The 57,671-nt window shown below is 71.5% G+C and carries 47 protein-coding genes and 1 pseudogene (2 of these 48 cut by a window edge); 17 read left to right on the top strand and 31 right to left on the bottom strand.

What is annotated here, in order from left to right; genetic code table 11:
• The 3 genes from hmgA to OG214_RS30470 form a co-directional block, all read left to right on the top strand.
• Window positions 1-828: the 3' portion of a homogentisate 1,2-dioxygenase gene (hmgA, locus tag OG214_RS30480; RefSeq protein ID WP_405986541.1), read on the top strand. Its footprint begins 501 nt before the window's first position; the window shows 828 of its 1,329 coding nt (coding positions 502-1,329); the start codon falls outside the window, past its left edge; it ends in the stop codon at window positions 826-828.
• Between the two features lie 42 nt (window positions 829-870).
• The gene (locus tag OG214_RS30475) at window positions 871-1,653 is read left to right on the top strand and encodes a GntR family transcriptional regulator (RefSeq protein WP_405986540.1); all 783 of its coding nucleotides are present in this window, start codon (window positions 871-873) and stop codon (window positions 1,651-1,653) included.
• Between the two features lie 159 nt (window positions 1,654-1,812).
• Window positions 1,813-3,021 (top strand): type ISP restriction/modification enzyme, encoded by a 1,209-nt coding sequence (locus OG214_RS30470; RefSeq protein ID WP_405986539.1) that lies wholly within the window; start codon window positions 1,813-1,815, stop codon window positions 3,019-3,021.
• A gap of 327 nt (window positions 3,022-3,348) precedes the next feature.
• On the opposite strand, the gene OG214_RS30465 is transcribed toward OG214_RS30470, so the two are convergent.
• A complete protein-coding gene (locus tag OG214_RS30465) occupies window positions 3,349-3,612 on the bottom strand; it encodes a hypothetical protein (protein ID WP_363079309.1) in 264 nt (87 codons plus the stop codon).
• Between the two features lie 325 nt (window positions 3,613-3,937).
• Window positions 3,938-4,747 (bottom strand): SGNH/GDSL hydrolase family protein, encoded by an 810-nt coding sequence (locus OG214_RS30460; RefSeq protein WP_405986538.1) that lies wholly within the window; start codon window positions 4,745-4,747, stop codon window positions 3,938-3,940.
• A 588-nt stretch (window positions 4,748-5,335) separates the two neighbouring features.
• Between OG214_RS30460 and OG214_RS30455 the strand changes: the two genes are divergently transcribed.
• The 4 genes and pseudogenes from OG214_RS30455 (at window position 5,336) to OG214_RS30440 (ending at window position 9,652) form a co-directional block, all read left to right on the top strand.
• Window positions 5,336-6,229 carry a glycosyltransferase family 2 protein gene (locus tag OG214_RS30455; protein WP_383033880.1) on the top strand — a complete coding sequence of 298 codons (894 nt, stop codon included), beginning with the start codon at window positions 5,336-5,338 and terminating at the stop codon, window positions 6,227-6,229.
• 26 nt (window positions 6,230-6,255) lie between these two features.
• A pseudogene (locus OG214_RS30450) lies at window positions 6,256-7,212 on the top strand (glycosyltransferase family 2 protein); the annotation flags it as partial.
• Window positions 7,213-7,526: 314 nt separating this feature from the next.
• Window positions 7,527-8,402, top strand: coding sequence for a polysaccharide deacetylase family protein (locus tag OG214_RS30445; protein WP_405986537.1), 876 nt, complete (start codon window positions 7,527-7,529; stop codon window positions 8,400-8,402).
• 140 nt (window positions 8,403-8,542) lie between these two features.
• Window positions 8,543-9,652: a DUF5925 domain-containing protein gene (locus OG214_RS30440; RefSeq protein WP_363079312.1), complete on the top strand. Its 1,110-nt coding sequence runs from the start codon at window positions 8,543-8,545 to the stop codon at window positions 9,650-9,652.
• 130 nt (window positions 9,653-9,782) lie between these two features.
• On the opposite strand, the gene OG214_RS30435 is transcribed toward OG214_RS30440, so the two are convergent.
• The 5 genes from OG214_RS30435 to OG214_RS30415 form a co-directional block, all read right to left on the bottom strand.
• Window positions 9,783-10,157, bottom strand: a complete 375-nt coding sequence (locus tag OG214_RS30435; protein ID WP_383033884.1) for a GntR family transcriptional regulator — start codon at window positions 10,155-10,157, stop codon at window positions 9,783-9,785.
• A 44-nt stretch (window positions 10,158-10,201) separates the two neighbouring features.
• On the bottom strand, window positions 10,202-11,419 hold the full coding sequence (locus tag OG214_RS30430) for a methyltransferase domain-containing protein (RefSeq protein WP_405986536.1): 1,218 nt from the start codon (window positions 11,417-11,419) through the stop codon (window positions 10,202-10,204).
• Between the two features lie 209 nt (window positions 11,420-11,628).
• Window positions 11,629-13,131: a tripartite tricarboxylate transporter permease gene (locus tag OG214_RS30425; protein ID WP_365900372.1), complete on the bottom strand. Its 1,503-nt coding sequence runs from the start codon at window positions 13,129-13,131 to the stop codon at window positions 11,629-11,631.
• A gap of 3 nt (window positions 13,132-13,134) precedes the next feature.
• The gene (locus OG214_RS30420) at window positions 13,135-13,617 is read right to left on the bottom strand and encodes a tripartite tricarboxylate transporter TctB family protein (RefSeq protein ID WP_363079351.1); all 483 of its coding nucleotides are present in this window, start codon (window positions 13,615-13,617) and stop codon (window positions 13,135-13,137) included.
• Between the two features lie 158 nt (window positions 13,618-13,775).
• The gene (locus OG214_RS30415) at window positions 13,776-14,759 is read right to left on the bottom strand and encodes a tripartite tricarboxylate transporter substrate-binding protein (RefSeq protein ID WP_363079316.1); all 984 of its coding nucleotides are present in this window, start codon (window positions 14,757-14,759) and stop codon (window positions 13,776-13,778) included.
• A 154-nt stretch (window positions 14,760-14,913) separates the two neighbouring features.
• Here OG214_RS30415 and OG214_RS30410 point away from each other — a divergent pair, with 154 nt between their 5' ends.
• The gene (locus OG214_RS30410; protein WP_405987661.1) at window positions 14,914-15,567 is read left to right on the top strand and encodes a response regulator; all 654 of its coding nucleotides are present in this window, start codon (window positions 14,914-14,916) and stop codon (window positions 15,565-15,567) included.
• Here OG214_RS30410 and OG214_RS30405 read toward each other — a convergent pair.
• A complete protein-coding gene (locus tag OG214_RS30405; RefSeq protein WP_405986535.1) occupies window positions 15,549-16,397 on the bottom strand; it encodes a putative protein N(5)-glutamine methyltransferase in 849 nt (282 codons plus the stop codon). The genes OG214_RS30410 and OG214_RS30405 overlap by 19 nt on opposite strands.
• A 282-nt stretch (window positions 16,398-16,679) precedes the next feature.
• On the opposite strand from OG214_RS30405, the gene OG214_RS30400 reads away from it, so the two are divergent.
• The 3 genes from OG214_RS30400 to OG214_RS30390 all read left to right on the top strand — a co-directional run bounded on the left by OG214_RS30400 (window position 16,680) and on the right by OG214_RS30390 (window position 19,259).
• On the top strand, window positions 16,680-17,498 hold the full coding sequence (locus OG214_RS30400) for a GAF domain-containing protein (protein ID WP_363079318.1): 819 nt from the start codon (window positions 16,680-16,682) through the stop codon (window positions 17,496-17,498).
• Window positions 17,499-17,509: 11 nt separating this feature from the next.
• Entirely contained in the window at window positions 17,510-17,896 is a 387-nt protein-coding gene (locus OG214_RS30395) for a hypothetical protein (protein WP_405986534.1), read from the top strand.
• A gap of 268 nt (window positions 17,897-18,164) precedes the next feature.
• Window positions 18,165-19,259 carry a lytic polysaccharide monooxygenase gene (locus tag OG214_RS30390; RefSeq protein WP_405986533.1) on the top strand — a complete coding sequence of 365 codons (1,095 nt, stop codon included), beginning with the start codon at window positions 18,165-18,167 and terminating at the stop codon, window positions 19,257-19,259.
• 61 nt (window positions 19,260-19,320) lie between these two features.
• Here OG214_RS30390 and OG214_RS30385 read toward each other — a convergent pair whose 3' ends face one another.
• The 4 genes from OG214_RS30385 to OG214_RS30370 form a co-directional block, all read right to left on the bottom strand.
• A complete protein-coding gene (locus tag OG214_RS30385; RefSeq protein WP_405986532.1) occupies window positions 19,321-20,229 on the bottom strand; it encodes an esterase/lipase family protein in 909 nt (302 codons plus the stop codon).
• Window positions 20,230-20,400: 171 nt separating this feature from the next.
• Entirely contained in the window at window positions 20,401-21,402 is a 1,002-nt protein-coding gene (locus OG214_RS30380; RefSeq protein ID WP_405986531.1) for a DNA polymerase thumb domain-containing protein, read from the bottom strand.
• Window positions 21,399-24,854 carry a DNA polymerase III subunit alpha gene (locus OG214_RS30375; protein WP_405986530.1) on the bottom strand — a complete coding sequence of 1,152 codons (3,456 nt, stop codon included), beginning with the start codon at window positions 24,852-24,854 and terminating at the stop codon, window positions 21,399-21,401. The genes OG214_RS30380 and OG214_RS30375 overlap by 4 nt, the downstream gene beginning before the upstream one ends.
• Before the next feature lie 375 nt (window positions 24,855-25,229).
• Window positions 25,230-26,312: a S1 family peptidase gene (locus OG214_RS30370; protein WP_405986529.1), complete on the bottom strand. Its 1,083-nt coding sequence runs from the start codon at window positions 26,310-26,312 to the stop codon at window positions 25,230-25,232.
• A 392-nt stretch (window positions 26,313-26,704) separates the two neighbouring features.
• Between OG214_RS30370 and OG214_RS30365 the strand changes: the two genes are divergently transcribed.
• Complete coding sequence (locus tag OG214_RS30365; protein ID WP_363079325.1) at window positions 26,705-27,571, top strand: alpha/beta fold hydrolase; 867 nt, start codon at window positions 26,705-26,707, stop codon at window positions 27,569-27,571.
• A 70-nt stretch (window positions 27,572-27,641) separates the two neighbouring features.
• Here OG214_RS30365 and fxsT read toward each other — a convergent pair whose 3' ends face one another.
• From fxsT to OG214_RS30340, 5 genes are all read right to left on the bottom strand, one after another.
• Window positions 27,642-31,574, bottom strand: a complete 3,933-nt coding sequence (gene fxsT / locus OG214_RS30360; RefSeq protein ID WP_405986528.1) for an FxSxx-COOH system tetratricopeptide repeat protein — start codon at window positions 31,572-31,574, stop codon at window positions 27,642-27,644.
• Window positions 31,558-32,889, bottom strand: coding sequence for an FxsC protein (fsxC, locus tag OG214_RS30355; protein ID WP_363079327.1), 1,332 nt, complete (start codon window positions 32,887-32,889; stop codon window positions 31,558-31,560). The genes fxsT and fsxC overlap by 17 nt, the downstream gene beginning before the upstream one ends.
• A 113-nt stretch (window positions 32,890-33,002) precedes the next feature.
• A complete protein-coding gene (locus OG214_RS30350; RefSeq protein WP_363079328.1) occupies window positions 33,003-33,803 on the bottom strand; it encodes an AAC(3) family N-acetyltransferase in 801 nt (266 codons plus the stop codon).
• Window positions 33,796-36,075, bottom strand: coding sequence for a radical SAM/SPASM protein FxsBH, inactivated beta-hydroxylase extension form (gene fxsBH, locus OG214_RS30345; RefSeq protein ID WP_405986527.1), 2,280 nt, complete (start codon window positions 36,073-36,075; stop codon window positions 33,796-33,798). The genes OG214_RS30350 and fxsBH overlap by 8 nt, the downstream gene beginning before the upstream one ends.
• Window positions 36,076-36,084: 9 nt before the next feature.
• Entirely contained in the window at window positions 36,085-36,249 is a 165-nt protein-coding gene (locus OG214_RS30340; RefSeq protein ID WP_106409647.1) for an FXSXX-COOH protein, read from the bottom strand.
• A 230-nt stretch (window positions 36,250-36,479) separates the two neighbouring features.
• Between OG214_RS30340 and OG214_RS30335 the strand changes: the two genes are divergently transcribed.
• Window positions 36,480-37,406: a DUF4231 domain-containing protein gene (locus tag OG214_RS30335; RefSeq protein ID WP_405987660.1), complete on the top strand. Its 927-nt coding sequence runs from the start codon at window positions 36,480-36,482 to the stop codon at window positions 37,404-37,406.
• A gap of 131 nt (window positions 37,407-37,537) precedes the next feature.
• On the opposite strand, the gene OG214_RS30330 is transcribed toward OG214_RS30335, so the two are convergent.
• From OG214_RS30330 to OG214_RS30300, 7 genes are all read right to left on the bottom strand, one after another.
• Entirely contained in the window at window positions 37,538-38,017 is a 480-nt protein-coding gene (locus OG214_RS30330; RefSeq protein WP_363079331.1) for a hypothetical protein, read from the bottom strand.
• A gap of 149 nt (window positions 38,018-38,166) precedes the next feature.
• On the bottom strand, window positions 38,167-39,090 hold the full coding sequence (locus OG214_RS30325) for a S1 family peptidase (RefSeq protein WP_405986526.1): 924 nt from the start codon (window positions 39,088-39,090) through the stop codon (window positions 38,167-38,169).
• 198 nt (window positions 39,091-39,288) lie between these two features.
• Window positions 39,289-40,170, bottom strand: a complete 882-nt coding sequence (locus OG214_RS30320; protein ID WP_405986525.1) for a DUF1684 domain-containing protein — start codon at window positions 40,168-40,170, stop codon at window positions 39,289-39,291.
• A gap of 5 nt (window positions 40,171-40,175) precedes the next feature.
• Window positions 40,176-41,495: an NtaA/DmoA family FMN-dependent monooxygenase gene (locus OG214_RS30315; RefSeq protein ID WP_405986524.1), complete on the bottom strand. Its 1,320-nt coding sequence runs from the start codon at window positions 41,493-41,495 to the stop codon at window positions 40,176-40,178.
• Window positions 41,492-42,565 (bottom strand): LLM class flavin-dependent oxidoreductase, encoded by a 1,074-nt coding sequence (locus tag OG214_RS30310; protein ID WP_405986523.1) that lies wholly within the window; start codon window positions 42,563-42,565, stop codon window positions 41,492-41,494. The genes OG214_RS30315 and OG214_RS30310 overlap by 4 nt, the downstream gene beginning before the upstream one ends.
• 8 nt (window positions 42,566-42,573) lie before the next feature.
• Window positions 42,574-44,706 (bottom strand): FAD/NAD(P)-binding protein, encoded by a 2,133-nt coding sequence (locus tag OG214_RS30305; RefSeq protein WP_405986522.1) that lies wholly within the window; start codon window positions 44,704-44,706, stop codon window positions 42,574-42,576.
• A 442-nt stretch (window positions 44,707-45,148) separates the two neighbouring features.
• Window positions 45,149-46,441 (bottom strand): DUF5685 family protein, encoded by a 1,293-nt coding sequence (locus OG214_RS30300; protein WP_363079337.1) that lies wholly within the window; start codon window positions 46,439-46,441, stop codon window positions 45,149-45,151.
• A 278-nt stretch (window positions 46,442-46,719) separates the two neighbouring features.
• Between OG214_RS30300 and OG214_RS30295 the strand changes: the two genes are divergently transcribed.
• Entirely contained in the window at window positions 46,720-47,154 is a 435-nt protein-coding gene (locus tag OG214_RS30295; RefSeq protein WP_363079338.1) for a cell division protein SepF, read from the top strand.
• Between the two features lie 43 nt (window positions 47,155-47,197).
• Here OG214_RS30295 and OG214_RS30290 read toward each other — a convergent pair whose 3' ends face one another.
• Window positions 47,198-48,421: an acyl-CoA dehydrogenase family protein gene (locus tag OG214_RS30290; RefSeq protein ID WP_405986521.1), complete on the bottom strand. Its 1,224-nt coding sequence runs from the start codon at window positions 48,419-48,421 to the stop codon at window positions 47,198-47,200.
• A 139-nt stretch (window positions 48,422-48,560) separates the two neighbouring features.
• Window positions 48,561-50,345, bottom strand: coding sequence for an MFS transporter (locus tag OG214_RS30285; RefSeq protein ID WP_405986520.1), 1,785 nt, complete (start codon window positions 50,343-50,345; stop codon window positions 48,561-48,563).
• Window positions 50,346-50,772: 427 nt separating this feature from the next.
• On the opposite strand from OG214_RS30285, the gene OG214_RS30280 reads away from it, so the two are divergent.
• Window positions 50,773-51,753 (top strand): phosphatase PAP2 family protein, encoded by a 981-nt coding sequence (locus tag OG214_RS30280; RefSeq protein ID WP_363079343.1) that lies wholly within the window; start codon window positions 50,773-50,775, stop codon window positions 51,751-51,753.
• A 184-nt stretch (window positions 51,754-51,937) separates the two neighbouring features.
• Here OG214_RS30280 and OG214_RS30275 read toward each other — a convergent pair whose 3' ends face one another.
• Together OG214_RS30275 and OG214_RS30270 are read right to left on the bottom strand one after the other, a co-directional pair.
• Window positions 51,938-52,153 carry an I78 family peptidase inhibitor gene (locus tag OG214_RS30275; protein WP_405986519.1) on the bottom strand — a complete coding sequence of 72 codons (216 nt, stop codon included), beginning with the start codon at window positions 52,151-52,153 and terminating at the stop codon, window positions 51,938-51,940.
• Between the two features lie 333 nt (window positions 52,154-52,486).
• Window positions 52,487-53,341: a hypothetical protein gene (locus OG214_RS30270; protein ID WP_405986518.1), complete on the bottom strand. Its 855-nt coding sequence runs from the start codon at window positions 53,339-53,341 to the stop codon at window positions 52,487-52,489.
• 480 nt (window positions 53,342-53,821) lie between these two features.
• On the opposite strand from OG214_RS30270, the gene OG214_RS30265 reads away from it, so the two are divergent.
• Together OG214_RS30265 and OG214_RS30260 are read left to right on the top strand one after the other, a co-directional pair.
• Complete coding sequence (locus OG214_RS30265) at window positions 53,822-54,613, top strand: hypothetical protein (RefSeq protein ID WP_363086052.1); 792 nt, start codon at window positions 53,822-53,824, stop codon at window positions 54,611-54,613.
• The gene (locus tag OG214_RS30260; RefSeq protein ID WP_363086051.1) at window positions 54,610-55,041 is read left to right on the top strand and encodes a hypothetical protein; all 432 of its coding nucleotides are present in this window, start codon (window positions 54,610-54,612) and stop codon (window positions 55,039-55,041) included. Before OG214_RS30265 ends, OG214_RS30260 begins: the two co-directional genes overlap by 4 nt.
• Window positions 55,042-55,130: 89 nt before the next feature.
• Here the strand turns inward: OG214_RS30260 and der are convergent, their stop codons facing one another.
• From der to cmk, 3 genes are all read right to left on the bottom strand, one after another.
• A complete protein-coding gene (gene der / locus OG214_RS30255; RefSeq protein ID WP_382866591.1) occupies window positions 55,131-56,591 on the bottom strand; it encodes a ribosome biogenesis GTPase Der in 1,461 nt (486 codons plus the stop codon).
• 143 nt (window positions 56,592-56,734) lie between these two features.
• The gene (locus OG214_RS30250) at window positions 56,735-57,322 is read right to left on the bottom strand and encodes a lysophospholipid acyltransferase family protein (protein ID WP_405987659.1); all 588 of its coding nucleotides are present in this window, start codon (window positions 57,320-57,322) and stop codon (window positions 56,735-56,737) included.
• Window positions 57,323-57,384: 62 nt separating this feature from the next.
• On the bottom strand, window positions 57,385-57,671 hold the 3' end of the coding sequence (gene cmk / locus OG214_RS30245; protein ID WP_363084796.1) for a (d)CMP kinase. It continues 427 nt past the right edge of the window; the window shows 287 of its 714 coding nt (coding positions 428-714); its start codon lies beyond the right edge, outside the window — the gene reads right to left on this strand; it ends in the stop codon at window positions 57,385-57,387.

Raw genomic sequence — 57,671 nt, 5'->3', positions numbered from 1 at the left:
GGGCTGCTGATCCGTACGGAACTGGGCCTGCTCGCCGCCCGTCCGGGCGAGGTGGCGCTGATCCCGCGCGGGATCCGCTTCCGGGTCGAGCTGCTGGACGAGACGGCGCGCGGCTATGTCTGCGAGAACTACGGCAGGCCGTTCGTCCTCCCCGACCTCGGTCCGATCGGCGCCAACGGCCTGGCCAACGCCCGTGACTTCCTGGCCCCCGTCGCCGCGTACGAGGACATCGAGCGGCCGGTCCAGGTCGTCAGCAAGTACTGCGGCAACCTCTGGGCCGCCACCTACGACCACTCGCCGCTCGATGTCGTCGCCTGGCACGGCAATCATGTGCCGTACGTCTACGATCTGCGGCGCTTCAATGTGATCGGCTCCATCAGCTACGACCACCCCGATCCGTCGATCTTCACGGTGCTGACCTCGCCCTCGGACACCCCGGGCCTCGCCGGGGTCGACTTCGTGGTCTTCGCACCGCGCTGGCTGGTCGGCGAGAACACGTTCCGGCCGCCGTACTTCCACCGCAACGTGATGAGCGAGTACATGGGCCTGATCGAGGGGGCCTATGACGCGAAGACGGCCGGCGAGGGAGGTTTCGTCCCCGGCGGCGGCTCGCTGCACAACATGATGTCGGCGCACGGACCCGACCGGGAGACCTTCGACCGAGCGAGCGCCGCCGAGCTGCGGCCGCAGAAGATCGAGGACGGTCTCGCCTTCATGTTCGAGACGCGCTGGCCGGTCACGGCGACCGCGCAGGCGGCGGAAGCCACCCATCTCCAGCGGGGTTACGACCGGGTGTGGCAGGGTCTTGAGCGCCACTTCAGGCCCTGACCTCCGGGCCCTGCCCCGAGATTCACAGTTGTGGAGTAGCCGGTGACCGCCTTCGCCCCCGACTCGCTGGTCCTGAATCGCAAGCTGCCGCTCTGGTACCAGGTCTCGCAGTCGCTGCGTGCCTCGATACTGGGCCGGCGCCCGCACGATCCGCTGCGGCTGCCGACCGAGGAGCAGCTCGCCGCGCACTACGGGGTCAGCGTGCTGACGATGCGTCAGGCCCTCAAGGAGCTGGAGGAGGAGGGGCTGATCAGCAGGCACCGCAGACGCGGCACCTTTATCGAGCCGGGCGCGCGGCGCGGTGCCCCGCGCCGGCTGCTCGGCTCGATCGACGCGGTCGTGGCACAGCAGTCGGGCGAGCGGACGACGGTCCTCGGCCATGGGCCGGCGCCCGTGCCCGGTGAACTCGCCGAGTACTTCCCGGGGCTGGACGAGATCGTCACCTATCGGCGGCTGCGCTGCGACGGTGAGAGCGGTGAGCCGGTCAACTGGGCGGAGAACGCGGTCCGCCCGGAGATCGCGGCGGGTCTTGACGTGACCGATCTGGAGCGCTGGCCGATGACCAAGGTGCTGCGCGACGCCCTCGGTGTCCGGATCAGCCGGATCACGGACACCGTGGAGGCCCGGCTCGCGGACCCGGCCACGGCGGAACTGCTCAAGGTGCCGCTGCTCAGCCCGATCCTCCACTACACGGGCGTGACCTACGACGACCGGGGCCGGGTCGTGGACGTGGCCCGTATCCGTTACCGGGGCGACCGCTTCTCGTTCTCGGTGACGGTGGAGACGGACCTCACGGGCGAACCGCAGCCACCCGGGGGCGATTAGGCCCTGTCCGGAAAGCCCTTGGGCCGCCAGGCCTTTCGGGATCATTCGGGGACAGGACAAGCCGGCCCTTTCCGGATCGAACCGGCGCCGGACGGCTTCGCGAGGGCGGCGGATACGATGCCGCCGAGAGCGCACAGACCGACGGGAGGGGCGGTCCGCATGACGGCGACGCGGTCCGGGACGACGGGCGGCAGCCCGCTGCTGGGCGATCTCCTGCCGTGGTCGACGGCCCCGCTGCGGCTCGGCAGAGCCTGGATCCTGGCCCCGGACCAGCCGTCCCTCACCGCCCGCTGGGACCGGCTCATGGCGGCCGAGGGCGCGGAGCGCGAGGAACTGTTCGGGCCGAGCCGGGCCCGTACCCCCTACAGCGCGGTCGCCGCGCTGCCTGGCGGGGCCGGCGGGACGGGCCGGTTCGTACGGGAGTCGGGGCGCTGTCCGGCGCCGCGCCGGGTGCTGCACGGACCGTTCGACGAGCAGTGGCTGATCCCGGACCACCGGCTGATCGACGCGGCACGCCCCGAGCTGTGGCGGGTCGCGGACGCCCATCAGCTCTTCGCCGTCGAGCAGGGGTACGTGCCCCAGGCCGGGGGACCCGCGCTGCTGGTGAGCGCGCTGCTCCCGGACGGGCGTTCACCGGCGGGCCGGCCGGGGCGCGTCCGGCCGCTCTACCGCCGCCCCGGCGGCGCCGAGCCCAATGTCACCCCCGGACTGCTCGCCCTTCTCTCCGCACGTTTCGGCCATGCGGTCACCGCCGGGGAGCTGCTGGCCTGGGCCATGGCCGCGGCCGTTCCCTCCCCCGAGGGCCCCGCGGTCCCGCTGACCGCCGATCCGGGCGTCTGGGCCGCCGGAACCGCGCTCGGGCGGCGGATGACCACGATCCAGCTCCGTGGGGCACACGGCGGCGAGCGGCCCCGGCTGCCCGGCGGCCGGCGGCCCTATGTGCGCGCCGCGGTCCCCGACCGGCCGGAGACGATCGCATACGATCCGGAGGACGAGGCCCTCCTGCTCGGTACGGGCCGGATCTCGCCCGTACCGGCCGGGGCATGGGACTTCACGGTGGGCGGCGTGCGGACGCTGGAGCTGTGGTTCGAGCGCCGTACCGCGCCTGCGGTCCCCGGCACCCTGGAGGCCATCCGCCCGGCCGCGTGGCCCCAGGAGTGGACCTCCGACCTGCTCGAACTGATCACGGTCCTGGCGCTCCTCGCGGAACTGCGCCCGCGCCAGGAGGAGTTGCGCGGAGGCCCGGAGATCGGCAGGGAAGAGCTGCGCGCGGCGGACATCCTCCCGGTCCCGCCGGCGGCGCGGCGCCCCGCCTCGGTGCTCGACCACCACGAGGAGGGCCCGGAAGGCCAGTTCGCCCTGATCTGAGCCGCGCCGATCCGGCTCACCCGCCCTTCACTCCGGGCCGGGGCCGACGCGGCGGGCCGGGGCCGGTGACGGGGAGTGGACACCGGCGGGGCCGCCGCGCGACGAGCGGGAATCGGGGAGGGTTCTCCGTACGGGAAGATCACCGACGCGGTGCCGCGGGCCGTGGAGTGACGGGCGAGCGGAGGCGGCACCGCGACCGGATATCATGATCGTCCAGACGCGTTCCGGACCGTCGGAGCCGGACTGTCCGGGCGCGGGGAGTGTCCGAGCGCCGGACCGTCGGGGCGTGCGACGTCCGGGCACCGACCGGGCCGTATGCCGTATGGCTCAGCCGCGGCTGCCGAACAGCGAGCGGCGCAGACGTCGCAGCGGCGCGAAGAGTGAGACCCGCGCGCTCTTGCTGGTATGCGTCTCGGAGGTGTCCCGCGAGGTCAGCTCGCGCATCAGCAGCGTCGCCTCGGCCGTCTCACCCTGTGGTACGGCGGGGCCGCCGAGCACCGAGAGATGGCGGTCGAGACGCGAACTGGTCGCGCTGCTCCCGCAGGTGATCGCAGGGACTCGTGCCCTGTTGTGTACCGTTATCTGCTTCATTTCACTCCCCACCCGTACGAGGGCACCCGACCCGGGCAGGGTAACCCTATCGCCCCCTCACGACACTCGTGTATCCCGCCTTGGCAATGAACCGCACCCGTACGGGGATTGACGGCCATGGCTCGATCCATCTTATTTCAGGGCGAGTTGGACAGTTCGCCACTCCCGTCGCTCCGGACTCCGGGCTCCGGGCTCCGGGCTCCGGACTCCGGGCTCCGAAGCCCTCCGGCCTCCGAAGTCCTCCGGCCATGGACCGGCACGAGACCGACAGCGGCTCCGGGGCTCTTCGGAAGTGGCCCTGGACCCGGTGCCGGTCTCGTACGCGTCACGCCGCGGAGGTGAAGGCCGGCAGATAGCCCCCCGACTGACCGGCGGCGGTGGGGTGGTACGACTCCCCGATGTTGAGCCAGTTCACGCTGTGCAGCCAGGCCGAACCGGAGCAGATCTCATGCCCCGTGAAGGCTCCGGCGACATCGGCGAAGGCGAAGCCGTGATCGGCGGCCCGCTTGGAGGTCACCAGATTGAGATGGTCGGCGGCGGCGTTGATCGCGGCACGCTCGTTCTCGCTCAGCCCCACCACGCAGTTCCCGTTGAGCTGGTAGAAGCGCGGATATCCGAGGACGACCACCCGGGCCGAGGGCGCCTTCGATCTGATCGCCGTGTACACCGAGTTGAGGTTTCCGGGCAGCGTGCCGTCGACGAAACTACGGGCCTGCGCGACCCGGTTGAGACAGGTGGCCTCCGACTGGAGGACACAGGTCGTCATCACATCGACGAAGCCCGCGTCATTGCCGCCGATGCTGATGCTGACAAGGTCGGTGCCCGAGGTGAGCGGGCCGAGCTGACCGGCGGTCACATCACCCGTACGGGCGCCGGAGCACGCCGTGAACGCGAACGTCGAGGGTGAGTGCGCGGCCGCCCAGAGGGCCGGATAGGCCTTCGGGGTGCGCTTGCAGTTGCCGCTGGAGCTGTCGTAGCTGCCGGCGCCGACGCCTGAGGAGTACGAGTCGCCCAGCGCCACATAGTCGACCGCGGCGACCGGTTCCGCGGCCTGGGCGGAGGCCGCTCCGGTGAGAGCGAGCACCGCGCCCAGAAGGAGCGAGGACGAGAACGCCGTGATTCGGGACAGTTTCATAGGACCTCCCTGAGCAGGATCTCTGCGTCAACTTTGTTACCAGGCAGTTCAGTTGACTGGAAGTGTCCATGCCAAAAAGATTTCGCAGAGGTTTCCGGACACATCGCCGGATCCCCCACAGTTCGTAAGAGATCGAATAGACCTGATCAGGGATGTTACGGATGTGACCGTCGAAGTACGGCCAAAGAAGCCAAAAGGTGAGACGACGTCTCAGGTCTTGCCATACAGTCCGATTCATCAATACCGTCGTACATCCACCCGCATCGGTCCATCGGCATGGCGGCTCAAGGGGAGGGCTCAAGCGTCGCGATGGGTCCCGGGGCGGGGCGCGGTAGGGGGGTGCCGTGCTCAGTGACCTCACCAGGAGCTGTCCGACGCGTCACGCCGTCCGCCCACGGGTCAGGCGGGACGCAGCGGACAGGACCTGGTGCCGAGTCGCGTGCCGCGCGGCCAGTACCGCAGCTCACCCGCTCAGCACGGAGTTCCGTACCGTCATGTCCGGGGTGAGAACCAACCCCCCTTTCGAACCGGAAACTCAGCCGGACCGCCCGGGGGCGGGCGGTCCACCGGACGAGAGGGAACGAGATCGTGAGCGCTTTTCTGCGCCCGGCGGTGCCGGGCGAGGATCCCTTGATCGGCGAACCGGAACGCGTCACGGCACAGCACTACCGGCCTGTCTCCTCGCATCTCGCCATCGCTCCGCCCGTGAGCGTGGTGATTCCCGCGATGAACGAGGCACGGAACCTTCCGTATGTCTTCAGAACACTGCCCGACTGGATCCATGAAGTCGTCCTGGTGGACGGCGATTCGAGCGACGACACCGTCCGGGTGGCCCGTGAGCTGTGGCCGGAGGTCAAGGTCGTCGCACAGCGCGGCAAGGGCAAGGGCGATGCCCTGATCAGCGGATTCGCCGCGTGCACCGGCGACATCATCGTGATGGTCGACGCGGACGGCTCGGCCGACGGCCAGGAGATCGTCTCCTATGTCTCGGCCCTGGTCTCCGGTGCCGACTTCGCCAAGGGCTCGCGCTTCGCCAACGGCGGTGGCACGGACGACATGACGGCGATACGCAAGCTCGGCAACCGCGTCCTGTGCGCCGTCGTCAACGCCAAGTTCGGCGCCCGCTACACCGATCTCTGCTACGGCTACAACGCCTTCTGGCGGCACTGCCTGGACGACATCACGCTGGACTGCACCGGGTTCGAGGTCGAGACCCTGATGAACATCCGGGTCGTCAAGGCCGGGCTGAAGGTGCAGGAGATACCGAGCCACGAGTACGACCGGATCCACGGGGTCAGCAATCTGAGAGCCGTACGGGACGGTCTCCGGGTCCTCCGGGTGATCCTCCGGGAGAGGGGAGTGCCCCGGTCCGCCCGCGCGGCGCGGGCGACCCGGGTGACCCTCGCGGCACGTGCGGCACGGGCCGTGAGCGGCGGTCCGGTCGCGATGCGCGTCACGATTCCCCGGGGAGAGGTGTCTTGAGCCACCGTCACCGGCCCTTCTCCGTGGTGATCTGCGTCTACACCGAGGACCGCTGGGAGGACATCCTCGCGGCCGTCGACTCGGTACGGACCCAGTCGCTGCCGGCCCTGGAGACCCTGCTCGTGGTCGACCACAACACCGCGCTGCTGGAGCGGCTCGGCCGGGAGTACCAGGAGCACACGGCGCGCGGGGAGGTGCGGGTGCTCGCCAACGCGGGCCCCCGCGGCCTCTCCGCGGGCCGCAACACCGGAATCGCCGCCGCCCGCGGTGAGCTGGTCGCGTTCCTCGACGACGACGCCGTGGCCGAACACGACTGGCTGCGCTTCTTCGACGAGGCGTACGAGGACCCGCGGGTGCTGGCCGTCGGCGGACGGACGGAGCCCGCCTGGTCGTCGGGGCGCAGACCCGACTGGTTCCCCGAGGAGTTCGACTGGGTCGTCGGCTGTACGTACCGGGGGCTGCCCGGCGGGAAGGTACGGGTCCGCAATGTGCTCGGCGGGAACGCCTCGTTCCGGCGGACCGCGTTCGACGCCGCCGGGGGGTTCGCGACGGGTATCGGACGCGACGGCGACAAGCGCCCGCTGGGCTGCGAGGAGACGGAGCTGTGCATCCGGCTCACCCGGGCCGTACCGGGCGCGGTGATCCTGATCGACGACCGGTCGGTCATCCACCACAAGGTCCCGGCGGGGCGCCGCCGGTTCGGCTACTTCCGTACCCGGACCTACGCCGAGGGGCTCTCCAAGGCGCTGGTCGCCCGGAGCGTGGGGGCGGAGAAGGGGCTCGAATCCGAGCGCCGCTACACCACCCGCGTACTGCCGGCCGGGGTCGCGCGGGGGCTGCGTGACGCGGCGCTGGGACGCCGGGGCGGCGCGGGCCGCGCCGGGGCGATCGTGGCGGGTGTGACCACGGCGGCGGCCGGCTATCTGGTGGGCCGCTTCCGTACCCGTGGCGGGGGGATCACCTTCTCGTCGGGCCCGGTCGAACCGGGCCCGGCGGCGCGCACAGCCGTGACGGACCGGTGGACCGCACCGGACACGGTCACTCCGGCGGGCCGGGTCGCTCCGGTGGGCACACCACCCCCGGACGCGCCACCTCCGGACGCGGTCGCTCCGGGCACGGTCACTCCGGACACGGTCACTCCGTTGGGCGCGGCGGGCGGGGTGACTCCGGCGCGCGGGGTGGCTCCGTCCGTCCCGGCGGGCGCGCCGCCCACGGCGGAAGCCGTCACCCCGGTGTCCGTGGCGGGCGCGCCGGGCGCCAGCGGCGAGAGCGTCCGCGACCCCCGGGGAGCCGCCGTATGACGACCGCTCCGACGGGCCCGGCGGCAAAGCGTCCGCCGGGCCCGTCAGGGCCGCCGGCGGCCGTACCGATCCTCATGTACCACGCCGTCGGACACCGGCCCGCCCCCGCGACCCGCGCCCTGTCCGTCTCGCCCGGCGCCTTCACCGAGCAGATGGAGCTGCTCCACGCACGCGGATTCACCCCGGTCACCACGGCACGGCTGGCCGGGGCCTGGCGGACCGGCGGACCGGTGCCGCCCCGGCCCCTGCCGCCCCGGCCCGTACTGATCACCTTCGACGACGGTTACGAGGGTGTGCACCGGCACGCCCTGCCCGTTCTCTCCTCGTACTCCTTCGCCGCCACCGTGTTCGTCTCGACCGGGTGGCTGCGCGGACCGTACGACCTGGGCGGCGCACCGGACACCATGCTCGACTGGGACCAGACCCGGGAACTGGCCGCCGCGGGACTGGAGATCGGCGGCCACAGCCACACCCATCCCGAGCTGGACCAGCTCGACGACGAACGGCTCGGGTCCGAGGTCCTGCGCTGCCGGGAGATCATCGCCGACGAGCTGGGCACGGCGCCCGGCTCGTTCGCCTATCCGTACGGCTACTCCAGCCGGCGGGTACGGCGTACGGTCCGCGCGGCCGGGTTCGCCCAGTCGGTCGCGGTGGGCAACGCGCTGGCCCGGCGCGGCCAGGGCCCGTACGCCCTGGAACGGGTGACCGTACGGCGCGCCACCGGGATCGAGGAGTTCGGACGGCTCGTCGAGGGACGGGCGGTCGCCCGTACCTTCGCCGGCGACCGGGCGCTGACCAAGGGGTACGCCCTGGTGCGCCGCGCCCGCCGGGCGGTCGCGCTGGGCCGTACGGTGAGCGCAGGCCGTCCATGACGAGGCGGGATCAACTGCCCTCCGACGTCCCGGCCGTACGGCGGCCGCCGGCCGGGACCGGGCCCGGCGCGTCCGGCGCGGCCCGCCGCCGGAGTCAAAACACCGTGCATCGGCCGTCCCTGTGCCGGATCATGGGCGGCATGTCTGCCAAGCCTCAGGACGCACTGCCGATCCGGCTCACCGTCGACGACAGCGACTCGCCGTCGGATGTGGTCGACGCGCTGTTCCTCGGCCGCTTCGCGACGGGCGAGCAGCCGTACTCGCACAGTTCGACGATCGACCGGGTCAGGTCGGGCGTCACCCTGCTGCCGCCCGGCGCCGCCGTGCTGCGCTCCGCGCGCGACGACGACCGCAGCGCGACCCTCGCGGAGGGCGACGGATGGACGCTGCTCGTCTCCCGCTGGAACCGTGGCGCGGATGTCACCGTGACGGCCGTCACCCGTGAACTCGCCGAGAAGATCCATCAGCAGGCGACGGACGGCGCGCAGGACGAGCCGGAGCCACAGCCCGAGAATGTGACGATGGGCTTCTGGTACGTGTCGCCCCGGCGCGGCCCGCACCGCACCACCCGGCAGATCGCCGCCGGTACCTGGGACGAGGTCAGACCCAACTACACCGCGCCGGTGGCCGACGCGATGGACCGGCTGATGAAGGTGACCCCGGACGACATCGCGGGCCGGCTGCTCCTGCTGCACGGCCCGCCCGGCACCGGGAAGACCTCCGCCCTGCGTACGCTGGCCCGCTCCTGGCGCGACTGGTGCCAGGTCGACTGCGTACTGGACCCGGAGCGGCTCTTCAACGACGTCGGCTATCTGATGGACATCGCGATCGGCGAGGACGACGGCTCGGCCAAGGGCCGCTGGCGGCTGCTGCTCCTGGAGGACTGCGACGAGCTGATCCGGGGCGAGGCCAAGCACACGGCGGGCCAGGCGCTGTCGCGGCTGCTGAATCTCACCGACGGTCTGCTGGGGCAGGGCAGGAACGTTCTGGTGGGGGTGACGACCAATGAGGATCTGGAGCGGCTGCATCCGGCGGTGGTCCGGCCCGGCCGCTGTCTGGCCCGGATCGAGGTCGGCTCGCTGACCCGGTCGGAGGCGCTGTCCTGGCTCAGCAGGGAGGACGGCGACTGGGAGGCGTCGGTCGGCCGCGAGGGCGCGACGCTGGCCGAGCTGTACGCGCTGCGACGGGGCAGCGGTCCGGCCTCGGTCCCGGCCCAGCAGGCGGGCTCGGACGCGGGGCTCTATCTCTGACACGCCGACGGCCACCGATGCTCTGACGGCATCGGCGCTCCGACAGCCACCGACGTCCGGACAGTCTCCGACGGCACCGGCGCCGGGCTCTTCTGCCGCCGGTCCCGGGACGGACGGCGCCGGGTACGGGTCAGTCCGCGTAGACGGCGCGCACCGCCTCCTCTGCGGCGGCCAGCGCGGCGGCGCGGTCGAGCCCGAGACGCCGCGCGCGCTCCGCGTACGCCAGCGCGGCGCTCGCGCTCTCGCGCTCGGCGGCGTCACCGGCGGCGGCGACGAAGGTGCCGTTCCTGCCCCGTGTCTCGATCACCCCGTCGGACTCCAGCGCGCGATAGGCCTTGGCGACGGTGTTGGCGGCCAGCCCCAGTTCCTCGGCGAGTCCCCGTACGGTCGGGAGCCGGTATCCCACGGGCAGCGCGCCGGAGCGCGCCCGCGCCGAGATCTGGGTACGGAGCTGCTCGTACGGAGCGGTCGCGGCGGCCGGGTCGATCACGATCTTCAAGGTCACGGACCGATTCTCCCCCACCGGAAACGGGCTGTGGAGAGCGGACTTCATGGATGACCCCCGGCGGCCCGCGCGCCGGCCCGGACATCCGCGGCGGGCAGCACGACCGCCCGGCCGGCGCCGCCCGGGACATGGCCGACCGGATCGCCGTCCTCGTGCCAGTGGATGACGAAGCGTTCGCCCGCGCGATAGGCCTCCAGACCGGCCCGGCAGTAGGCGACGATGTCGTCCGGCAGGGCGGACAGAGGGTGCCAGGAGAGACCGGAGCACTTGTCCGGCTCGCGGTTGTACGGCACACGGCCGGGCCGTCCGCCTTCCGGGGTCTGCCCGGCCGGCGTATCCGCCCCCGCCCCCGTTTCCGCCTCCGTCGCCGCCTCGGTCTCGGTCTCGGTCTCCGTGTCCACCTCCGCCTCGAAGAACCAGCCGATCCTTGCTCCGCCACCCGGTCCGCGGTGCTGCATGACCAGCGCGACCCGCAGCTCGTCGGGGGCCAGCTCGACGCCGATCTCCTCGTACGCCTCACGGATCATGGCCGTACGGACGTCCTCGCCGTCCTCCACATGCCCCGAGGGGCCGTTCAGCAGGCCGTCCCCGTATCCCGTGCCGGAGCGGCGGGCGAGCAGCACCTCGTCCCCCCTGCGCAGGATCAGATGGACATCGACCACCTCGCTGTGGCGCCGGATCCCGGACGACCGGGCGATCAGCGCGTACCGCTCGTCGTCGACGGGGCGGCCCCAGAGCGCGGAGTCGGCCGAGAGTCGATCATGGTGGACGCGCTCGGTGAGCGGGGCCAGGGCGGCGATGAGCCGGGACGCCGGCAGACCCGTGCCGGACCAGACGCCCTCGACGAGCACCAGCCGACCGTCCGGTCTCAGCAGCGAGGCCCAGTGCCGCAGCGTCAGCTCGGGATCCGGCAGCGTCCACAGCACATGCCGGGCGAGCACCACATCGAAGCTCCGCGGCGCCACCGGCGGCCGGTCCGCGTCCCCGACGAGCACCTCTGCGTCCGTGCCCGCCAGCTTCTCCCGGGCCAGCGCGGCCATGCGCGGTGAGAGATCGACGGCCGTCACCCGGTGCCCCCGCTCGGCGGCGAGCAGGGCCAGACTGCCCGTACCGCACCCGAGATCCAGCACCCAGGAGGGCTCGGGCGGCAGCCAGTACGCCATCCGGCGGGCCCAGGCCGCGCGGACGGCAGGGTCCCGCAGTCCGTGATCGGGCTCCTGGTCGAAGGAGTCGGCGCGGGAATCCCAGTCGGTCATGGTCATGCTGCGATGGTGCCAGCCACCACTGACAACGACGGGCGAGGGCAGAGCAGACGGCAGAACGGACGATGGCGGAACGGGCGATGGCGGAACGGGCGATGGCGGAACGGGCGATGGCGGAACGGGCGAGCCGGATGCCTCGCCCCCATGGGGGAAGGGCGGGACATCCGGCTCGGGTCGGGCGGATACGCGGCGCTGGGCCGATACGCGGGTCAGACCGACGCGGTGGGGCGGCGGCGGGCGGCGATCAGCTTCCTCACCCCCGGCCAGACCAGCAGCAGCACGATCACCGCGTACACCGTCACCGAGAAGGGTGTGTCGACCAGACCGGTCACACTGCCGTCGCTGATCTGGAGGGCACGCCGCAACTGCTGTTCGGCGGCCGGGCCGAGGATGACACCGATCACGGCGGGCAGCACCGGCAGCCCGTACCGCCGCATCCCGAACCCGATCAGACCGATGATCAGCAGGATCACCAGGTCCAGTGCCTCGCCGCCGACCGCGTACGCGCCGACGGCCGCGAAGAAGAGGATTCCCGCGTAGAGATACGGCCTCGGGATGCGCAGCAGCTTCGCCCAGACCGGCGCGAGCGGCAGATTGAGCGCGAGCAGCAGCACCATGCCGACGAAGAGCGAGGCGATCAGGCCCCAGACCAGGTCGGGTTCGCGTTCGAAGAGCAGCGGTCCCGGCTGGATGCCGTACTGCTGGAAGGCGGCCAGCATCACGGCGGCGACGGCCGTCGTGGGCAGTCCGAGGGTCAGCATCGAGACCAGCGTCCCGGCCGCCGAGGCGGAGGCCGCGGACTCGGGTCCCGCGACGCCCTCGATGGCGCCCTTGCCGAACTCGTCCTTGTGCTTGGAGAGCCGCTTCTCGGTGACATACGAGAGGAAGGTCGGGATCTCCGCGCCGCCGGCCGGGATCGCGCCGAACGGGAAGCCGATGACCGGGCCGCGCAGCCAGGGCAGCCAGGTGCGCCGGATGTCGTTCCGGCCGAGCCAGGGGCGGCCGACCGGGATCGCCTCACCGGTGGAGCGGCGCAGATGGGCGGCGACCCAGAGGGCCTCGCCGATCGCGAAGAGACCGACCGCGACGATCACCACATCGATGCCGTCGGCGAGTTGGAGCGTGCCGAAGGTCAGCCGCTGCTGACCGGTCATCTGGTCGAGGCCGACCAGTCCGAGGGTGAGACCGATGAGCAGCGAGGCGAGACCGCGGATACGGGACGAGCCGAGCACGGAGGTGACGGCGATGAACGCCAGCACCATGATCGCGAAGTAGTCGGGGGCGCCGATGTCCACGGCGAGCGACGCCACGGTCGGGGCGAGGACCACCAGCAGGATCGTGCCGATCATGCCGCCGGCGAAATGCCCGCCCGCGGCGGCGGCCAGCGCCTGGGCGCCGCGTCCCGCCTTGGCCATCGGATTGCCCTCGATCGCGGCCACGACCGCCGCGCTCTCGCCCGGGGTGTTGAGCAGGATCGAGGTGGTGGAGCCGCCGAACATCGCGCCGTAGTAGATACCGGCGAACATGATGAACGCGCCGGTCGGTTCGAGTCCGTAGGTCACCGGGAGCAGCAGGGCGACCGCCATCGCGGGCCCGATACCGGGCAGTACGCCGATCGCCGTGCCGAGCAGCACACCGATCGCGGCCCAGAGCAGATTGATCGGCGTCAGCGCCGTGCCGAAGCCGTCCAGGAGGGAGTTGAGGGAGTCCATCGGTTACAGCACCCCCATCAGCGGGCCACCGGGGAGGGGGACACCGAGCAGGTTGTCGAAGACGAAGTAGGTGACGAGCGAGAGGCCCGCGGCGATCAGCGGGTCACGGTCGTAGTGGCGGCTGCCGAGCGCGTACGCCGAGCCCCAGAAGAGCAGGGCGCCGGAGACGGGGAAGCCGAGCGGTCCGATGAGTACGGCGTTCGCGAGGAAGACCCCGGCGAGGAGCAGTACGGTCCGCCAGTCGGCGGGCTCGCTCAGATCGATGTCCTCGCCGCCCTCCGCCTCGCCCCGGCCGCCGCGCAGGATGTCGAGGGTGAGCAGTACGGCGACGGCGAGCAGGCCGATACCGACGACGACCGGGACGGTCCTGGGGCCGACCGGGCCGCGCTGGGTGATGTCGACGTCCATGGTGAGCGCGTCGGTGAGGACGAGTACGCCGAGGACGAGCAGCAGCAGGCTGACACCGAGCTCGGAGTGCTCGCGCAGCCATGTTCCGCGCGAAGGGGCCGGTGCCTGTGGGGCTTTCGATGCCCCCGGGGTGCCCGCCGCACCGGCGGTTCCGGGCGTGCCGGCGGCTTCGGGCGTGCCGGCGGCTTCGGGCGTGCTGGCGCTTTCGGGTGTACCGGACGTGCCGGTCTCGGTGTTCACAGTCCCAGCTCCTTCAGGACGGAGTCGACGCGCCGGTCCTCCTCGGCGAGGAACTCGCCGAACTCGTCGCCGGGGAGGTAGGCGTCGTCCCAGCCGTTCTTCTCCAGGGACTCCCGCCACTGGGGCGATCCGTGCAGCGATTCGAAGAAAGCGAGCAGTTTGTCGCGCTCGGCGTCGGAGAGGCCGGGCGGCGCCACGATGCCGCGCCAGTTGGTGAAGTCGGTGTCGAGACCGGACTCACGGAGGGTGGGGGCGTCGAGGCCGGGTATCCGCTCGGGCCCGGTGACCGCGAGGAGCCGCAGCTCACCGGCCTTGATCTGGTCGAGGTACTCGCCGAGGCCGGAGACCCCGAAGGCGACCTTGTTGCCGAGGATCGACGCGAGGAGTTCGCCGCCGCCGTCGAACGGGACGTAGTTGACGGTCTTCGGCGCGATCCCGGCGGCCTTCGCCATCAGCATGGGGGCGAGATGGTCGGGTCCGCCGGGCGAGGAGCCGCCGCCGACGGGCACCTTGGCGGGGTCGGCCCGCCAGGCTTCGAGCAGATCACCGATGGTCCGGTACGGGGAGTCCTTGCCGACGACGACGATGTCGGACTCCTCGGTGATCCGGGCGATCGGGGTGGTGTCGGCGAGCGTCTTGGGCGTCTTGTTGGTGTGGACGGCACCGACCACACCGAGACCCATCGACATGGCGAGCTTGCCGTTGCCGTGCTCACCGACGAGCCGGGTGAGACCGACGGTGCCGCCGGCGCCCGGCAGGTTGAACACCTCGATGTTGTGGGTGAGTTCCCCGTCCTCGGCGTTCTTGGCCATGGTGCGGGCCGTGATGTCGTAACCGCCGCCGGGGGTGTTGGGGACCATGAACCGCAGGCCGGGAATCTGGGTGCCGGTGTCCGCGCCAGTGCCCGACGAGAGCAACGGCGGCCCCACCAGCACCAGTAGCGCCGACCCGAGCAGGGCCAGAGGGGTGCGCAATCGCACGTCTGCCGCCTTTCGGAAAGCTTGTGAAGTGGGCCACATGTTGCCTGTGCGTTAACAAGCTGTCTCGCTTCCGGAATCAACGGACGTTGTGGTCATTGAGGTCGCGGCTTAGCGTGTCGACGTGACGAAAGTGCTGGTGGTGGACGACGACTTCATGGTCGCGAAACTGCACAGCCGCTATGTGTCCGCGCTGGACGGTTTCACGGTCGTCGGAGTCGCGCACAGCGGTGCCGAGGCGCTGCGCGCGGCCGAGCGGCTGAGGCCCGATCTTGTCCTGCTCGATATCTATCTGCCCGATATGGACGGTATCGCCGTACTGCGCGCACTACGGGCGGCCGAGGAGCGGGACAGAAGCCGTCTCAGCGTCGACGCGCTGTTCATCACGGCGGCGCGGGACGCGGGGGTGATCCGCGCGGCGCTGCGCGCGGGTGCGCTCCACTATCTGATCAAGCCCTTCAACCAGGGCGCGCTCCAGGAGCAGTTGCGCCATATCGCCTCGCTGCGCACCCGCCTGGCGGGCCTGGGCGAGGCACGCCAGGAGGACGTCGACCACATCTTCGGCACCCGCCCGCCCGGCAGCCGCTCCCTGCCCAAGGGCCTGGCGGCCCACACGGCCGATCTGGTGGAAGGCATCCTGCGCGAACACAAGGACGGCCTCTCGGCGACGGAGTGCGCGGACGCGGGGGCGCTGTCCCGGGTGAGCGCCCGGCGCTATCTGGAGTACTTCGCGGAGACGGGCCGGGCGGAGATCTCCCTCCGTTACGGCGGCACGGGCCGCCCGGAGCGCCGCTACCGCTGGACGGGCTGAGCTGTTCCCGTACCGGCTGCCGGTCTAGTGCCGGTGATCACCGTGGCGTACAGCTCCTCCGAGCGGGCCACGCGGGGGATCAGTCCGCTCTCCGTGAAGGCCGCCACCGCCAGGGGGGCCTGGCGTTCGCTCGTCTCGACCAGCAGGGAGCCGCCCGGGGCCAGCCAGCCGGGCGCCGCCGCCGTCACCCGGCGCAGGACGTCGAGGCCGTCCGCGCCGCCGTCGAGGGCGACCCGCGCCTCATGTATCCGGGCCTCCGGGGGCAGCAGTCCGACCTCCTCGGTCGGTACGTACGGCACATTGGCGAGCAGTACGTCCACCCGGCCCCGCAGCGCGCCCGGCAGCGGGGCGTAGAGATCGCCCTCGTACACCCGGCCGCCGACGGCGGTGACATTGCGCCGGGCGCACCGCACCGCGGCGGGGTCGATGTCGGTGGCGTACAGCTCGGCCCGCTCCAGGGCCGCGGCCAGCGCCGCGCCCAGGGCGCCGGAGCCGCAGCACAGATCGACCACGACGGCGCGCGGCGGGGCGAGGGCGGCGGCTTCCAGGACAAGGAACTCGGTACGGCGGCGCGGCACGAACACCCCGGGGTCCACGGCGATCCGCAGACCGCTGAACTCCGCCCAGCCGAGCACATGCTCAAGGGGCAGACCGGCGACCCGGCGGTCCACCATCGCGGTGAGTCCGGCCGTGGTTCCCGCGGTGGAGACGAGCAGACGCGCCTCGTCCTCGGCGAAGACACACCCCGCGGCCCGGAGCCTGCCGACGACGGTGGCGACGACGTCGGACGGAGCGGAAGAGGAAGAGGAAGAGGAAGGAGAAGCTGACATGGGGAGCCTTTCGGAATGCCGATGGGCACTCCTGGCGGTCACCTATGTCCGATGGACCGCACGGCCGTGGGAGGGGAGCACCCGACCTGATACAGCGGTGATGGGTCTCGCCTCCTTCGGCAGGTCCGTTCACTGACGACAACGGCCCACCCTACCCGAGTCCGGGCCGGCCCGACCGGGCCCGCCGGGCGGGCGACGACAAGCGGCCGGGCGCGAGCGGCTTCCCAGAGCAGCCCTGGCTAGGATCGGGGAGAGAAGTGGCGGAAGTGGGGGGAGCCACGCGTGAACGCGGGAATGTGGGACACGTTAAAACGGATCGGGCTGTTCCTGCTGTCCGGCGGACTGGCGGGCGGGGTGTTCGTCCTGTCGATAGTCGCCGATGACGCGAGCGGCGCCGCCAAATGGCGGTGGACCGCCGTGGGCACGCTCGTCGCCTTCTCCGTCGTGGCGGTGGCGGCGTACGAGAACCGTCGCGCCGAGATGGCCCGGCAGAAGACACACCGGCTGGCGGTGAAGGCCACCACGGATCTGGCCCTCGCCTACAACCTCGTCCTGGTCCCGACCACCGAGCGGCTCCGCGATCTGGTGGCCTCGTACGCGGCGGGCCACCCCATACCCGCCGGAGCCGGCCCCTCTCCGGCGGAGGACCAGTACCGCACGATGATCCTCCGGTCGGTACTGGAAAGCGCCGTGGTCCTCACGGCGGATCCCACCGCGTCCGGTCTCCCGAGGGCCCGCAGCGCCTACTACGAGAGAGACCCCTCGACGGGCGACTTCAACCTGAAGGACCGGGACGGCAGGATGCCGCCTCCGCGCGTCAAGATCCCGGCCGTCGACATGGGCGGTGCCCATATGAATCTGCTTCTGACCAGCGGCACTTCGTTCCGGGCCGACGGTACGCCCGGGAAGGTGAGTCATCTCAACCCCGGCGGTGCCGAGTACAAGGCCGTCATCGCCGTGCCGGTCCGTGCCAACGGCCGGATGTTCGGTGTACTGACCGTGGACGCCCCCGAGTACGAGGACTTCGTCCCCGCGCATGTCGATCTGATGACCACGCTGGGCAATGTGCTCGCCGCCTCGCTCGCCCTGGGCGGGCCGTGATGAGCGCGCCTGTGCCCCCTCGACCGCGGCGCGTCGGCTGGCCCCTGCTCCGGCGCCGGCGCCGGCCGGAACCGGACCCCGAGCCCCGTTACGACCCGCGGCGGATCGAATCCTTCATGGCCGCCCAGGATCTGCGGGCCCGTCTGGAGGACGAGGCCTCGCGGATCCTGGACGACCGGCTGGATCTCGCCAGGGAGGCCGCGCCCTGGAATGTGGCGACGTTCGGCACACTGACCGTGGCCTCCGTCGCCACCGCGGCCGTCCTGGCGCTGACCGGACTCACCTGGTGGATCGCCGTACCTCTGGCTCTGGCCGCCGTATGTCTCCGGTTCGTCATGACCGCCGTGCGCGAACTGCGGGGCACGAGGCCCCGACGCGTATACCGCTCGGAGGAGTGACGGAGTCCGGCCGGGCCTCGGACCGTGGCTCCGGCCGTGCCCCACGGAGGCCGGTCGCGCACCGCGGTGTGCCGGGAGCGGTGGTCTTCCTGAGCCCACTCTTAGTCTCACCTTAAGCGCGGCATAAGGATCACCCTCACCCCGTCCGAGCAGCCGATTCCGGGGTGTTCAGGGGCTAGCTTGCTGATCGCCGGGGCGGCGTTCGACGGGGAGGTCGTCTGCCGCTCCGGCGCGTTCCGCCAGCGCCGTTCCCAAGGAGAACCCGCATATGACCGCTCGCCGTACGGCCGCCGGAATCGTCGTCCTCGGTCTCGTCCCGCTCGCGCTGACCGGGCTCACCGCCGCTCCGGCCGTCGCTCACGGGTCGCTGACGGATCCGGTCAGCCGGGTCGCCGCCTGTTATGCCGAGGGGCCCGAGAGCCCGCGGTCGGCGGCGTGCCGGGCGGCGGTCGCGGCCAGTGGTACGCAGGCGTTCTACGACTGGAACGAGGTCAACATCGCGGACGCCGCCGGGAACCACCAGCGGTTGATCCCGGACGGAAAGCTGTGCAGCGCGGGCCGGGACAAGTACAAGGGGCTCGATCTGGCGCGCGGCGACTGGCCGTCCTCCGCGATGACGGCGGGCAACAGGACCTTCCGCTACAAGGCCACCGCGCCCCACAAGGGCTCCTTCGAGCTGTATCTCACCAAGGACGGCTACGACCCGGCCAAGCCGCTGAAGTGGTCGGATCTGGAGGCGAAGCCCTTCCTGAAGGTCACCGACCCGAAGCTGGAGAACGGCGAGTACGTCTTCAACGGGATCGTTCCCAACAAGTCCGGCCGCCATCTCATCTACTCGATCTGGCAGCGTTCGGACAGCCCCGAGGCCTTCTACACCTGCTCCGACGTGGTCTTCGGCAAGGACAACGGCGGTGCGGGCGGCGGGACTCCGGCGGCGCCCGCGCCGACGGCCTCCGCGCCCACCGACGAGGAGATCGCGGACGGCGCGGACAAGTCCACCGTCGAACACAACGGCCACGGTGACACCGGCACACACACCGCCGCCGACACCGGCACACACACCGCCGCCGACACCGACACCGCCGACAACACCAGCACCACCGACGCCGAGGATGGCGACAGCGACAGCGGCACCGCCGACGACAACGACGCCGAGGGCTACGGCGACACCAACTCCCCCGAGACGAAGGCCGTCGCCGCCGAGCAGCCCGCCGCCGGACAGCAGAACCTCGCCGAGACCGGCGGCTCCGGCGTCACCCCGTATCTCGCGATCGGTGGCACGGCGGTCCTCGCCATCGGCGCCTCCCTGCTGTTCGCCACGGCCAGGCGCAGGGCCGTACCGTCCGCACGGCACGGCCGCTGACATCCTCGGCCGCCGGCATCCTTGACCGTCGGCACCCTCGGCCGCCGGCACCCCCGACGCGTCAGCCGATCACCGAGGCGCAGGTGGTCGGCGTCGCCCCTGCCGGGTCAAGGGCGTTGGCCACCTCGTGGAAGGCGATCCTGTCGATCAGCCCGATCGCCAGATGCTCGGAGAAGTCCACCGGGCACAGGTCCTGGAGCAGCACATTGCGCACATCGGGACCGCTCAGGAACTGTGACCGGTAGGGGGTGACCACCTCGTCGTACCGGGTGGCGATCACGGTGTAGCGCACCCCGGGCACGGTGTCGCCGCCCGCGTTAAGCTTGGTGAGGAAGGCGGATCCGGCCACCTGGTCGGCGAGCGCGGGGGTCTTCTCGTTCAGCAGGTCCCCCACGCCGGGGAAGTACCGGAGCAGTCCGGTCAGTCCGAGCAGGGTGGTGCCGTGGTTGTCGGGGGCGATACCGACCAGGGCGTTCACCTTCGCCGCCCCGCCGAGGAACTTCAGATAGTGGCGCGGCATCATGCCGCCCTGGGAGTGGCCGACGATATCGGCCTTCGCGGCGCCGGTGGCCGCGAGCACCTTGTCGACATAGGCGGCGAGCTGTCCGGCCGAGGCGTCGATGGGGCCGAGGCCGTGGAACAGCGGTACGCCGGGGAGTTGACCGTAGTCGAGGGAGAAGACGCAGTAGCCCCGGTTCACCAAGTACGGGGCGAGGCCCAGCCAGTTGTCGATGGCGTTGGCGAAGGTGCCGTGGACGAGGACGACCGGGCGGGGATGGGCCCCGGAGGGCTTGCAGGAGTAGTCGTTCCAGCCGCTGCTCGACGCGGAGACAGCGGTGGAAGCAGAGGCGACAGCGGTGGAAGTCGCGGCGGTGGGGGGCGGGGTCGCGGCGACGGCGGGGGTGGCCAGGAACGTGGCGGCCAGCAACAGCGCGGTCAGTGGCCCGAGCGCGCGTTTCCAGGGCAGCATCGTGCGATCTCCTTGCGGCTCAAGGGAAATGGCGATGTCTGTCAGCCCTGTGGCCCGGACCACAAAGATGGTGGGACTGAGCCAAGTTACGCACGGGTAAGGCAGGGAAGGGAAGTTACGCGTCGGTAAAAATCCAAGGCCCACGAGCGCGGACCCGGCTTCACACCGGTTTCAGCGGCGGGCGCGGTGAGGCCCCGTCAGCAGGGTGGCGGGATGTACGGCCTCCGGTCCGAAGCGGCGGCGGGCCCGGTCCGCGGCGGCTTCGGCCGCGCGGGCGCGGTCGTCACCGGGATCCAGGGAGAGCTGGCGGTGAGCGGCGCCGGCCGGTGACAGGCCGTCGGCCCGGATCACAAAGGCGCGGACTCTCGCTCGCTGCAACCCGAGGCCGGTCAGCAGGCCCAGAGCCGCCGTGGCGAGGGCGGGCGAGTGGTTGGTGGGTTCCGTCAACGGACATGTACGCGTGGTGGAGCTGCGGTCCGCGTACCGCACCGTCAGAGTGAGACGACGGGCGGCCTGGCCTTCACCGCGCAGGCGTTGACCGATCCGGTCGGCGAGTCCCAGGACGGCCCGGTGGTGCCGGACCGGATCGAGACAGTCCCGGTCGAGCACGAGATCGGCGGCCACATGAGCCGCCGGTTCCAGCGGTGCGACCGGACGGGGATCGTGGCCGCGGGCGCGCTCGGCGAGCGATCTGGCCGGGCCGGCGCCGAGCAGGCGTTGCAGGGTCGCCGCGGGTGTGTCGGCGACCTGGCCGATGGTGTGCAGACCGTATTTACCGAGCACGGCTGCTGTCGTACGGCCGATCCCGGGCAGTGCGACGACCGGCCGGGGGCGCAGCCAGTCGGCGGTCTGTCCGGCGGGGACCCATGTGGTGTGTCCCGGCGCGGACTCGTCGGCCGCCATCGCGGCCACCATGCGGTTGCCCGCGAGCCCCGCGCTGCTCTCGATGCCGTACAGGCCCATCAGCCGCAACTGCGCCCGCTGGACCAGGTCGTAGGGAGACAGGCCGAAGTATCTGAGCGCGGAGGTCAGGTCGAGCTGGACGGCATCGGGCGGCACCGCCTGGACATGGGGGGTGAGACCGGTCAGGAGGTCGATCGCGTCCGCGTACCGTCCTTCGTCCGGTACGGCGTGCAGATACAGATGGGCGACATGCCGTCGGCGCGTGGTCATCCCGCGCTCCCGGGGCTGCGGTGGCCGAACTTCTTCAGGTCGGCGGAGCGGGTGCCGGCCGGCTGGAGGTCGGCGTACGGATGCAGCCGTGCGCCCGTCGTACCGTTGGACAGGGTGCGCCCCGGCTGCGCGGGGGTCGGTTGCGGACGGTCGGCCCCGAGCAGGGCGAGAGCGGCTTCCGGACCGTGATCACGGCGGGCGGCGGCGATCCGGTCCAGATCCCAGGCCATGGTGCCGACGACCGTACGCCGGGTGCCGCGCACCTGTACGGTGCCGCGGACCAGCAGCAGCCCGCTGTGGAAGACGGTGTACGCGCAGGCGGGGTGGGAGTCCTCGAAGAACGCCAGGTCGACCAGGCCGGAGCCGTCCTCCAGGGTGACGAAGATGACGCGCTTGCCCGACACGATCGGCGGTGTCTGGGTGGCCGACCGCACCCCCGCGACCAGCACCTGCCGCCCCTCCCGCAGCCCCGCGAGGTGCGCCGCGTCGGTCGCGCCGATCTCCCGCAGCAGCCGGTGGTGGTAGTCCATGAGATGCCGGGAGACATCGATCCCGAGGGTGTGCAGCTCCGCGCCGAGCACCTCCCGCCCGGTCATCTCCGGCAGCCCCGCCGGCTCCTCCGCGCCGATCGCCTCGGCGGTGAGCGGCAGTTGCCCCTCGCCGGCGTTCCGGGTACGGGACTGCCGGTGCAGCTCGTCGATCCGGAGCAGCAGATCCCGCCGGCTCGACCGCCCGTCGTGCAGCTCCCGCAGCGCCCCGATCCCGGCGAGCCGCTCGGCGGTCGGCCGGCTGGGTCTGGCCCGCTGCCAGAAGTCCGGCAGCGATCCGTACGGCTGCCCGGCGGCGATCCGCGCGCACTCCTCCTCGCTGATGCCGTGCACCGCCGACAGCGCGAGCCGTACCCCCCATCGCTCCCCGTCGGTCCGCTCCACGGTGTGCTCCGTCGTGGAGTGGTTGACGTCGACGGGCAGGAGCGGGACACCGCGCCGGCGGGCATCGGCGACGATGACGCGCTTGGGCCACATCCCGGGGTCGTGCTCAAGCAGACCGGCCAGCAGAAAGGCCGGGTGGTGCGCCTTGAGCCAGGCGCTCTGCAGGGCCGGTACGGCGAAGGCGACCGCGTGCGCCCGGCAGAAGCCGTAGGCGCCGAAGGCCTCGACCGTCTTCCAGACCCGCTCGCGTACCGCCGCGCCGTAGCCGCGAGCGCGTGCCTCCCGGTGGAACCAGTCCTCGATCCTGGGCAGCCGGTCCTTGTCACCGAGCGCCCGCCGGGCGATCTCGGCCAGCGCGCGGTCGCAGCCGGTCAGCACCGACAGCGTCTCGATGACCTGCTCGTGCCAGATGGTCACGCCGTAGGTGTCGGCGAGCACCGGTTCGAGGTCGGGGTGGGCGTAGTCCGGGGTACCGCCATGACGTGCGGCGATGTACCGCTCGGGCATTCCCCCGGCGACCGGGCCCGGACGGAAGAGACTGATGTCGGCGATGACGTCCTGCGGGTCGCGGGGCCGCAGCCGCGACAGAAGATCCTGCTGGCCTGGCGATTCGAGCTGGAACAGCCCTATGGTCTGGCTCTCCTGGATGATCTTGAAGGCGAAGACGTCGTCGAGCGGCACCTGCCGCGGGTCGTCCAGATCGATACGGTCGCCGGTCACCCGCTCGATCTCCGTGACGGCGTGGGCCATCGCGGACTGCATCCGTACCCCCAGGACGTCCAGTTTGATGTTGCCCAGGGCCTCCACCTCCTCCTTGGCGGCCATCGCCATCGGGTAGTCGCCCTGGGGTGTGGGCTGCACCGGCAGCCGGTCCAGGAGTGTCGCGTCGCTGATGATCACTCCGCAGGGATGCATGGCCATGCCGTGGACGAGCGAGTCGAGGCCCTCGGCGAGCTCCCACAGCGGCCCGTACCGTTCCGCTTCGGCCGCCAGTGGCCGCAGCTCGGGAAGTTCGGCGAGCGCACCGGTGATGTCCGATGCCCGCAGATGCGGGAAGCTCTTGGCGATCCGGTCGATGTCCGCCGGTGCGATCCCCAGCGCGAGACCGGTGTCGCGCAGGGCCCGGCGGGCCCGGTAGGTCTCGGGCATGGCGATGACCGCCACCCGCTCGGCACCGAACCGGGCGAGGATCGCGTCGTAGCACTCCAGTCTCCTGGCGGACTCCACATCGATGTCGATGTCCGGAAGCTGCCTCCGTCGCACGCTCAGAAAGCGTTCGAACAGCAAGCGGTGGTCAAGAGGGTTGGCCGTGGCGATGCCCAGCGCGTGGCAGACCATCGATCCCGCGCCCGAACCGCGGGCCGCGACCCGGATGCCCATCTCCCGGATGTCGCTCACGACCTGGCCGACCGCGAGGAAGTACGAGTCGTAGTTCAGCCGGGAGATCACGGCGAGCTCTTCGTCCAGCCGGCCGAGTGCGGCGGGGTCGCGGTCCAGGCCCCGCCGGACCAGGCCGGCCTCGCACCGCCGGCGCAGCAGCCGTGCCGAGCCGCCCGCGCCGGGCCCGGCGCCGAGCACCACCGGTTCCGGGAAGTGCGGCGTGCCCAGACCGAGGTCCGCCGCGGGATCGACGGCGCACGCGGCCGCCGTGGCGGCGGTGTCCGCCAGCAGCCGGTCCGCCCGCCGGGCATCCGCTCCGGCGCATTCCGCGATCCGCCGCGCGATGCCGGCCATCGCCTCCTCGTCCTTGAGCCAGCGCTCCCCGCTGTCCAGACCGCGCCGGTCGACGGGCCGCAGCAGCCGCGCGGCGTCCAGGACGTCGGCGAGCCGGTGCTGGTCCGGGTCGGCGTAGCGGACGGCGTTGGAGAGCACGGCGGTGGTACGGGTACGGTCGGCCAGCGCCAGGGTCCTGGCGGCCAGCCGCAGCGACCCCGGCCCGGTGCCGGACCGCCCGTGCCCGACGGTCTCCAGCCGGACCCCGCTCCCGAAGATCTCCCGCCATGGCGCCAGCAGCTTCACCGCGAGGTCCTCCCGGCCCGCCGCCAGCGCCCGCACCGGCTCGGAGAGCGGTCCGAGCAGCACGATCAGGCCGGCGCCGCCGTACTCGCGCAGTGCCTCCCAGGACACCACCACGGGTGCCGCGCCGGACGCGGTACCGGCGTGCGCGGCCGAGGTGATGCGGCACAGCCGTGCCCATCCGGCCCGGTCCCGCGCGAGCAGCGTGAACCGCAGAGGCGGCTCGACGACATGTGCGCCGCCGCGCGCCGGGGTACGGCGGCGCCGCGCCGGGGGAGGCGGCACAAGGGCCTCCACCGCCAGATCGACCCCGAAGACGGGCCGGACCCCGGTCTCCGCGCAGGCCCGTGCGAACCGCACGGCACCCGTGACGGTGTCCCGGTCGGTGAGCGCGAGCGCCGGCATGCCCCGCTCGGCCGCCCGTCGAACGAGTTGTTCGGGATGGGCGGCGCCGTAGCGGGCGGAGTAACCGGACGCGACGTGCAGATGGGCGTAGCCCGCCATGCCGCACCTCCATCACTCCACCCTATTTCAGCCATTTGCCCGATACATCCCTAGCACAATAGTTCGATTACTCTAACCCCGTCGTCCCCGGTCAACGACCCGGCCGCACGCGTGACCGCCCCGCGGGACCGCCACCGCGCCACTCCGGACGGGCGGCCGGAAACAGCCGCCTCCGCCACTCCCGCGCCCGGCAATGGAGTTGGGGCGACCACTCCCCCGAGGGGGCCGTATCCGCCCGCCGCGAGATATTCGTCACCCCTGGACGTACGGCTTATAAAGACACATACACCCTGAAAGGGTCTCCGCGCGCACAGCGGAAAGGGCCCGGACCACTCGTGGTGATCCGGGCCCTTTCCGTGGGCGCGCGGGGTGGTGTCAGCCGATCTGCGCGCCGAATACGGCGAGCGCCTCCGTCACCGGCTGGAAGAACGTCACGCCGCCCGAGGAGCGGTCGCCGCTGCCGCCCGAGGTCAGTCCGAGCGCGGTACCGCCCGCGAAGAGCGAGCCGCCGCTGTCGCCCGGCTCCGCGCAGACCGAGGTCTGGATCAGACCGTTGACGATGTCACCGCCGCCGTAGTTCACGGTGGCGTCGAGCCCGGTGACCTGTCCCTCGTGCACCTGTGTGGTGGAACCGCTGCGGGTCACCTGCTGGCCGACCGTCGCGTCGCCGGCCTGGCTGATCGACTGGCTGGAGCCGTCGTAGAGATTGACCTCGCTCGGGTGCGCGACGTCGGCGGTGTACCTGACCAGGCCGTAGTCGTTGTCCGGGAAGCTGGACCCCTCGTTCGTCCCGATCACGGTGCCCTGCGCGTCGGACCAGGTCTGGATGGCCTCCGTGCAGTGTCCGGCGGTCAGGAAGTACGGAGCGCCGTCCTTGACCACGTTGAAGCCGAGCGAGCAGCGCCCGCCGCCGCCCGTGATGGCGTCGCCGCCGGCGACGAAGGGTTTGAACTCCCCCGCCGTCTTCCTGAGTTCGGCCGTGCCGCCGAGCCCTTCCACCACACCGCTGAGCTTGTCCCACGCCTCGCCCGTGACCGTACGGTCGGCCGTGACGACCACCTTGTTGGTCACCGGGTCGACCGCCCAGGACGTACCGGGGACGGCCGCCCGGTCCACGAGGGTCTGCCGGGCGCTCTTCAGTTCGGCCAGGGAGTTCTGGACCAGTCTGGCCCTGCCGCCGGCCTGGCGTACGGTCTCGGCCGCCCGCTCGTCGACGACATTCATCACCAGGGCCCCGGACCTGGCGTCGTAGTAGGAACCGGCGGCGGCGCCGCCCAGGTCCTCGCCGAGGGCGGAGGCGAGATTTCCGGCCGCCGTGGCCGTCAGCGTCTTGACGCTGAACCGTGGTGTTTCCTCACTGGCGTTCGCAGTCTGGAAGGTGAATCCCGCGACGACCAGTGCGATCACGGCACCGCCCGCCATCGTGGCCCGTTTCCTCGATATGCGCCGATGATTCAAGGTCGACCTCCTGTGGGGGGACCGCGCCAGATCATGTGGGGTGACCTGGCACAGAGGATGAGGCGCCCACTATTCCGAGACCGACCGACCGCACACAAGGCCGACTTCAGGACGGGCGCACCACAAGTCGGCCGGGTGGCGGGCCTGTCGGGCGGCCGAGGTCAGAGAGTGTCCGTTCCGTTTGCGAACACTCGGTGCAACTACTGTGTCATCGGTGGGTGAGGACTAGTCCTGTCCTGAATCCGCCCCCACAGGAGCGCGGATCGGCCTTATGCAATCGGCTCCGGCCCGGGACAATCAACATGAACCGGGCTCCTGTACAGCTCTTGTACGGAGGGCACAGCTCTGTGCCGAGGTCATGGCCGAGGCGCATATGACAAAGGGGGCAGGAGTTGCGACGTCGGCTGCGCGCGGCGGACGGACGGCATCTGATGGTGGAGCGTCTGGGGGATCCGCGCGGCAGACCTGTCTTCCTGCTGCACGGCACACCGGGCAGCAGGCTGGGACCCGCACCACGCGGCATGGTGCTGTATCAGCGGGGGATGCAGCTCATCGCCTACGACCGCCCGGGATACGGGGGTTCCGACCGGCTGGAGGGGCGCAGTGTGGCCGATGTGGCCCAGGACGTGGCGACGATCGCCGACGCCCTCGGGCTCGAACGGTTCGCCGTCGTGGGCCGCTCCGGCGGCGCTCCGCACGCCCTGGCCTGCGCCGCGCTGATGCCCGACCGGGTGACCCGTACCGCGGCGCTGGTCACACTCGCGCCGCGGGACGCGGCCGGGCTCGACTGGTTCGAGGGCATGGCCGCCTCCAACGTCCTGGAGTACACCACCGCTTCCAGGAACCCGGACGGCGTGGCCGCGCGGCTCATCCCGCGCGCGGACGCGATCAGAAAGGACCCGGCGCGGCTGCTGGACGATCTGCGCAGAGAGCTGACGGACTCCGACCGCATGGTGGTCTCCGACGCCGGGGTCAGAACGATGCTGCTGCGCAACTACCAGGAAGGGCTGCGGGGTTCGGCGTACGGCTGGATCGACGACGCCCTCGCCTTCTGCAGCCCCTGGGGTTTCGATCCCGCCGGGATCGAGGGACCGGTGCTGCTGTGGCACGGCGAGAAGGACGTCTTCTCACCGGTCGGCCACTCCCGCTGGCTCGCGGAGCGCATCCCGGGCGCGACGGTCGTACTGGAACCGGCCGCCGCGCACTTCGACGCCCTGCACGCCCTCCCCCGGATCCTCACCTGGCTGCTCCAGGACTGAGTCCGGGGGCCGTCCGTCCGGCCGCGGCCGGGCGGACGGCCCCCGCCGGACGGACGGCCCCCGGCCGGGGTCACACCGCCAGCGGCTCCAGATCCCGGTACACCCTCCGGTCGTCCCGCGCGAACCGGGTCAGCGCGTGCTCCTCGCCCAGCAGCCGCACCAGTTCCTCGACCGTCTCCGCGCGCAGCAGCGCCGCCTCGTCCTTGCGCCCCAGCGCCCCCAGCGTCACACACATGTTGGAGGCGACGGCGAGCGTCTCGGGATGGTGCGAGCCCAGCGCCACCCGCAGCCCCGCGACGGCCCCGCGCTCGGTGACCAGCGCCTCGTCCAGCTCGCCCAGATCCGCCATGGCGTTGGCGAGACCGACCGTGCAGAACAGCGTGTGCGGATGGTCGTCCCCCAGCACCTCCCGCATGGTCCGCAGCGCGCCCTGGAAAAGCTGCTCCGCCAGTTCGGGAGCGCCGCAGCCCCACTGGTAGACACCGAGGTTGTTGATCGCGGCGAGGGTGTACGGATGCCGCTCGCCCGGCACCCGGAGGTACTGGTCGACGACCTCCTGCGCCAGATCCCGGGCCGCCACCGGCTCCCCGGCGGCGAAGTGGTCGGCGGCCAGATTGAGATCGCAGGCGAGCGAGTCCGGGTTGGGCTCGCCGCCGTACTTGGCGCGGTAGCGGTTACGGGTGGCCGTGGTCAGCCGGCGCGCGTCCTCCAGCCGGCCGGCCCTGCGCAGCGACACGGCCAGGCTCTTGGCCGCGGCCAGGGTGCCGGGAAAGGCCCGCCCGAGCTGCTCCTTGTAGAGGGCGTACGTCCGGGTGAGCAGCGCGACCGAGTCCTCGTACCGGCCGATCTCCCGCAGATCGCGCGCCAGGCTGGTGGCGGAGGAGAGGGTGTACGGATGGTCCGGGCCGAGCACCTCGGTCCGCCGGTCGAAGACGTCCTGGTCCATCTCGCGCGCCTGCGCGTACCGCCCCACCATCCGCAGATTCAGCGCCCGGTTGTTGGCGGCGGCGAGCGTCCTCGGATGGGACTCGTGGAAGATCCCGCTGAACCCCTCGTGCGCCTCCTTCGCCAGATCCAGCGCCTTGGCGTACTCACCGAGGGTGCCGAGGTCCATGGCCAGTCCGCTGGTGGTCATATACGTATGCGGATGGGTCGGCCCCAGCACCCTGCGCTGCCGGGTGAGGGTCTCCTCGTCCAGTTCGCGCGCCTCCACGTAACGGCCCTGCGAGCGGAAGATGTTGGAGAGGTGGAAGCGCAGATACAGATACTGCGGATCGTCGCTGCCGAGCGTCTCGCGCCAGGTCGCGCGCAGTTCGTCGGCGAGCGCGAAGGCGGCCAGCAGATCGCCGCGCTTCCACAGATAGCGCACCCGGTCGATCATCAGCCGTCTGGTCTCGGGCCGCCGGCACAGACTCGCCTCGGAGGTGGCCAGATGGGGCCAGATCGTGGCGAACCGCTCCCAGGTGGCGGGGTTGTCGATCGGCTCGTCGCCGTCGGGCCTGGCGCCCGCGAGGATCCGGTGCACGGCGTCCCTGGCGTCCCGCTGCTCCTCCTCGCTCAGCTGCGCCCTGATGATCGCCTGGACCAGCCGGTGCACCTGGATGCTGTTGCCGACCTGGTCCACCTTGGCCAGCGCGAACCGGCCGATCTCCCGGATGACCCGGCCGAGGACCAGCGTCTCCTGGAGCGAGACGTCGTACGGCTTGAGCGCCTCGATCATCTCCTTGCTGTAGAGGAGGTTCGCGGAGATCGGTTCCGGGGCGAAGAAGGCACAGAGCTGGAGCAGCCGTACCGCGGCGGGCGAGCGGTCCTTGAGCCGCTCGATGGAGATGTTCCAGGTCGCGGCGACCGGTTCCGGATATCCCGCCGGCTGGTTGAGCGCCAGCACGCTGGGGGCCTGCTGCGCGAGCTGGTCCAGATACTCGGCGACGGGTGTCGCGGTCTCCGCGATCCAGGCCGCGGCCTGCTCGACGGCGAGCGGCAGATCGCCGACCGCGGTGGCCACCTTGTCGGCGTCCTCGGTGGAGAGTCCGGGCGCGCGGCGCTGGAGGTGTTCGACGGACTCCTCGCGCAGGAAGACATCGACGGGCAGCGCGTCGCCGTACTGCGACCAGCTCTGGTTGCGTGAGGTGACCAGGACATGCCCGGGGCCGCCCGGCGGGAAGAACCGCTGGATCTGCTCGGGGTCGTCGGCGTTGTCGAAGACCAGCAGCCAGCGCGAGGAGGGCACCCCGCGCCGCAGCAGATCGACGGCCTCCTGCGAGGCGGCCGCCATGTCCTCGCCGCCCTGCGCCCCGAGCCGTACGGCCAGTTCGGCCAGTCCGGCCACCACATCGGCGGTCTGCTCGGACGAGATCCACCAGACCAGGTCGTAGTCGGCCATGAAGCGGTGCACATACTCCAGCGCCACCTGGGTCTTGCCGATCCCGCCGAGCCCGTAGAGGGTCTGCGGCTGCGGCAGCACCACGGCCATTCCGCCGCCGAGCTGGTCGCGCATCCGCTCCAGGACGAGGGAGCGCCCGGTGAATCCGGCGTTGCGGGCCGGCGCGTTCCAGATCTTGGGCACGGTGCCCGGGAAGCGGGGGCCGGGCGAGACCGCGTCGGTGAGCTGTACGGGCCGCTCCAGCGCGCGCAGCAGCGCCGTGGTGGCGTGCACCTCGTCCAGCCGGAAGAGGTCCACCGGGTTGCGGTCGATGTACGGGGTGGTGAGCCGGACGTCGCCGACCCGCAGCGGTACGAGCCGGCGCCGGGCCCCGCCCGGGTCCTCGGACGCCGCGCGCGCCCATACGTCCACGGCCCGCGCGGACTTGAGATAGGCGCTGGAGAGCAGGACGACCGTACGGCTGGCGTTGTCGGCGGCCGGGTTCCCGAGGGCGGCCGGGCCCGTCGAGACATCGCGGGGGACGACCCGGAAGCCGGCCCGGGTGAGCACGGATTCGATCCAGTCGGCCCACATCCGGTTCTCCGCCACATAGCTGAGGAAGAGATCGGCGGGCAGGGTGGGCCTGCGCCGGGTGAAGGCGTCCCTGATCCGCAGTCTGGTCTCCTCGCCGACCGTGGGCATCGAGGTGATGGCGCCCTCGGTGACATAGGTGGTCAGCCGCTCGAACGCGGAGAGCAGGGAGTTGCTGAGACCGGCCTCGTCACCGAAGGTCGCGAGGGTCTCCTCGTACGCGTAGTAGGGGCGGTACGGAATCTCCACCGCGCCCCAGTAGGCGGTAAGTTCCTCCCCGGTGAGCCCGCCGGGGAACCGGTCGAACTTCAGCCGGGCCAGCGCGCGCCCCGCGTCCGCCTTCTCCTTCTCCCCCTCGTCGATCCGCATCGGTACGGGGAAGATCCGGATCCCGCGGCCGCCGTAGCGCTCGTCGATCTGGCGGGCCACCGCGGCGGCTCCGTCGATGGACTGGTCGCTGAGCGTGAAGCAGTCGACCAGTACATCGGGCAGATGGACGGTGCAGATGTCGGCGATGTCGCTCAGACCGGTCCTGCTGTCGATCAGGACATAGTCGTAGTGGGCCTTCATGTCGTCGCGCAGGGCGTCGAAGAAGTGGCCGCCGCCGAGCCGGTCGTAGAAGTTGTCCCAGTCGAAGGTGGAGACGGTCGCGGAGTACTCACGGTTCTGCTTGCCCGCGGAGACGAAGTCGAGTGTGCCGCCGGCCGGGAACTCCCAGCCGAGATGCTCCGGGGTCAGGGAGACGGCGTGCGGCTGGATACGCGCGTAGTCACGGTGCCAGTCGTCGGGGCGCTCCACCGGACTGGTCGCCGCCCAGGCGTACTCGGTGATCAGATCGATGACGCCGGTGGTGGCGCCCAGGGTGGAGGGGTCGAGGAAGGGGTGGAAGAACCGGTGCAGACCGGGTGCCTCCAGGTCCCAGTCGACGGCCAGGACCCGCTGCCCGTTGGCGGCGAGGATCCAGGCCGTGTTGGCCAGGGCCATGGTGCGGCCCGTGCCTCCCTTGTACGAGTAGAAGGTGACGATGCGTCCGTCACGACGTTCTGTCATCCGTGTCCTCCGCATCGGGCGCCAGGTCGTGCGTCTCGGGGATGTAGTGCGTCGTCGCGTACTCGGCGGCCATCGGGCCGCGCAGCCGCGGCCGTTCGGTGTGACTGCCGCCCGCGGGCGGATAGACCGCCGCGTGTCTCAGATACTGCTGGGCCGCCGACTCGACGACCTGCGGCAGTATCTGGCCGAACGCCTCCATGCTGGGGACGCCCTTGGCGGCGGCCCGGCAGGCGGCCCGGCCCTGGCCCATCTTTCTCGGCATGGTCTGCTCCAACCGCTCGGCCAGTTCGGCCTCCTCGGCCCTGCTCTGCCGGTCGTCGCGGTTCCACGGGACGACGACGCTCACCCAGGGCCGGTGCTCGGCGTCGAACGCGGCGAGCCGCTCGCGCTGTTCCTCGTCGCGCAGGGCCCACCGGTCGACCAGCAGGATCTCCGGCCGGGTGGGCGACTGCTTGCCCTCCTGCGGTACGGACACCTCGTCGAAGGAGAGGATGTCCGCCTGGTAGTTGAGGGACCGCACCAGATCCCGGGTGACATAGGCCAACGGCCGCACCGAGTCCGGGTGGTACGGATTCCAGTCCTGGGCCATTCCGCCGTAGTAGTGCGAGGCCCGGCCCGCCGGGAGGTCGTGGCGGGTGGGCGCGGCCACGGTGACCTGCATCGGGCGCGGTCCGCCGCTCGTGCCGAAGGCGCTGGGAGCGTTGCGGTAGTCGACCGGCCGCCCCGGGCCGACGGCGGCGGTGCCGGCGACACTGACAATGCGTTTGGCGAGTTCGTAGACGGCCCGTTCGTACTCCTCGGCGAATATCCGGAGTTTGATCAGACCGTAGAGCCCGTCGGTGACATAGCGGTCCCCGAAGTCCCGGTGATTGAACTGCAACCGCTCTGCGGGGCCCGGCAGTTGACGGGGCGGCACCGGCACCCAGAGGGCCGGCACGATCGCCTCCGCCACACGATTGCTCTTGGCCTGTTCATAGATGACCCGCTGGGCGAAGGCGAACCACTCCTTGCCGCACATCTCGCTGGCGAAGTAGCGCGGCGAGAAGAGCGGTACGAACACCCGGCAGGTAGCCAGCACTTCGGCCAGCCGTTCCGACCAGCCTTCGCCGGAGCGCATCTCCCGGTCGATGAAACCGGCCTGCGCCCCGGCCGGCAGATCCGTCATGGCCATCACATGGGCGCTCAGATCGCGGAAGAGCCGCTCCACCCACATGTCCGGATCCGGACCCCCCGCACCGTCCCTCGGCGTGTGCGCGTAACTGAGAAAGAAGTACGGCCGATGGTCAGCCGCCCGTTGGTGCGATGACGCTTGCACACGACCCCCGTCCTGTGTGAGCGATCACCCCCATGAAATCCCTGGAAATCACGGAGATGAGCGAACCAATCATTCCGGAACCGAGCCCCTTCCTCCCCGTACCGTTCGGTCAATCAAGACCGCTTTTCAGTCATCCACGACTCCGCGTGGGCGACGGCGTCCTTGATCGAGAACGACCTCGCGGTTGTTCCGCCGAGCTGTCCCTTCCGTTCCAGATCCCAGGGGAATGACGCCCCGATCGCCTCGAAATCACTGTCGTCGAGGTTCACGTCCTCATATTCCACCCACCGCGCGCTGTTGTCCGGCCCTTTCACCACACAGTGATAGGAGCGCAGAGGAGCGCCGATACGGTATTCGGCGAGATGGAATGCCGAACAGGCGGCGAAACCCACATTCACCATCAGCACACGCGCGTCCGCCGCGACGAGGGCGCCGAGCGGTGAGTCCTCCCCGAGATGGCTCTGGAGCGGATGGCCGGCCAGCAGTTCCTCCGCCCGCCGCCCGATCGCGGCGAAGGAGGTCTGCGGATGCGTGCTCCTGACGGCCCCGGGAGCGGTACGCACGGACTCCGCCAGCCGCCCCATCGCGGCGCAGGGTGTGGTCAGCGGGTCGAAGGCCGGCATCGTGGCCCGGAAGGCCGCCGCCTGCCTGCGGGTCATCCCCTGGATCCGGGCGAAGTGGGCCGCCGAGGTGTCGGAGTTCTCCTCGGTGAAGGCCGGCACGACCAGGGTGCCGTCGGGGCCCAGCGCCGTCAGCAGGGCCGTACGGAGGGTGTCGGCGTCCAGCCCGGTGTCGTGCAGGGAGGCGTGGACGAGCAGGGTCGTACCGTCCGTGACTCCCAGCGCGGCCAGTTCCCCGGCGAGTTCGCCGGCCGGTTCCCCGGCCTGCGCGTCGGTCGTCGTCGTCTCAGCCACGGTCGGCCTCTTCCCGGAGTGTGGTCAGCAGGCTCTTCCCGCTGACGGTGAGTTCGGCCGCGTCCTCCAGCGTGTCCAGCGCGCGGCGCGCCTGGTCCCGGTACCGGGGGTCGTACGCGGCGAGCCCCACCCGTTCGTACGCGCCCGCCAGCAGCGCCGACAGCGGGACCGGCTCCTCCTGCCAGGGGGCCGGCCTGTGCCACTCGCCGTCCAGCGTGTAGAGATCCGCGACCTCGGTCAGCGCCCGCAGCCTGGCCCCGCGCAGAGCGCGCAGCAGCACGGGCGCCAGTTCCCCGGCGCCGCCGTGTACGGGGACCCCCAGCGCGCCGTAGCCGCAGCCGTTGCCGTAGCCATGACCGCCGTCCGAGCGCCCGGCGGAGAGCAGCGGGGTCAGTGTGGAGAGCGTCGCCCCGGCCTCGGCGGTCTGCTCCGGCACCCGCTCCCCGAGCAGCCCCCAGGCCGCCGCCAGCCGGTCGCTCCAGTCGGCCGCCTCGTCGGGGCCGAGCCCGGGATGGACCGGGACGCCGAAGCGGTCGCGGTACGGGTCGAGATCGTCGAGCGCGAGATCGGGCGCCCCGTCCCGCCCGAGCCGGCGCACCGGGCGCCAGTACGGGGTGGCCTCGTCCGGGCGTACGACAAGCGGTTCCGCGGTGCCGGTCCGCACCACGAAGCCCTGCTCCGCCGCGCGCACCTCGGCCGCGCGCACCTCAGCCTCTCCGCGCTCGCCGGGACCGGCCGGCCACAGAGTGCCCAGGGTGGGCAGATGGAGCCCGCCGTCGCCGTCCCCGTAGCCGATCCGTACGGGCAGATCCAGGCCGCCCCGGACGACCGCGGCGGCCACATACGCCGGGAACCGGAGCGCGGTGGCGAGCGCGCCGGGCCGCTCCGCGCGCAGGGCGGCCACGGAATCGATCAGCCAGGCGCGGGTGTAGGGATGGGCGAGCACCTCGTCGAGGCCGTCGGAGTACCGCTCGACGGTGGCCGCCAGCTCCCAGGCCTCCTGCCAGATGTCACCGCCCCGGCCGGCGAGTTCGGCGTGCAGTCCGGCCAGCAGCGAGCGGGTCAGCTCCTGCTGGGCGACGAGCAGTTCACCGGTGTCGGCGACGGCGGGCGGGACGAGCGAGGCGGCCGTACGGGACTCGATCCCGCGGATCAGCGCCTCCAGATCGGCGCAGTAGACCGAGGTGTTGGCGAAGCCTCCCGGGTCCCCCGCGCCGGTGCCCGCGGCGGCCGGTCCCGAGCGGTAGCGGTGCGTGTAGAGACCGCCGCCGCAGGAGCGTACGACCGGGCATTGCCGGCAGGTCTCACCGACGCCCGCGAGCCCGAGCTGCCGGGTCCGTACCCCGGGGTGCGCGGCGACCTCGTCGAAGGAGTGCGCGAAGACGTCGAAGCCGGTGGCCGCGGCGCCGTCGTAGGCGCTCTTGAGGGAGTCGACCTGCTCCAGTGTGCCGTCGGTCTCCACGACCACCAGATCGGTGGGGGCGAGTCCCAGCGACTCGGTGAGGCTGGGACCGCCGCTCAGGGTGGAGAGCACCGACTCGAAGAGCCGTACGGGCATCGGCCGGCCCGCGGTGTCCCAGCGGTCGAAGACGGTGAGCAGCCAGTCGGCGTAGGCGGTGGCCGAACCGTCAGGACGCGGCGGCGGGTCGTCCCAGGTGGCGTGCGGCAGCAGGAAGTCGATCCGGGGCGGGTCGAGCGCGGCCAGCGCGTCGTACACCGCGACCGGGTCGTTGGCCACGTCGATGGTGCACAGCAGCCCGAGATCGAGCGGGCGGTAGCGCTCCTGCCGCAGCAGGCCGACGGCCCGCAGGACCTGCGGATGGCTGCTGCGGCCGTCCGCGAAGCGGCGGTGGCGGTCGTTGGCCGCCTTGTCGCCGTCCAGGGAGATACCCACCCGGACGCCGAACTCCAGGAAGAGATCGAGATAGCGGGGGCCGAGCTGGAGCCCGTTGGTGTGGATCCGCAGATCGAGTCCGGCCACTCCGTCGAGGGCCCTGGTCAGCTCCTCGCACACGCGTCGCAGCCGCTCCGGCCCCGCCAGCAGAGGCTCCCCTCCGTGCAGGATCACTGACACGGAGGGCAGGGCATGGGCCTTGGCATGCTCTGCCAGTCGCAGAGCCGTCCATGAGATCGCCTCGTCAGAGATCGCCTTGGGGCGGGTGCGCCAGCTCTGGTCGGCGTGTTCGTAGATATAGCAGTGGTCACACGCAAGATCACACCTGCTGTGGACCTTCAACACGATCTCGCGAAATGGGACCAGGGGTCCTGTCATTACGCCAGTCTAGAGGGCGGAATTGAAGCTCGAAACGCGCGCGGTGCGGTCGGTGGGCATGGGCAGTACACGTCCGAGCTTCTTGGCGACACCGGCGTCGCGTACGTCGATCTCCGCGAGGGGAGTCCTGTTCTTCTTCGCAGTGGCGAAGGTGACAGAGGTCTGATAGGTCACGACGGCCGTCCTTGGTGATGTTGTCCGAAGAGGAGACACCGCACCGTTGCAGTGTCAGCGGCTCGACTTTACTCTCATGAACTCGTGCGGCAACTCGGCACTCGCGGCCGAGACGAAAGCGTTGCGAGGAATTCACGAGGCGGATCGGAACACACCGTTCCGTCTATCGGGTGACAACAAAACAGCAGACGGGGGCGCGCATGGCCGAGTTACGCGGACCACTGCACAGCATGGTCTTCCGAAACGCTGATCTGCCGGTTCTCTTCCATCACGCGGACGCCATCGCCATCGCGCGCCAGCGCCAGGCCGTCCAGGCGACCCGCCTCCAGCTCCTGCTGCTCGTCCTGGGCGCGGCGCTGGCGGTGCTCCCCTGGGGCGGGAAGCTGGGGGGCTCGTTCCAACTCATCGGCGCACTCAGCGCGTTGGCGTACGCGGGAGTGCTTCTGTTCACCTTTCGCTCCGCGGGCCAGCGAGCAAAGTCGCATTGGCAACTCAACCGCTCCGCCGCGGAGTTCATCAAGTCGCTGTCATGGCGGTACGCCGTGCACGGAGCGCCCTTCGACTCCGGTGCCACCGACGCGGCGGGACTGTTCACCACCCGGATGGAGGCGGGGCTCAACGAGCTGAAGAAGGTCGGCTGGGAGGATCCGCGTGACGGTTCGGGCGGTGCCCGGAGTGTCACCGGAGTGGTGGGACCGGTCGGGGATCTGGTCACGGGGCCCATGCGGCTGCTGCGCGAGAAGCCGTTCAGTGTGCGCAAGGAGACCTATGTCAGGGACCGGCTGATCGAACAGCGCAACTGGTACCACCGCAGAACGGTGATCTCACGCCGTGCCACCACGCTCTGGTCGGTCACCATCGCCCTGCTGACCCTGCTGGCACTCGTCCTGGCCACACTGCGGACCTTCTCGGTCGCCGAATCACCGGCCGTACTGGGGCTGTTGTCGGCGTCGGCCGCCGCCTGTCTGGCGTGGAGCGAGGTACGGCGCCATCAGCCCCTCATCTCCGCGCACTCGCTGGTCGAGGAGGATCTGGCGGCGATGCATACGGCGATGGAGACGATGGTGACCGAGGAGCAGTGGGCGAACGCGGTGTACGAGACAGAGCGCATCGTCTCGCCGCAGCACACCGACTGGCTGGTGCGGCACCGGAGTTGAGCCGAGCGGCGGCGCACGGCCGGTGATGTCCGTTGTGACCGGCCGCTGTCGACGGCCGCTGCCGACGACCGCCGCACCCGGCCGTTGTGACCGCCGCTGTCCGCGCCTGTCCGCGGCTGTGCGCGGCTTTCTCAGGCGCGCTCGACGCCCTCGCACCAGATCACCGTCACGGGCTTTCCGCGCTCGCGGGCATAGCGCACGATGTCGCCCGTACCGCCCAGGCCGCGGGCCGGAAGGCCGTCCCAGACCGCCAGCAGACGGTCGCAGTGGTCCGCGATATAGGTCCCCGCCGCGTAGTAGGCCTCGTCGGTGGAGTGCGGAAAGGCCATCCGCACCTCCAGCGTGGCCCGGTCCTTGAGCCGCCGGTAGCCGGCGAGTTCCGCCGGGTCCTCGAAGCCGTCCTCGTAGTCACCGCTGGGGATGACGGCGGTGAGCCGGGCGCCGCGGTCCAGGGCGAGGACCGCGAAGAGCTGGTCCGCGCCCGCGGCCAGACTCGACAGTGCCTCCAACGAGCCCTGGTGGCCGTGGAGTACGGACTGGATGGCGGCCCTGATGTGCGCGTAGGCCTCGGCCGGGATGTTTCTGTGACCGGTCACTCCGATACGTTTCACTGCTCCACAGCCCCCGTCCACCCTGTGGCCGACCACCCTGACAGTCTCTCAGAACCGCGCAAGACCGAACCCCCGCCCGGTGGATCGGACGGGGGTTCGACGGTGGTGCGACGGTGGTGACCGACGGCGGGCGGGGGGCGTGCGGAGGGTCAGTAGACGCTGACGCCGTAAGCGCTGAGCGCCGGGATGATCGGCTGGAAGTACGAGGTGCCGGAGCCGCCGGCGCAGCTTCCGCTGCCGCCCGAGAGAATCCCGATGGCGAGGGTGCCCGAGTAGAGCGCGCCTCCGCTGTCGCCCGGCTGGGTGCAGATATTGGTACGGATCAGTCCGTTGACGACCTGGCCACTGCCGTAGTTGACCGTGTTGTTGAGGCTGATCACCACGCCGGAGCGGACCCCGGAGACGGCGCCGCGGAAGGTGACGGGCATTCCGACCGTGGCGTTGGTCACGCCGGTGATGTCGGCGGTGCCGACGGTACCGGGCACGGGGATCGAGGGATTGGTGTACCGCACGAGGCCGAAGTCACGGCTGGGGAAGGTGGTTCCGGTCGTGGCGCCGACGACCGTGGTTCCCGAGGGGTCCGCGTACCAGGTCGAGGAGCCGCTGGTGCAGTGTCCCGCCGTCAGGAAGTAGAACGCGCCGCCGCCGGTGACATTGAACCCGACCGAGCAGCGCGCGCCCCCGGTGTAGACGGCGTCACCGCCGGAGAGCTGGGGGGAGAGCCGGCCGGCCGTACGCTCGAAGCGCAGCGCCCCCGCGCGGGGACCGGCGGCCCGCTCGATCGCGGCGATCTCGGCGGCGGAGACGGTGCCGTCCGCGGTGACGACGACCGTGCCGGAGCCGCGGTCGGCGCGCCAGGCGGTGCCCGCCACCCCGGCGCCCTGGACCACGTCACCGAGGGCGGCGAGCCCGCTCCCGGCGGACACGCCCGTGGTCCCCGCGGCGGAACCGCCCGTGACGGCGTTGGCGGCGGGGACCGCGAGTGCCACGGCGGCGGCGAGTCCCGTGGCGACGGCGAGCAACCGGGTACGTCTGGTGGTGCCGGCGCGGCGGATGGTGCGCTTGATCCTCACTTGGCGTTCCTCCCGGGGGGAATCGAGGGCCCTCCGTGGGGGTACGGGCCCGTGAGGCGCGGCCGGGGGCGGCCATCCGTCCGGGACGGAACGCGCGCCCCCCGCCGGCGCTGCTCGGGAGTATCGAGTGACCCGACTCCCGGCACAAGGGCGGCTTTTGGCCGCGCCCCGGCAGCCGCGCCCCGGCGCCTCGCCCGGTCAGCCGGTGAGGGTGCGCTCGCCCGCCGGGACCGCGATCGGCAGGGTGTTGCCGGGCGGCGGGAACGGGCAGATGAAGTGGTCCGCGAAGGCGCACGGCGGCAGCAGCGCGCGATTGAAGTCGACGGTCACCGTCCCGTCCGCGGCCGGGGCGGCCGGGCGCAGAAAGCGGAAACGGAAGCTGTCCTTCCCACTGGTGGTGTCGGCGAAGACCGCCCAGAGCGAGCCGTCCGGCTCCACCGCGACCTGGAGGGTGTGTTCCGTACCGTCGACGGTGAAGGCGATCTCACCGCCCAGGCCGAGGCCCCGCTCCCGGCCGTCGGCGTTCTCGACCAGGACGGTCCGGCTCTCGTCGTACGGGCGGAACCGGCCCCGCAGCTCCCACTCCGTGTCGTACGCGGTGGCCTCGATCCCCCGGAACGCGCGCCGCGCGGCGGATCCCGGATCGACGTCGCGCACCGCCCAGAGTCCCTCGCGGCGCAGCACGACGAGCCTGCGCTCCCCGGCCGCGATCCGGGACGCCTCGAACGGACCGCTGTCGGCGGCCAGCCGGATCTCCCCGGTGAGCGGCCCGCCGTCGGCGGTGAGTCCGTCCCCGTCCGCCGCGGTCAGCACCACATGGTCATCGTCGGCGTCCTCGCGCCAGAGTCCGGGAACTCCCGGCAGCCGTCCCCCGGGATGATCGGCGAGCCAGTGGGTGCCGACGAGCGAGAGCGGTCCGTACGCCGCCGCGACCGTGGCGCTCCGGTGCTCGTGCCAACTCAGCCACTGTCCGGCGGCGTCGTCCTTCCTCCCGCTGTCCGCGTCCCCGTCCGCGCCCGTGGGCGCGCCCGTGGCCGTACCCGCCGCGGTGCTCGCGGCCGTGTTCGTCTCCGTCGTCATAGCGTTCAGCCTTTCTGTGCCGGATCGGGAAGTCCCAGATGAGAACGCAGGGTTTCGCCCTCGTACTCCGTGCGGAAGGCCCCGTGCTCCTGGAGGAGCGGTACGACGAGTTCCACGAAGTCGTCGAGACCGCCGGGCGTGAGATGCGGAATGAGGATGAACCCGTCCGCCGCGTCCGTCCGGACGAAGGTGTCGAGTGCCCCCGCGACGGTCTCCGGGGTCCCGATGAAGGACTGCCGCGCGGTGGTCTCGATGACGGTCTGGCGGATGGACAGGCCTTTGGCCTCCGACAGCGCACGCCACTTGGCCGCGACGGCGAGCGGGTCCGCGACCCCGACCCGGCCCTGGACCAGTCCCGAGTCCGGGTCCGGGTCGGTCCGGGGCAGCGGGCCGTCCGGGTCGTATGCCGAGAGGTCCCGTCCCCAGACCCGCTCCAGCGCGAGGATCGCGTTCTGCGGGGAGATCTGCTGTCTGCGGATCTCGGCGGCCCGCTCCTGCGCCTCCGCGTCGCTGTCCCCGAGGACGAAGGTGACCCCGGGCATGATCTTGAGATCGGCCGGCCTCCTGCCGTACTTCGCCAGCCTGGCCTTGATGTCGGTGTGGAAGGCGCGGCCCTCCTCCAGCGTGCCGTGGCGGCTGAAGACCACATCGGCGGCGGAGGCGGCGAACTCCCGGCCCTCGTCCGAGTCGCCCGCCTGGATCACCACGGGATGGCCCTGCGGGGAGCGCGGGACGGTGAACTCCCCCTCGATCTCGAACTGCGGTCCCGAGTGGGCGAAGGGCCGGGAGGTGCCGTACGGGGAGCCGGGCGCGGCGGGTGTCCAGGAGTCCCACAGCTCGCGGGCGGTCGCCACGAACTCGGCGGCCCTGGTGTAGCGGTCGGCGCGGTCGAGATAGCCGCCGCGCCGGAAGTTCTCCCCGGTGAAGGCGTCGGACGAGGTCACCACGTTCCAGGCGGCCCGTCCCGCGCTGAGATGGTCGAGGGTGGCGAGTCTGCGGGCCAGTTCGTACGGTTCGTTGAAGGTGGCGTTGACGGTGGCGGCCAGCCCGAGCCGGTCGGTGACGGCGGCCAGCGCGCTCAGCACGGTGAGGGACTCGGGACGGCCGACCACGTCCAGATCGTGGATCAGACCGTTGTGTTCGCGCAGCCGCAGCCCTTCGGCGAGGAAGAAGAAGTCGAACTTGCCGCGCTCAGCGGTACGGGCGAGCTTCTCGAAGGAGGAGAAGTCGATCTGGGACCCGGAGCGCGGGTCGGTCCAGACGGTGGTGCTGTTGACCCCCGGGAAGTGGGCGGCGAGATGGATCGGCTTCCGGTCGGCGGTCATCGGACTCCCCCGGCGGTCGTGTACCGGTTGGCCGGGCGGGCGAGGCCGAGATGTTCGCGGAGGGTGCCGCCCGGATGGAAGGTACGGAAGCGACTGCGGTGCTGGAGCAGCGCCACGGTGCCGTTGACCAGCCGTTCGAGATCCCGGCGCGGTTCGGCGGGCGTGAGGTGGAAGCCGTCCACGGCACCGGCGCCGTGCCACCCGGTGATGAGTTCGGCGAGGCCCCCGGGACCGCCCCGGTAGTGGGGTCGCGCCGCGCCGGCCGTGGTGCGCGGCCCGTTCGCCGGGCCCGGGTCCAACGGGCGTTCGCCGTCGCCGAGATGGACGGTGAGCGCGGCCAGCACCCGCAGGGCGTCCGGGTCACGGCCGTGGGCGGCGGCGCGCGTCCTGAGCCGTTCGCGCAGTGCCGCCGCCTCCTCGGGACGGCCGGCCCGCACCAGCACCACATCGGCGTGGCGCGCCGCGGTCTCCCCGCTGTGGCCCGCGGTCCCGTCGATCACGGTGACCGGGTGGCCCTGTGGCGGTCTCGGCACGGTGGACGGGCCGCGGACACTGAACCCGGTCCCCTCGAAGTCGGCGTAGTGCAGCTTGTCGCGGTCGATGAAGCGCCCTGTCGATATGTCACGTATCTCGGCGCCGTCCTCCCAGCTGTCCCAGAGCCGGGCGCTCACCTCGGCCACCTCACCGGCCTCGCGCCACAGGGCGGCGGCGGGGGCGGCCCGGCGGCGGCCGAAGAGCCGGGCCTGCGCCGGGGTGTCCGACACGTCGACGAGCCAGCCGGCCCGGCCCCGGCTGACCCAGTCCAGGGTCGCCAGGGCCGTGGAGACATGGAACGGCTCGGTGTGGGTGGTGGTGACGGTCGGCACCAGACCGACGCGCTCGGTGGTGGGGGCGACCCGGGAGAGTACGGCGAGCGCGTCGAGGCCGGGCCGGGCGAAGGAGTCCTGGAGGGTCACGAAGTCGAGGGCGCCGTGCTCCGCGAGCTGGGCGAGTTCGACGTACCACGCGGCGTCGAAGTGCGGCGGACCGCCGATCTCGGCGGCGAGATGCAGGGGTCGGGTGGCGGACATGACGGGCTCTACCTTTCGGCTTCGGACGGGCCGCTCCGGGCTCGTCCGGCGGTTGAGGACACGGCGTGCTGACCGTCCGGCGACACGGGGCCCGGACCCTCCGGCGGCACGGGGCCCGGACCCTCCGGCGGCGCGGGGCCCGGACCCTCCGGCGGCGCGGCGTGCGGCCGGTCGGTGGAGGACACGGGCCCGGCGCGGAAGGACAGTTCACCGAGGAGGGTGAGCGCGGCCCGCGCGGTCGCGTCGTTCTGCCGGAACGCCGGTCCGCCGGTACGGGGGCGGGTGAAGGCGCCGCTGGACCGGGCGGTGGTGTACGGGCCGAGCGCGAAGCGCCGGGGATGCGGACGCCCGTCGCGCTCCACGAGCCGTCCGTCGCCGGGGTCGACCCTGACCAGACCGGCGCCCGCGGTGACGGCGGCCCCCTCCTCGTACAGCGCGCGCAGCAGCGGGCTGCGGGTGCGCTCCGGCGAGGGGTCGGGGAGCCGGGCCTCGACCAGGGCGCGTGCCTCGACATACGCCCCGGGCACCCCGGCGCCGCGGGCCCGGAAGACGCCCTGCCGCTCATCGGCCTCGACCGTCATGTCCGGGCCGAGGAAGCGGACCACACCGGCCCGCGAGAGCGCGAGCAGCTGGCGCAGCCGGGGGCCGGGCGGGCCGGAGGCGAGATAGCTGAAGAAGCCGTGCCACCGGTCGTCCATGTCCCCGAGGTCGCCGAGCCGGATGAGCTGCCCGTAGACCGAGAGCAGCCCGTAGAAGACGGCCAGGTCCGCACTGTGGGACGGATCGTGCCGGCGGACGAGATCGGCGGTGATGTACGCGCGCAGCGCGGGCTGGAGGGCGTCGTACGAGGGGAAGCGCACCCCGTCCAGCGGCCGGTCGAGGGCGGCCAGATCGAGCCGGTCTGCGGGGTCGGGTACGGCGCCCGCGACCAGGGCATCCAGCTCCGGACTGCTGGGATCGGCCGCCGCGTACTTCTCCTCGAAGTCGGTCCAGCCGACGCGGGTGCGCTCGGGATGGGCGCTGAAGAGCCGGTGGTAGTGGGCGAATCCGAGTTCCTTGTCGATCAGCGGCCGCAGATCGCGTTCGTAGTCCGGCGGGCCCGGTCTGCTCAGCAGTTCGTCGATCTGCGCGGGTCCCAGGAAGCGGGGCAGCGGGGCCCGTTCACCGTCCAGCCCGTAGCCGATCTTGGAGTGGTACGGGACTCCGCGCCGCGACCCGACGTACAGGACCGGTTCCCGTCCCGAGGGGTGGTACACCAGCTCCCCGCCGCCCTCGCCGTCGTCGCTCCCATCGCCCCCGCTCCCTTCGTCGGCGCTCCCCGAGTACCGTCCGCCGCGTCCCTCGGTCAGGAGCACCATCAGATCGACGAAGGCGAGTCCGAAGCCCCGGACGAGTACGGGTTCACCGGCGGGCAGTTCGGAGAGATCGCTGTCGGCGGTGAAGTCGGGCGGCAGATGGATCAGCCGGTGGCGCCGCGCGAATTCCCGCAACTCCACTTGCCGCGCGTCGGGTTCACCGTCGAGATGGCCGAGGGTGAGCACGACGAGATCGGCGAGCAGCGGCTCGGCGCGGTCCTCCAGCCAGACACGCTGGCGTCCGCCGCGCGGACCGCTGACCCGCAGCGCGTGGGTGCGGTGCTGATGGAGTGTCACACCCGGTGGCAGGGCGGCCACGGTCTGTTCGTACACCCAGCTCAGATAGGCACTCTGCACCTGTCTGCTGGGGAAGGTCTGGCCGGTCAGCGCGGTTATCGCCGCCCGGAGTCCCGGCTCGGCCCGCTCGGCGTCGGCGGGCAGCGGTATCCGGCCCTCCCGCACCTCCCGGGCCCACTCGTGCAGCGCGGGCCCCGGTCGTACGGGCCCGTCCAGGACGACCGATTCGTCGGTGTACATCGTGACGTCCTCGGCCATGGAGTTCATCCACAGCAGCGGTGACTGGTCACGGCGCCAGATCCGCCCGGCGCCCGGCGGATACGGGTCCACGAGATGGATGTCCAGCGGCAGTCCGTCGTACAGGGACGGCGCGTTGGCGGCGAGCCGCTCCAGAAAGCCCGTGCCGCGCGGACCCGCCCCGATCACCACAAGGGAGGGAGTTACGGCCGGAGGACGGGCAGTACCCGACGACTCAGGTGACACAGGCATGCGAAGGCTCCGTGGATGCGGTGATCGAACACGGGATGTGCCTTCACAGACAGCGCGGGCGGACCGAGCCCCTCAGCGGGATCCACCACGACTCCGAGGCTAAGCGGTGTGTACGGCCCGTTGTCAAGCTCGTCCGGACTGTGAGCCTGCGGTCTCCCTCGGTTGACGTGGAAACGGATGCCTGTTCCACTTGGCCCATGAATCGGCAGCAGTGGCTGGTCACACGCTCCCACATCGACTTCGGTCGAGTGTGGTCCTCTTCCTGTTGAGCTGACACCCTGCACGGCCCCGCAGTCCCGGCGCTCACGCGCCGTTCCGCGTGCCTTCACACACAGAGCGTCACGCTCGACCCCCCTCGCCCCGCGTTTCACCCAGGTTCCCGTCACTCACCGTTCGGGACCCGTTCTCGACCGTCACCGTTCTCCGCCGGAATCGACCGTTCTCAGCAGTCACAACCGCAGCAGTCACAGCAGTTGCCGTCACAGTCGCAGTCGCGGCAGCAGCCCTCCCGCTTCTTGCGCGACCACGGACCCTCGTACTCCTTCGCACAGCACAGCTTGCAGGTGCAGCACAGTCCGACGAAGACCGCGCAGCCGGCCCAGAAGCCGCGTCTGCCGGGCCTCGGCGGCTCCGGCACGGGGCCCGGCATCCCGCCAGGGCCACCGGGCCCGCCCGGTATGCCCGGATGTCCGCCGCCGTAGGGATTGTTCGAGCCGTAGGGCCCGTACGCTCCGGCGCCCTGGCCCGCGTACGGGTTGCCCTGCGGGGGCGGACCGCCCGGACCGCCGTGGCTGTCGCGCCCCTCGTACGCGCCGTACGCGCCGTGCCCCTCGTGCGTGCTCCGCCCTTCGTGCCGGCCGTGATCCCCGTGGCCGCAGACCGTCGTACCGAAGGCGCGGTCGACGGATACGCGCAGTTCGTGCGCGAGCAGCACATGGGCCAGCCGGTCGTCGGTGAACTCCGCGTCCCGCAGGGCGAGCCTGATCCCGCGCACCGCGTCGTCGGCGAGCCGCCGGGCCTCCGCCAACGAGGTGCCGGTCGCGGTCAGCGGGTTCCAGGCACCCGACGCCTCGTCAGCTCCCTGGTCCTCCACGGCGTCCAGCAGATGCGCGAGCCGTCCGAAGAGCCGGCCGGCCTCGGCGAGCGGCGCGCTGTTGCCGGGCCTGCCGGCCAGTACGGCGGTGTGCGCGAAGGCGGCGGCCGTGGCCGTCTCGGTCGGTTCCGTGACGGTGAGCAGCGGGGTGCCAGGACCGGCCAGCGCCTCGATCTCCGGCTGCCGGTCGACCGCGTCGACCAGCACCGCCGTGTCAAAACCCAGCTCGGCGCCGGTCCGCGCGCCCGCCCGGTCCCAGCCGGTGGCGACCTTGCGCGCGGCGGCGGCCAGCGGCCTGCGCTTCAACAGCCCGTCCCGGTCGGCGACGTGGTCCCGTACCTTCGCCGAGGCCAGCACCAGGGAGACGGCGGCGGCCAGACGCGCGCCCTCGCCGCGCGCGACCGGCGCCGTCCGCATCCCGCGCAGCGGGCAGGGTCCCGCCGTCCGGCGCCGTCCGTCGGTGTGTTCGAGCTGAGCCTCCGTCAGGACCGAGACGATCAGCCCGTCGTAGTTGGTGACGATCCTGGAGAACTGACCGTGGTCCGAGCGAAGTGCCAGGCAGAGCCCGCAGAGATGGGCCATCCACTCGGTCTTGAGACCGTCGGTGAGACGGTGACCGCATGGCCTGACGATTCCGAACATGACTGACCCCCCGAAAAGTCACCCGATGGTGCGCGGGGCATCGTACCGGGCACTCCGTTCACCCGTACGTCCCCAGCATCACCCATCTGGCCGGAAGTTCATATTTTGCACCCCGTCAGGGCCCCTACGCTGGAAGAACCTTGACGAACCGCCACATCTTCTGCACCAGTACCGTCACGAATCGCCTGCGCGCCGACTATCCCCTTGGCGCTCAATCCGCATCATGGACGACCATAGGGGCAGGGAACGACATGTGACCGCGGTGAAAGGAGGCGTCCATGGGATCGGTGCGCAAGGCGAGCGCCTGGCTGGGCCTCGTTGAGGACAACGACGAGCGTTACTACGACGACGAGTACGCCGAGAGTGCGGAGAGCGGCGACACCTGGAAGACCGATCCGCGGGTGCGGGTCGTCTCCGAGACCGCCCAGGAGCGTGACCGCAGAATCGCCACCGTCTCCCCGGAGAGCTTCCGGGACGCCCGGAGCATCGGCGAGCTGTTCCGCTCCGGTGTCCCGGTCATCATGAACCTCACCGCCATGGAGGCCTCCGACGCCAAGCGCGTGGTGGACTTCGCCGCCGGGCTGATCTTCGGACTGCGCGGTTCGATCGACCGGGTCGCCACCCGGGTCTTCCTGCTGAGCCCGGCCGACACGGAGATCGTCACCGGCGACTCGGCCGGCCGCCCGCAGGACGGCTTCTTCAACCAGAGCTGAGCAGGGCGCTCATCGGTTCACCGAGGCGCGCGCCTCACCGGGTTCACCGGAAGGCGTCAAGACCGGTGAGCGCCTTGCCCAGGACCAGCTGATGCATCTCGACGGTGCCCTCGTAGGTGAGCACCGACTCCAGATTCGTCGCATGGCGCATCACGGGGTACTCCAGCGAGATCCCGTTGGCGCCGAGGATCGTCCGCGCGGTCCGGCAGATCTCGATCGCTTCCCGCACATTGTTGAGCTTGCCGAAGCTGATCTGCTCGGCGCGGAGCCGGCCCGTGTCCATACGCCGCCCGAGATGGTGGGCGAGCAGGATCCCCTTGTGCAGTTCGAGGGCCATGTCGGCCAGTTTGGCCTGAGTGAGCTGGAAGCCGCCGATCGGCCGTCCGAACTGCTCACGTGAGACGGCGTACCGCAGCGCCGACTCGAAGCTGGCGCGCGCGGCGCCCATCGAGCCCCAGACGATGCCGTACCGGGCGTGGCTCAGACAGCTCAGCGGGCCGCGCAGTCCGGTGACACCCGGGAGCACGGCGTCGGCGGGGAGCCGTACGTCGTCGAGGACCAGCTCACTGGTGACCGAGGCCCGCAGCGACCACTTGTGCCTGATCTCGGGGGCCGAGAAGCCCGGGGTGTCCGCGGGGACGAGAAACCCCCTGATACCGCCGCCGTCACCGCTCCCGCCGTCGCCGTCGTCGGTCCTCGCCCAGACGACGGCGACACCCGCCACCGAGCCATTGGTGATCCACATCTTGCGGCCGTTGAGCACCCAGTCGCCGCCGTCGCGCTTGGCGTACATCCGCATCCCGGCCGGGTCGGAGCCGTGGTCGGGCTCGGTGAGTCCGAAGCAGCCGATGATCTCGCCCGCCGCCATCCCGGGCAGCCACCGCTGCCTCTGCTCCTCGGAGCCGTAGCGGTGGATCGCGTACATGGCGAGCGAGCCCTGGACGGAGACGAGCGAGCGGATCCCGGAGTCGGCGGCCTCCAGTTCCAGACAGGCGAGCCCGTACTGGACGGCGGTGGCGCCCGCGCAGCCGTAGCCCGTCAGGGACATACCGAGCGCGCCGAGTCCGCCCAGCTCCCTGGCCAGCTCCCGGATCCCGGGCAGCTCGCCGCGCTCGTACCACTCGGCGATCCCCGGCAGCACCCGGTCCGCGGCCCAGGCGCGCACGGTGTCGCGGATCGCCAGATCCTCCGGGCCGAGCAGATCGTCGATACCGAGGGGATCGCCGGGGTCGAAGGGCGGGAGCTTCGCGGCGGACGGTGCGGACATGGAAGGACCTCCGGCGGCTCATGGAACGCGGACGGCCACAAACTAGCAGCGCTAGTGTGCCGCCGCCCTCGGCCCTGTCCGGCGGACCCGGCCAGGACCCGGCACCGACCAGGCTCGTCCCCCGGCGAGGGGACAGGGCCTAACCGCGTCCGCGGCCCGCCGGGAGAGGAGCCCCGGTGGCGGCGCGGGGATCGGCACGCGGATCGGCCCGTGGGTCGGCGCGCGGGTCGGCACGCGGGTCCGTCCGTGGGTCCGAGGAGGCGCGGGGCTCCGGTGTGCCGCTCGGGCGGGACCCGCGCTGCTCCGGTGGCTTACGGAGCTGCGGCGCCCGCGTCCTCGGCTGTCCCGGCTGCTGCCGCCGGGACTCCGGAACCCCCTCGGCGGCGGGCGCCGGGCACTCCATGGTCCTCGGCAGCCGCAGCGCGGCCAGCGCGCCGAGCAGCAGCAGTCCCGCGCTGACCAGCAGCGTGATGTGCAGCCCGTGCACGAACGACTGGCGGGCGGCGGTCCGCAGGGTGGCCCCGGCGGGCCCGCCGAGCCGGGCCGCCACCTGATACGCCTCACCGAGCGAGTCGGCCGCGGCGGAGCCCGCGCCGGCGGGGACGCCCCTGACCGAGGAGACCGCGGGCGCGTACGCCGCGTTCATCACACTGCCGAGCAGCGCGATCCCCATGCCCGCGCCGAGCTGGTACGACGTCTCGCCTATGGCCGCCGCCCCGCCCGCCTGATCGGCGGGAGCCTCGCTCAGCATCGACTCGTACGCGCCGAAGAGCGTGGTCTGGAGTCCGAAGCCCAGCAGGACGAAGCCCGCGGTGAGCAGACCTGGCCGGTCGTGCTGGCCCATCAGGACCAGCAGCAGCACGGCGACCGCGGTGAGGACGAAGCCCCAGGACACCATCCGGCGCGGCCCGAGCCGGCGCAGGGTGGCCGATCCCGTGATGCCCGCGGCCATGGCGGCGAAGGTGAGCGGCAGCAGTCGCAGCCCGGTCTCCAGCGGGCTGAGCCCCAGCACGAGCTGGAGGTACTGGACCGCGATCAGCTCCAGACCGACCAGGGCCAGCATGGCGAGGACGATGCAGCCGACGGAGGTGGAGAACGTGGGCCTGGCGAACATCCGCATGTCGATCAGCGGATGCTCGCGGCGGCGCTGTCTGCGGACGAAGAGGATCAGCAGGGCCGCGCCCGCACAGAGCGGGCCGAGCGTCGCGAGGCTCAGCGGCCCCTCTCCGGCGCCGAGGCGCTTCACCCCGAACACCACCCCGAGCACCCCGGCCGCGGCCATCAGCGCGCCCAGTACGTCCCAGGGACCGTCGCCGCAGCCCTTCGACTCGGGCAGCAGCACACGGCCCAGCGGCAGCAGGACCGCCAGCAGCGGGAGATTGATCAGGAAGACCGAGCCCCACCAGAAGTGTTCGACGAGAAAACCGCCGAGGACCGGGCCGACGGCGGCCCCGACGGCCGCGACGGCGGTCCAGACACCGATGGCGACGGCCCGTTCCCTCCGGTCGGGGAAGACGGCGCGCAGGATGGAGAGCGTCGCGGGCATGATCATCGCGCCGCCGACACCGAGCAGGGCCCGTGCCCCGATCAGCACCATGGGCGAGCCGGCGAAGGCCGCGACGGCCGAGGCCGCCCCGAAGAGTCCGTAGCCGATCAGCAGGACGCGTCTGCGCCCGATGCGGTCGCCGAGCGTGCCGAACAGGATCAGCAGCGAGGCGCAGACCAGCGGATACGCGTCCACGATCCAGAGCAGCTCGACACCGCTGGGCCTGAGGTCCCCGGTGACGGCGGGCACGGCGACATGCAGGACCGTCGCGTCGAGCGCCACCAGCAGCAGGCTGACACAGAGGACGAACAGGACAACCCAGCGGTTGGCACCGGCAGCCGCGCGCAGCCGCGCTCCGGCCGTGGTGGTCCCGGACATCTGAGTACCTCCCAATGCGTCCCTCGCGCTCGGTGGGCCGACGGGGACATTGGTCCCGCGAGGCGGCCCGGCATCGACGGGCGAGTGAGCCGACAGCGTACGCGAGTGAACGCGAGTGACGCGTGGTGGATCACTCACCGCCCCGACCAGGCAGTGTGGCGTACGCCACGCCGCACCGGCCAGGACCGCGGGCCCCGGGCGTGCGCGAGCGGCAGGGAAATTCTGTGCGACGCCACGGTGAACTATTTCTGTTCTGCAGAAAGACAGTTCCCGGAAGGGTGTGTCGGTGAATAGGGCCGAAGGTCACTTGGATTTTTCGGAACCACCCCGAATAAACGGTCCTTCGAGGCGTACTCCACATCACATCGTCATCACGAAGGGACGTGATGGACCGGTTCACTCACTCACTCGCTGTAACGTCCATTGTGTGCGTACCGACATCTTTGCCCGCCTGGACCGGGAGCCGGAGCCGCCGAAGATAGAGATCCCGCGGATGAGCCGCACCCGCACGGCTCTCTTCGGCGGGACATTGGCGTTCTATCTCGCCATCGTCGTCGCCGTGCTCGTCACCTCCTCACTGGTGACCCTCGACTGGAAAGTCATGCTGTTCCGGCCCTATCAGCAATGGCCGGATCTGCATGCCTTCCTCGACTACTTCGTGGTGCTCGGCCAGCGCGGCCCCACCGCCGTGATGATCGCGGCCTGGTTGGGCTGGCGCTCCTGGCGCCAGCACACGGTCCGCCCCCTGCTGGCGCTCGGCACCGCCCTGCTGCTGCTCAATGTGACCGTCGGCGCGGTCAAGCTCGGGCTCGGCCGGCTCGGCCCCCACTACGCGACCCAAATCGGCTCGGCCGAGCTGTTCGCGGGCGGCGATATATTTCCTTCGGGACACACCGCCAACGCCGTCGTGACCTGGGGAATCCTGGCCTATCTGGCCACCACGCCACGGGCCAGACGCTATCTGTCGGTCCTGTCGGCCGTGGTGGCGCTGGGCGTCGGCGCGACCACCGTCTACCTCGGTACGCACTGGCTGAGCGATGTGCTGCTCGGCTGGGCCGCCGGTCTGCTGATCCTGCTGGGACTGCCCTGGTTCGAGCCGCTGATCGGCCGTGCGGAACCGGCCATTCTCTCGGTGCGCGACCGCTGGCTGGACAGCCGTCGCCGGCTCCCGGCCGCCCCGGTCGCGGCCGGCGGCCCGAGACCCGCCCCGGTCCCGCAGGGCGCCTCCCCTCAGGGCGACGAACCCCCACGCGAGTCCATCGGAGCAGGTCACAGTCGCGCCGTGAACGCACGGAGCACCACGCAGCTCACCCAGTCCCGGCCGTACGCGGTGCGCTCCGAGCGCACCCCGACGGCTCCGGCGGGCAGCCGCCGCCCGCCGAACTCCCGACCGGTCACGGGCGGCTGAGAGCGGGCCGGGGACGGTACGCACAGCCCTCCCTCCGGCCCCTCCCGCCTCCCCGGCGCAGACGAAGGCCCCGGCCACCAGGCCGGGGCCTTCGTACGTTCACGGGGCTTCCGCGCGCGGGCCCCGCGCGGGGCAGCGGGCCGGGGCGGGGAGCCGGGGCAGGGGCAGGGCTGGGACGGGTGGCTCAGCCGAGCCAGCAGCGGATGACCCTGCCGTCGTCGACCTCGAAGTTGAGGCGGCCGGCCACGAACTCCATCGTGACGATCGAGCCCGGCGGCAGGCTTCTGACCGTTGTCCAGCCGCGCCTGCGGGCCCGCCTCTCGGCGCTCTCGGCGTCAAGTCCGACATAGGACTCGGGCGCGTCGTCGGGCTGTCGGTGCTGACTCGGTATCGGTGCCATAACACTCACCGTAGGCGCCGCCGGGCGGTGAAGGAAGCCGGGCGGATACCGGCACAGGGCGCTTCCCGTCTCTCAGCGGTCACGCTTGTGTCACAGGATCACGCGATCGGCCGAACGCCAACAACTTCACTCTTACGGGCAGTTCGCGGTCCGCCTCGAAGTAATTCCATGAGCCCGAAGATCACATGAATTGCGCCTTCTCGAATTCGCCACGCCGGACGGCGCACGGGGCCTCCGGACGGAATTGACGGGGTGTGGAGAATTCACGATTTCCCCGCACAATCCACCGGGCGGCCACATGTTCCCCCGGGCACGCCCGAGGGGTGCCGGCCGTCACGGCGTGGCGGCGGACATGCTCGCGGGGTCCAGCCGTACGCAGAAGTCGTTGTCACCGGTGTAGCCGGGGGCGGCCAGCCAGCCGTCGGAGCCGTGCCCCGGGTAGACGCACGCCGTCCGCTTGTCCCAGATGTCGTCGAGGATGCGGGAGATCCGTATCCCGGTGGCGTTCCGCGCGGGCACCAGCCACAGATCCCACCACTGGCGCTCGACGACCGGCCGCGCGGCCAGCGGACCGTAGGGCAGGGTGAAGGCGAACGATCCGCCGCGGCCGGTCACGGCGACCCGATGGCTGCGGCCGGTGCCGCGCAGCCGCGCCTCGGCCTCGGCGCCCTCACCCAGCTCGGCGCCGTACAGCATGCCCTCGACGGTCGTCGCGTCCGGTTCGCTGCGGACCGTCCCGGCCTCGGCGTGCGGAGCGCGGACCCAGGACCGTACGGCGAGCCGGCCGTCCGCGGTGGGGTACGGGATCCTGGCGGCGACCCCGCCCGCCCCGGGGACCCGGTCGACGAGGGCGCGTACATCGCGGACCCCGGGCCGTACGGGCTGCTCGCCGGGAGCGCCCGTGAAGACGTCCCAGTGGCCCTCGGCCAGCTCGACCGTGCTCGGCAGCACGGCGCGCGGCCGGGACTTCCCCGCCCCGGTCAGGGGCAGCCGTACCTCCGCGGCGTCGGCGGGGGTGGCGGTATCGGTGCCGGTGCCGGTGGCGTCACGCCCGTCCCGCCGGCGCAGTACGAGCACCGCGCCGGGACGGGCGGCACCGGTGACGTCGAAGGTGATACCGCCCGCGGAGTCCGCGATGCAGTCGGCGGTGCACCCGGCGGGTGACGCCCGCCGTCGGTTGGATCTCATCCGGTCCTGCCCTTTCCGATCACATACGGCGGTCCGTGCCGCACACGGTGCGCGCGCCGTGAGGAGCCCCTGCCACGGGAGCGCCGGAGCGCCGGGCCGCCCGGTCACAGCACTAGACGCGGAAATGCCCCACATGGTGCCGACTTCGAGCGGATCCGTACGGTCACACCCCAGGGCCGCACCGCCGGCGGGCCCGGTCCACCGAAGCAGCAATGAGTTTCAGCCACCCCATTGGTTCACTGATTTCCCGATTTGTCGACCTGTACATCTACTGACCTGCGGTTCCGTGGACCGGGCCAACTTCCGTACGCCCGGCGGATGTTGGCATGGAATGACTCGTTCCGGAGGGCGTTCGGCCCTTTGCGCCGGATGGTTCGATTCCGTGCGTATCCGCGCGTGACCCGGGCCACGGCTCGTCCGTTGTCTTCTTTACGAGCCGGGAACAGCCCGGCCCCACGCACCGAGTTCGAGGAGCCACCCGTGCCGCGCATGCTCGACGTCAGCGAGGACGTACGCGCCGAGATCGGCGACGAAGAAGCCGACCGGCTGCTCGCCGGCGAGAACTCCCCGGGAAGCTACGACTGCACCTCCTGCCGGACCCCAGGCGACTCCGAGCAGGAGCGGACCAGCACCGTGCTCTTCGTCGGCGAGGAGACCGCCGTTCTCGCCTTCGCCCACGCCACCTGTATCCCCTCCCAGGTCGTCCAGGTCGCCGAGGAGCAGCTCCAGGGCGCGGTCCGCTCCATCACCGGCGGCGAGCAGCCGGGGAGCTCCCGGCCCGACCCCGGCGCCGGCGGCGGCCAGGCCGTCCTCGGCGTCACCAGCGGGCTGGTGCTGATCGAGGGCGATCTGCACCCCGCCCTGGTCGTCGAGCCCACCGCGCCAATCGCCCGTCCCGGCTCGGACTCCGCCACCGACGAGTTCCTCACGCTCCTGACCGAGCAGGGCTTCCGGCCCGTCTCCGATCTGAACACGCTGCCGGGCGCCCTTCCCGGCTGGTCGGTGCTGCTCGCCATGGGCCAGCTCCACGCCGTGCTCCAGCCGGGCACCGGCGGCGGCAGCCCGGTCGCCTGGTGGCAGGCCCATCAGCCGCTCCAGGTCACCGAGGGCTGGCGTGCCGCGGCCAACAAGTCGCACACCGTACTGGTCTTCGCGGCGCCAGTGGGCTCCATCGGCCAGCAGCCGCGGGAGGATCTGCTGCGGGACGCCCTGGAGAAGGCCGCGGCCAACGGCCGGCTCGTCGCCGCCGCGATGCCCCTGGCCGGCACATGAGCGACGCCTCCAGCACCACTCTCCGGCTGCTGCTCCGGCAGCCGGCGGCGAATTCCCAGGACAGCAGGCCGCATCCGACGGATGAAAGGGTCGTTGGCTCCTATGTGCACTCATACGACCCCTCCCGCCAGCAGTACCAGAGTCAGATCCCGTCCATGCGCCCCGCGCAGGACGTAGTGGACGGGTTCTCCACGACGCCGATCTACGACGCGCTGTACTCGGAGTTCCGCCGGTCCTTCAGGGCACTGCCCGGCGACCGGAGCAATGAGGAGAATCTCGGGTTCACGGCCTTCGGCACCGGGCTGCACGCCGCTCACGGGGGGTACGGGCACACGCCCTACTCGGGCTCCTGGCAGCGCGACCCCCGGCAGCCCGCAGGACGCCATACACCGGCGGCCCTCCCCCCGGGGCCCCGCAGGGGCGTCTGACCGCCGGAAGCGGTGGGGCCCGGCGCGGACGATCCCGCGCCGGGCCCCACCGCTTCCGGCGGTGTCCTTCCCGCTGCCGCTCCCGGCGGCTACTTCTTCCGGCCGCGCTTCTCGCGCACCCGCACGGAGATATGGATCGGGGTCCCCTCGAAACCGAACTCCTCCCGGAGCCGGCGCTCGACGAACCTCCGGTAGCCGTGCTCGATGAAGCCCGAGGCGAAGAGCACGAAACGCGGCGGCTTCGTGCCCGCCTGCGTACCGAACAGGATGCGCGGCTGCTTGCCACCGCGGATCGGATGCGGATGCGCGGCGACCAGCTCACCGAGGAACGCGTTGAGCCGCCCGGTCGGTACGCGCGTCTCCCAGCCGGCGAGCGCCGTCTCGATCGCCGGGACCAGCTTCTCCATGTGCCGGCCGGTGCGCGCCGAGACATTCACCCGGGGCGCCCAGGCGATCTGCGCCAGCTCCGTCTCGATCTCGCGCTCCAGGTAGTAGCGGCGCTCCTCGTCGAGGGTGTCCCACTTGTTGTACGCGACGACCAGGGCGCGGCCCGCCTCGACGGCCATGGTGATGATCCGCTGGTCCTGGACGCTGATCGACTCGCTGGTGTCGATCAGTACGACCGCGACCTCGGCCTTCTCGACGGCGGCGGCGGTACGCAGCGACGCGTAGTAGTCCGCGCCCTCCTGGAGATGGACCCGGCGGCGGATGCCCGCCGTGTCGATGAATTTCCAGACCGTGCCGCCCAGCTCGATCAGCTCGTCGACCGGGTCGCGGGTGGTGCCCGCGACCTCGTTGACGACCACGCGCTCCTGGCCCGCGACCTTGTTCAGCAGGGACGACTTGCCGACATTCGGCCGGCCGATCAGCGCGATACGGCGGGGGCCGCCGACGGTGGTGCCGAAGGTCTGCGCCGGGGCCTCGGGCAGGGCTTCGAGAACCGCGTCGAGCATGTCACCCGTGCCCCGGCCGTGCAGCGAGGAAACCGGGTGGGGCTCACCGAGCCCGAGTGACCAGAGCGCCGTGGCGTCCGGCTCGCCGCTCGGTCCGTCGACCTTGTTGGCGCAGAGCACGACGGGCTTGCCCGCCTTGCGCAGCAGTCGGACAACGGCCTCGTCGGTGTCGGTCGCGCCGACCGTCGAGTCCACCACGAAGACCACCGCGTCGGCGGCCTCGATCGCGTACTCGGCCTGGGCGGCCACGGAGGCGTCGATGCCCAGGACGTCCTGCTCCCAGCCGCCGGTGTCGACGACCTTGAAGCGCCGGCCGGCCCACTCGGCCTCGTAGGTGACCCGGTCGCGGGTGACGCCCGGCTTGTCCTCGACGACCGCCTCACGGCGGCCGATGATCCGGTTCACGAGTGTCGACTTGCCGACGTTGGGGCGGCCGACGACGGCGAGGACGGGCAGGGGGCCGTGACCGGCCTCGCCGATCGCCCCCTCCACCTCCTCGGCCTCGAAGCCCTCCAGCGCGGCCAGCTCCATGAAGTCCGCGTACTCGGCATCGCCAAGCTCTCCGTGCTCGTCGCCGGAGTCGATCTGGTCGTTCATGAAGTCCGTACCTCGTTCATCGTGATCGGTGCGCCGCTCGACGCGGCGCACTACTCAAAAGCCAAGTCTCGCGCACGCCCGGGGCCTGTACCGGCGCCCGGTGGAACCTGGCCACATCGCCCGGTGGCCCGGGGCCCCGGGTTCTAGCGCCCGGTGAGGCGTCTGGCGTGCTCCAGATGGGCGGTCAGCCGCTCCTGGATCCGTACCGTGGCCCCGTCCAGCGCCTTGCGGGTGCGCCGCCCCTCGCTGTCGCCCGCCTCGAAGGCGTCGCCGAAGACGACGTCCACCCGGCTGCGCAGCGGGGGCAGCGCCGGTATCAGCCGGCCCCTGCTCTCCGTACTGCCCAGGACCGCGACCGGCACGATCGGCGCTCCCGACCGTACGGCGAAGTAGGCGAGCCCGGCGCGCAGCGAGGCGAAGTCCCCCTCGCCCCGGGTGCCCTCGGGAAAGATCCCCAGCACCCCGCCGGCCCCGAGCACCCCGAGCGCGTCACCGATCGCGCCGCGGTCGGCGACGGCACGGTCCACCTTCACCTGCCCGATCGACCGCAGAAACGGGTCGAGCGGACCGATGAACGCCTCCTTCTTGACCAGGAAGTGCACCGGGCGGGGCGAGACACCCATCACCATCGGACCGTCGATGTTGTGCGAGTGGTTCACGGCCAGTATCACCGGGCCGCTCCCGGGAACACGCCAGGCGCCCAGCACCCGTGGCTTCCAGAACCCCCGCATCAGCCCGACGCCGATACGGCGGCCGACCTCCGCGCCCTGTGCGGACACCGCGGACACCGTGCTCACTTCGCGGCCCGCTTCTCCTCGACCAGGGCCACGACGGACTCCACGACCTGCTGGAGCGTGAGCTCCGTGGTGTCGACCTCGATCGCGTCGCCTGCCTTCGCGAGCGGGGACGTCTTACGGCTGGAGTCGGCCGCGTCCCGCTTGATCAGCGCGTCCTTGGTGGCGGCGACATCGGTCGCCTCCTTGCCGGTCAGCTCGCCGCTGCGGCGGGCCGCACGCGCCTCGGGGGACGCGGTGAGGAAGATCTTGACATCGGCGTCCGGCAGCACCGTCGTACCGATGT

The organism is Streptomyces sp. NBC_00872, from assembly GCF_045161915.1.
Lineage (GTDB): Bacteria > Actinomycetota > Actinomycetes > Streptomycetales > Streptomycetaceae > Streptomyces.
Note: the sequence above shows the minus strand (reverse complement) of the source record. Positions and strands in the feature narration are given on the sequence as shown.

What these genes read in the sequence shown, in the direction of transcription:
- OG214_RS30320 (WP_405986525.1), bottom strand. Translation starts at nt 40,170, where the DNA reads ATGACGACGGAGACGAACACGGCCGCGAGCACCGCGGCGGGTACGGCC.
- OG214_RS30275 (WP_405986519.1), bottom strand. Translation starts at nt 52,153, where the DNA reads ATGGCACCGATACCGAGTCAGCACCGACAGCCCGACGACGCGCCCGAG.
- OG214_RS30285 (WP_405986520.1), bottom strand. Translation starts at nt 50,345, where the DNA reads ATGTCCGGGACCACCACGGCCGGAGCGCGGCTGCGCGCGGCTGCCGGT.
- OG214_RS30305 (WP_405986522.1), bottom strand. Translation starts at nt 44,706, where the DNA reads ATGCCTGTGTCACCTGAGTCGTCGGGTACTGCCCGTCCTCCGGCCGTA.
- OG214_RS30335 (WP_405987660.1), top strand. Translation starts at nt 36,480, where the DNA reads ATGGTCTTCCGAAACGCTGATCTGCCGGTTCTCTTCCATCACGCGGAC.
- OG214_RS30300 (WP_363079337.1), bottom strand. Translation starts at nt 46,441, where the DNA reads ATGTTCGGAATCGTCAGGCCATGCGGTCACCGTCTCACCGACGGTCTC.
- OG214_RS30390 (WP_405986533.1), top strand. Translation starts at nt 18,165, where the DNA reads ATGACCGCTCGCCGTACGGCCGCCGGAATCGTCGTCCTCGGTCTCGTC.
- OG214_RS30290 (WP_405986521.1), bottom strand. Translation starts at nt 48,421, where the DNA reads ATGTCCGCACCGTCCGCCGCGAAGCTCCCGCCCTTCGACCCCGGCGAT.
- OG214_RS30295 (WP_363079338.1), top strand. Translation starts at nt 46,720, where the DNA reads ATGGGATCGGTGCGCAAGGCGAGCGCCTGGCTGGGCCTCGTTGAGGAC.
- OG214_RS30260 (WP_363086051.1), top strand. Translation starts at nt 54,610, where the DNA reads ATGAGCGACGCCTCCAGCACCACTCTCCGGCTGCTGCTCCGGCAGCCG.
- OG214_RS30460 (WP_405986538.1), bottom strand. Translation starts at nt 4,747, where the DNA reads ATGAAACTGTCCCGAATCACGGCGTTCTCGTCCTCGCTCCTTCTGGGC.
- OG214_RS30405 (WP_405986535.1), bottom strand. Translation starts at nt 16,397, where the DNA reads ATGTCAGCTTCTCCTTCCTCTTCCTCTTCCTCTTCCGCTCCGTCCGAC.
- OG214_RS30250 (WP_405987659.1), bottom strand. Translation starts at nt 57,322, where the DNA reads ATGCGGGGGTTCTGGAAGCCACGGGTGCTGGGCGCCTGGCGTGTTCCC.
- OG214_RS30440 (WP_363079312.1), top strand. Translation starts at nt 8,543, where the DNA reads ATGTCTGCCAAGCCTCAGGACGCACTGCCGATCCGGCTCACCGTCGAC.
- OG214_RS30445 (WP_405986537.1), top strand. Translation starts at nt 7,527, where the DNA reads ATGACGACCGCTCCGACGGGCCCGGCGGCAAAGCGTCCGCCGGGCCCG.
- OG214_RS30470 (WP_405986539.1), top strand. Translation starts at nt 1,813, where the DNA reads ATGACGGCGACGCGGTCCGGGACGACGGGCGGCAGCCCGCTGCTGGGC.
- OG214_RS30425 (WP_365900372.1), bottom strand. Translation starts at nt 13,131, where the DNA reads ATGGACTCCCTCAACTCCCTCCTGGACGGCTTCGGCACGGCGCTGACG.
- fxsT (WP_405986528.1), bottom strand. Translation starts at nt 31,574, where the DNA reads ATGACAGAACGTCGTGACGGACGCATCGTCACCTTCTACTCGTACAAG.
- OG214_RS30375 (WP_405986530.1), bottom strand. Translation starts at nt 24,854, where the DNA reads ATGGCGGGCTACGCCCATCTGCACGTCGCGTCCGGTTACTCCGCCCGC.
- der (WP_382866591.1), bottom strand. Translation starts at nt 56,591, where the DNA reads ATGAACGACCAGATCGACTCCGGCGACGAGCACGGAGAGCTTGGCGAT.
- OG214_RS30310 (WP_405986523.1), bottom strand. Translation starts at nt 42,565, where the DNA reads ATGTCCGCCACCCGACCCCTGCATCTCGCCGCCGAGATCGGCGGTCCG.
- OG214_RS30465 (WP_363079309.1), bottom strand. Translation starts at nt 3,612, where the DNA reads ATGAAGCAGATAACGGTACACAACAGGGCACGAGTCCCTGCGATCACC.
- OG214_RS30385 (WP_405986532.1), bottom strand. Translation starts at nt 20,229, where the DNA reads ATGCTGCCCTGGAAACGCGCGCTCGGGCCACTGACCGCGCTGTTGCTG.
- OG214_RS30410 (WP_405987661.1), top strand. Translation starts at nt 14,914, where the DNA reads ATGGTCGCGAAACTGCACAGCCGCTATGTGTCCGCGCTGGACGGTTTC.
- OG214_RS30270 (WP_405986518.1), bottom strand. Translation starts at nt 53,341, where the DNA reads ATGAGATCCAACCGACGGCGGGCGTCACCCGCCGGGTGCACCGCCGAC.
- OG214_RS30315 (WP_405986524.1), bottom strand. Translation starts at nt 41,495, where the DNA reads ATGACCGCCGACCGGAAGCCGATCCATCTCGCCGCCCACTTCCCGGGG.
- OG214_RS30380 (WP_405986531.1), bottom strand. Translation starts at nt 21,402, where the DNA reads ATGACCACGCGCCGACGGCATGTCGCCCATCTGTATCTGCACGCCGTA.
- OG214_RS30430 (WP_405986536.1), bottom strand. Translation starts at nt 11,419, where the DNA reads ATGACCATGACCGACTGGGATTCCCGCGCCGACTCCTTCGACCAGGAG.
- fxsBH (WP_405986527.1), bottom strand. Translation starts at nt 36,075, where the DNA reads ATGACAGGACCCCTGGTCCCATTTCGCGAGATCGTGTTGAAGGTCCAC.